This window comes from Parabacteroides chongii (assembly GCF_029581355.1).
In the GTDB taxonomy this organism is placed as follows: Bacteria; Bacteroidota; Bacteroidia; order Bacteroidales; family Tannerellaceae; genus Parabacteroides; species Parabacteroides chongii.
This window is the reverse complement of sequence record NZ_CP120849.1, coordinates 5,623,952-5,681,622: the sequence shown is the minus strand read 5'-3', so window position 1 is coordinate 5,681,622 and position 57,671 is coordinate 5,623,952. Positions and strand designations below refer to the sequence as shown.

General features: G+C 44.1%; 48 protein-coding genes (2 of these 48 running past the window's edge). 31 read left to right on the top strand and 17 right to left on the bottom strand.

The window, feature by feature from the left end:
* Positions 1-171, top strand: partial view of an AlbA family DNA-binding domain-containing protein gene (locus tag P3L47_RS21895; RefSeq protein ID WP_277782120.1) — the final stretch only. Its footprint begins 486 nt before the window's first position; only the last 171 of its 657 coding nucleotides appear in the window; the start codon falls outside the window, past its left edge; its stop codon occupies positions 169-171.
* On the opposite strand, the gene P3L47_RS21890 is transcribed toward P3L47_RS21895, so the two are convergent.
* The gene (locus tag P3L47_RS21890) at positions 166-1,551 is read right to left on the bottom strand and encodes an NfeD family protein (protein ID WP_122363581.1); all 1,386 of its coding nucleotides are present in this window, start codon (positions 1,549-1,551) and stop codon (positions 166-168) included. The two genes, P3L47_RS21895 and P3L47_RS21890, sit on opposite strands and share 6 nt — an antisense overlap.
* Before the next feature lie 263 nt (positions 1,552-1,814).
* On the opposite strand from P3L47_RS21890, the gene P3L47_RS21885 reads away from it, so the two are divergent.
* The 6 genes from P3L47_RS21885 to P3L47_RS21860 all read left to right on the top strand — a co-directional run bounded on the left by P3L47_RS21885 (position 1,815) and on the right by P3L47_RS21860 (position 7,923).
* Complete coding sequence (locus tag P3L47_RS21885; protein WP_122363550.1) at positions 1,815-2,324, top strand: RNA polymerase sigma factor; 510 nt, start codon at positions 1,815-1,817, stop codon at positions 2,322-2,324.
* Between the two features lie 137 nt (positions 2,325-2,461).
* Entirely contained in the window at positions 2,462-3,490 is a 1,029-nt protein-coding gene (locus P3L47_RS21880) for a threonine aldolase family protein (protein WP_277782119.1), read from the top strand.
* Between the two features lie 180 nt (positions 3,491-3,670).
* Entirely contained in the window at positions 3,671-5,500 is a 1,830-nt protein-coding gene (locus P3L47_RS21875) for an endonuclease/exonuclease/phosphatase family protein (protein ID WP_277783730.1), read from the top strand.
* A 27-nt stretch (positions 5,501-5,527) separates the two neighbouring features.
* Complete coding sequence (locus P3L47_RS21870; RefSeq protein WP_122363547.1) at positions 5,528-6,907, top strand: nucleobase:cation symporter-2 family protein; 1,380 nt, start codon at positions 5,528-5,530, stop codon at positions 6,905-6,907.
* A gap of 6 nt (positions 6,908-6,913) precedes the next feature.
* Positions 6,914-7,480, top strand: a complete 567-nt coding sequence (gene xpt, locus P3L47_RS21865; protein WP_075558413.1) for a xanthine phosphoribosyltransferase — start codon at positions 6,914-6,916, stop codon at positions 7,478-7,480.
* Positions 7,481-7,509: 29 nt separating this feature from the next.
* Complete coding sequence (locus P3L47_RS21860) at positions 7,510-7,923, top strand: PaaI family thioesterase (RefSeq protein ID WP_075558412.1); 414 nt, start codon at positions 7,510-7,512, stop codon at positions 7,921-7,923.
* Between the two features lie 12 nt (positions 7,924-7,935).
* Here the strand turns inward: P3L47_RS21860 and P3L47_RS21855 are convergent, their stop codons facing one another.
* Genes P3L47_RS21855 through dnaG form a run of 4 tightly spaced genes read right to left on the bottom strand, consistent with a single transcriptional unit; the run spans position 7,936 to position 12,862 of the window.
* Entirely contained in the window at positions 7,936-8,460 is a 525-nt protein-coding gene (locus P3L47_RS21855) for a histidine phosphatase family protein (protein ID WP_129732530.1), read from the bottom strand.
* A 1-nt stretch (position 8,461) separates the two neighbouring features.
* The gene (locus tag P3L47_RS21850; RefSeq protein WP_122363544.1) at positions 8,462-9,772 is read right to left on the bottom strand and encodes an ABC transporter permease; all 1,311 of its coding nucleotides are present in this window, start codon (positions 9,770-9,772) and stop codon (positions 8,462-8,464) included.
* The gene (locus tag P3L47_RS21845; protein ID WP_277782118.1) at positions 9,769-10,695 is read right to left on the bottom strand and encodes an ABC transporter ATP-binding protein; all 927 of its coding nucleotides are present in this window, start codon (positions 10,693-10,695) and stop codon (positions 9,769-9,771) included. The genes P3L47_RS21850 and P3L47_RS21845 overlap by 4 nt, the downstream gene beginning before the upstream one ends.
* 16 nt (positions 10,696-10,711) lie before the next feature.
* Entirely contained in the window at positions 10,712-12,862 is a 2,151-nt protein-coding gene (gene dnaG, locus P3L47_RS21840; protein ID WP_277782117.1) for a DNA primase, read from the bottom strand.
* Between the two features lie 193 nt (positions 12,863-13,055).
* On the opposite strand from dnaG, the gene P3L47_RS21835 reads away from it, so the two are divergent.
* Positions 13,056-13,625 (top strand): ORF6N domain-containing protein, encoded by a 570-nt coding sequence (locus P3L47_RS21835; RefSeq protein WP_122363541.1) that lies wholly within the window; start codon positions 13,056-13,058, stop codon positions 13,623-13,625.
* A gap of 3 nt (positions 13,626-13,628) precedes the next feature.
* Here the strand turns inward: P3L47_RS21835 and P3L47_RS21830 are convergent, their stop codons facing one another.
* Entirely contained in the window at positions 13,629-15,221 is a 1,593-nt protein-coding gene (locus P3L47_RS21830) for a DUF6377 domain-containing protein (RefSeq protein WP_122363540.1), read from the bottom strand.
* Between the two features lie 470 nt (positions 15,222-15,691).
* Here P3L47_RS21830 and P3L47_RS21825 point away from each other — a divergent pair, with 470 nt between their 5' ends.
* The 13 genes from P3L47_RS21825 to P3L47_RS21765 all read left to right on the top strand — a co-directional run bounded on the left by P3L47_RS21825 (position 15,692) and on the right by P3L47_RS21765 (position 33,930).
* A complete protein-coding gene (locus P3L47_RS21825) occupies positions 15,692-17,536 on the top strand; it encodes a glycoside hydrolase family 13 protein (RefSeq protein ID WP_277782116.1) in 1,845 nt (614 codons plus the stop codon).
* Between the two features lie 24 nt (positions 17,537-17,560).
* Positions 17,561-19,771 carry a glycoside hydrolase family 97 protein gene (locus P3L47_RS21820; RefSeq protein WP_277782115.1) on the top strand — a complete coding sequence of 737 codons (2,211 nt, stop codon included), beginning with the start codon at positions 17,561-17,563 and terminating at the stop codon, positions 19,769-19,771.
* Between the two features lie 57 nt (positions 19,772-19,828).
* Complete coding sequence (locus P3L47_RS21815) at positions 19,829-22,846, top strand: SusC/RagA family TonB-linked outer membrane protein (RefSeq protein WP_277782114.1); 3,018 nt, start codon at positions 19,829-19,831, stop codon at positions 22,844-22,846.
* Between the two features lie 12 nt (positions 22,847-22,858).
* Positions 22,859-24,490 (top strand): RagB/SusD family nutrient uptake outer membrane protein, encoded by a 1,632-nt coding sequence (locus P3L47_RS21810; RefSeq protein ID WP_122363536.1) that lies wholly within the window; start codon positions 22,859-22,861, stop codon positions 24,488-24,490.
* A gap of 21 nt (positions 24,491-24,511) precedes the next feature.
* Positions 24,512-25,678, top strand: coding sequence for a SusF/SusE family carbohydrate-binding protein (locus P3L47_RS21805; protein ID WP_277782113.1), 1,167 nt, complete (start codon positions 24,512-24,514; stop codon positions 25,676-25,678).
* Between the two features lie 160 nt (positions 25,679-25,838).
* On the top strand, positions 25,839-26,768 hold the full coding sequence (locus P3L47_RS21800; RefSeq protein WP_122363534.1) for a DUF5106 domain-containing protein: 930 nt from the start codon (positions 25,839-25,841) through the stop codon (positions 26,766-26,768).
* A gap of 22 nt (positions 26,769-26,790) precedes the next feature.
* Positions 26,791-27,576 (top strand): M48 family metallopeptidase, encoded by a 786-nt coding sequence (locus P3L47_RS21795; protein ID WP_277782112.1) that lies wholly within the window; start codon positions 26,791-26,793, stop codon positions 27,574-27,576.
* Positions 27,577-27,854: 278 nt separating this feature from the next.
* Positions 27,855-28,493: a bifunctional nuclease family protein gene (locus tag P3L47_RS21790; protein ID WP_277782111.1), complete on the top strand. Its 639-nt coding sequence runs from the start codon at positions 27,855-27,857 to the stop codon at positions 28,491-28,493.
* Positions 28,490-29,806 carry a NupC/NupG family nucleoside CNT transporter gene (locus P3L47_RS21785; RefSeq protein ID WP_122363531.1) on the top strand — a complete coding sequence of 439 codons (1,317 nt, stop codon included), beginning with the start codon at positions 28,490-28,492 and terminating at the stop codon, positions 29,804-29,806. The genes P3L47_RS21790 and P3L47_RS21785 overlap by 4 nt, the downstream gene beginning before the upstream one ends.
* 28 nt (positions 29,807-29,834) lie before the next feature.
* Entirely contained in the window at positions 29,835-30,533 is a 699-nt protein-coding gene (locus P3L47_RS21780) for a 16S rRNA (uracil(1498)-N(3))-methyltransferase (RefSeq protein WP_122363530.1), read from the top strand.
* 20 nt (positions 30,534-30,553) lie between these two features.
* A complete protein-coding gene (locus tag P3L47_RS21775) occupies positions 30,554-31,120 on the top strand; it encodes a sugar O-acetyltransferase (RefSeq protein WP_277782110.1) in 567 nt (188 codons plus the stop codon).
* An 888-nt stretch (positions 31,121-32,008) separates the two neighbouring features.
* The gene (locus tag P3L47_RS21770) at positions 32,009-32,224 is read left to right on the top strand and encodes a hypothetical protein (RefSeq protein WP_277782109.1); all 216 of its coding nucleotides are present in this window, start codon (positions 32,009-32,011) and stop codon (positions 32,222-32,224) included.
* Positions 32,225-32,496: 272 nt separating this feature from the next.
* Positions 32,497-33,930: a hypothetical protein gene (locus P3L47_RS21765; protein WP_277782108.1), complete on the top strand. Its 1,434-nt coding sequence runs from the start codon at positions 32,497-32,499 to the stop codon at positions 33,928-33,930.
* Positions 33,931-34,174: 244 nt separating this feature from the next.
* On the opposite strand, the gene guaA (P3L47_RS21760) is transcribed toward P3L47_RS21765, so the two are convergent.
* Both guaA (P3L47_RS21760) and guaA (P3L47_RS21755) read right to left on the bottom strand, forming a co-directional pair.
* Positions 34,175-35,482: a glutamine-hydrolyzing GMP synthase gene (guaA, locus tag P3L47_RS21760; RefSeq protein WP_277782107.1), complete on the bottom strand. Its 1,308-nt coding sequence runs from the start codon at positions 35,480-35,482 to the stop codon at positions 34,175-34,177.
* 50 nt (positions 35,483-35,532) lie between these two features.
* Complete coding sequence (guaA, locus tag P3L47_RS21755; protein WP_122363525.1) at positions 35,533-37,053, bottom strand: glutamine-hydrolyzing GMP synthase; 1,521 nt, start codon at positions 37,051-37,053, stop codon at positions 35,533-35,535.
* A gap of 308 nt (positions 37,054-37,361) precedes the next feature.
* Between guaA (P3L47_RS21755) and P3L47_RS21750 the strand changes: the two genes are divergently transcribed.
* The 7 genes from P3L47_RS21750 to P3L47_RS21720 all read left to right on the top strand — a co-directional run bounded on the left by P3L47_RS21750 (position 37,362) and on the right by P3L47_RS21720 (position 44,896).
* Positions 37,362-38,267 carry a hypothetical protein gene (locus P3L47_RS21750; protein WP_277782106.1) on the top strand — a complete coding sequence of 302 codons (906 nt, stop codon included), beginning with the start codon at positions 37,362-37,364 and terminating at the stop codon, positions 38,265-38,267.
* A 2-nt stretch (positions 38,268-38,269) separates the two neighbouring features.
* Complete coding sequence (locus P3L47_RS21745; RefSeq protein WP_122363523.1) at positions 38,270-38,863, top strand: Crp/Fnr family transcriptional regulator; 594 nt, start codon at positions 38,270-38,272, stop codon at positions 38,861-38,863.
* 193 nt (positions 38,864-39,056) lie between these two features.
* Entirely contained in the window at positions 39,057-40,448 is a 1,392-nt protein-coding gene (locus P3L47_RS21740) for a TolC family protein (protein ID WP_122363522.1), read from the top strand.
* A 21-nt stretch (positions 40,449-40,469) separates the two neighbouring features.
* Entirely contained in the window at positions 40,470-41,483 is a 1,014-nt protein-coding gene (locus P3L47_RS21735) for an HlyD family secretion protein (protein WP_122363521.1), read from the top strand.
* Complete coding sequence (locus P3L47_RS21730) at positions 41,480-42,658, top strand: ABC transporter permease (RefSeq protein WP_277782105.1); 1,179 nt, start codon at positions 41,480-41,482, stop codon at positions 42,656-42,658. Before P3L47_RS21735 ends, P3L47_RS21730 begins: the two co-directional genes overlap by 4 nt.
* Positions 42,659-42,669: 11 nt before the next feature.
* Positions 42,670-43,929: an ABC transporter permease gene (locus tag P3L47_RS21725; RefSeq protein ID WP_277782104.1), complete on the top strand. Its 1,260-nt coding sequence runs from the start codon at positions 42,670-42,672 to the stop codon at positions 43,927-43,929.
* Positions 43,930-44,023: 94 nt separating this feature from the next.
* Entirely contained in the window at positions 44,024-44,896 is an 873-nt protein-coding gene (locus P3L47_RS21720; RefSeq protein WP_122363518.1) for a sugar phosphate isomerase/epimerase family protein, read from the top strand.
* Positions 44,897-44,972: 76 nt separating this feature from the next.
* Here the strand turns inward: P3L47_RS21720 and P3L47_RS21715 are convergent, their stop codons facing one another.
* From P3L47_RS21715 to P3L47_RS21680, 8 genes are all read right to left on the bottom strand, one after another.
* Positions 44,973-45,701, bottom strand: coding sequence for an inorganic diphosphatase (locus P3L47_RS21715; protein WP_277782103.1), 729 nt, complete (start codon positions 45,699-45,701; stop codon positions 44,973-44,975).
* 261 nt (positions 45,702-45,962) lie between these two features.
* Complete coding sequence (locus P3L47_RS21710; protein ID WP_277782102.1) at positions 45,963-47,306, bottom strand: glucose-6-phosphate isomerase; 1,344 nt, start codon at positions 47,304-47,306, stop codon at positions 45,963-45,965.
* Positions 47,307-47,308: 2 nt separating this feature from the next.
* Positions 47,309-48,304 carry an NAD(P)H-dependent glycerol-3-phosphate dehydrogenase gene (locus P3L47_RS21705; protein ID WP_122363516.1) on the bottom strand — a complete coding sequence of 332 codons (996 nt, stop codon included), beginning with the start codon at positions 48,302-48,304 and terminating at the stop codon, positions 47,309-47,311.
* 11 nt (positions 48,305-48,315) lie between these two features.
* Positions 48,316-50,046 (bottom strand): lysine--tRNA ligase, encoded by a 1,731-nt coding sequence (gene lysS, locus P3L47_RS21700; RefSeq protein ID WP_277782101.1) that lies wholly within the window; start codon positions 50,044-50,046, stop codon positions 48,316-48,318.
* Positions 50,047-50,129: 83 nt separating this feature from the next.
* Complete coding sequence (gene nadD, locus P3L47_RS21695) at positions 50,130-50,717, bottom strand: nicotinate (nicotinamide) nucleotide adenylyltransferase (protein WP_277782100.1); 588 nt, start codon at positions 50,715-50,717, stop codon at positions 50,130-50,132.
* Complete coding sequence (locus P3L47_RS21690) at positions 50,702-50,878, bottom strand: hypothetical protein (protein ID WP_277782099.1); 177 nt, start codon at positions 50,876-50,878, stop codon at positions 50,702-50,704. The genes nadD and P3L47_RS21690 overlap by 16 nt, the downstream gene beginning before the upstream one ends.
* Positions 50,875-51,444 (bottom strand): guanylate kinase, encoded by a 570-nt coding sequence (gene gmk / locus P3L47_RS21685; protein WP_277782098.1) that lies wholly within the window; start codon positions 51,442-51,444, stop codon positions 50,875-50,877. The genes P3L47_RS21690 and gmk overlap by 4 nt, the downstream gene beginning before the upstream one ends.
* Before the next feature lies 1 nt (position 51,445).
* Positions 51,446-52,318 carry a YicC/YloC family endoribonuclease gene (locus tag P3L47_RS21680; protein ID WP_122363511.1) on the bottom strand — a complete coding sequence of 291 codons (873 nt, stop codon included), beginning with the start codon at positions 52,316-52,318 and terminating at the stop codon, positions 51,446-51,448.
* Positions 52,319-52,516: 198 nt separating this feature from the next.
* Here P3L47_RS21680 and tsaB point away from each other — a divergent pair, with 198 nt between their 5' ends.
* Complete coding sequence (gene tsaB / locus P3L47_RS21675; protein WP_277782097.1) at positions 52,517-53,212, top strand: tRNA (adenosine(37)-N6)-threonylcarbamoyltransferase complex dimerization subunit type 1 TsaB; 696 nt, start codon at positions 52,517-52,519, stop codon at positions 53,210-53,212.
* 1 nt (position 53,213) lies between these two features.
* On the opposite strand, the gene P3L47_RS21670 is transcribed toward tsaB, so the two are convergent.
* Positions 53,214-54,947: an ATP-binding protein gene (locus tag P3L47_RS21670; protein WP_122363509.1), complete on the bottom strand. Its 1,734-nt coding sequence runs from the start codon at positions 54,945-54,947 to the stop codon at positions 53,214-53,216.
* A gap of 481 nt (positions 54,948-55,428) precedes the next feature.
* Between P3L47_RS21670 and P3L47_RS21665 the strand changes: the two genes are divergently transcribed.
* Both P3L47_RS21665 and P3L47_RS21660 read left to right on the top strand, forming a co-directional pair.
* Entirely contained in the window at positions 55,429-55,818 is a 390-nt protein-coding gene (locus tag P3L47_RS21665; protein WP_122363508.1) for an HU family DNA-binding protein, read from the top strand.
* Positions 55,815-57,671 carry the 5' portion of a BT4734/BF3469 family protein gene (locus P3L47_RS21660; protein ID WP_277782096.1) on the top strand. The gene runs 225 nt beyond the window's last position, so 1,857 of the gene's 2,082 nt are visible here — the first part of the coding sequence; it begins with the start codon at positions 55,815-55,817; the stop codon falls past the right edge of the window. The genes P3L47_RS21665 and P3L47_RS21660 overlap by 4 nt, the downstream gene beginning before the upstream one ends.

Genomic DNA, 57,671 nt, shown 5'->3' with positions numbered 1-57,671 from the left:
CAGCATCCATCTATCAATGTTGGACAATTTTGCCGTGTAGGCCATGTAAATTATTACACGGCCAGGAATATTCTAAGCGACCTGCTGGCTATCGATGCCTTGCAATATGTGGTTATTGATAAGCGCATTCTCTATGAGCGTGTGCCCGGGAATGATAAACTGGCATTATAAGTCGGGATTTTCCACATATACCTGCGCATTCTCGAAGCGGACGACTTCCACTTTTGTCCCTTTTTCGATGAATCCGGACTCTGAAACACCGTCATAGAGTTCGTTGTCGATCATCACTTTGCCCGAAGGACGAAGAACGGTAAAGGCTGTTCCTTCCTTTCCGATTAGGGAAGTCAGGGAAGGGGAGGAGTGGGCATCTTCCAGGTCTTTGTGGAGTGCCACTTTCCGCATCATGCCTTTTGTGCCTATTTTGTTGGATAGCCAGATCATCAGTACGAAGCCTAGCCCCAGTCCGATCAGAACGGTCAAGGTTGCCTCGCCAATTTCTTTTGTGGAAACCTCTTCGAAGTTAAAGTCTGTATTGTTCAGCAGACTGAGTGTCAGTCCGGCTATCAGGAAGATAATTCCGCTGATACCGGCTATTCCGAATCCTGGAATAATAAATATCTCAACCGCGATCAGGAGCAATCCGAGAATAAATACCAGGATTTCCCAGTTCTGTGCCAGGCCATCGATGTATAAAGGAGCGAAATAAAGTATGGCGGCGACTACGGCAGCTGCCGATGGAAAACCGAGCCCCGGTGTCTGCATCTCGAAGTAAATACCTCCTATTATAATAATGATCAGCAGCGATTGCAGCATTGGATTCATCAGAAAACCTTTCAGATCGTCCTCCCAGGAGGGTTTATATGTTTTCAGTTCGTAGTCATTGTATCCCAAATACTTGGTAATCACTTCGTCCGGCGTTTCTGCGATCCCGTCGCAATATTTCCATTCCAGTGCCTCGTCGGCTGTGAAAGTGAGAACTTTCCCCGAATCGATCAGGTTGGGAACGACGACGCGTTCATCTACCATAGCTTCGGCGATCAACGGATCCCTTTTCCATCTGAATGTCGTGTCTTTCTCCTGTATGATCGTGTCTTTTCCATGCGCTTCGGCAGTCGAGCGGATCATGGAACGCATATAAGACTGATATTTGTCGGGTAAGGCGGCTCCGGTTTGGTTGACGACGGTCGCAGCTCCGATGTTGGCCCCTTTTCGCATAAATATTTTTTCACACGCAATGGAGATAAGTGCTCCTGCTGAAGCAGCATTGTTATCGATAAAAACATAGACCGGGATCGGATTGTATAAAATCGCTGTGCGCATTGAATCCGCAGCTTCGAGCAATCCGCCGTAAGTGTTCATATGGAGAAGGACTGCATCTGCCCCTAACAATTTGGCTTCTTCCAATCCGTTACGGAGGTAGATACGAGTGGTGTTATTTATCTCTTTTTTTATATCTATCTGATAGACGAGTTTTCGCTCTTCCCCTATTGATTTAAAGGTTGTTATCAGAAGAAATAGCAATAAAAACAAGAGCTCTGAATTTTTCTTCATTTTATCTAAATATCTATACTTTTTGTTCTTTGTTGAAAATTGTAACATACAACTTGTAAATTTTATATTTATACAAGTTGTAAACTTGTAAAAGCTGTTCATTTTCAGCAGCATTTGTTATAAATATATTAAGTTACGATTTTTAATATTAATATTTCTCAAAGCGCCATTCGATATCAATAATATTTTCTACATTTGTATTGTCTCTCAATAGTGAGGGGCTATACTTAACCGGTATTAACCTTTTATAAATAGTAAGTAATATGAATGCGTTGCAATTTCAGAAAAAATTATTGAGCATGCAAGAAAACATGATGAATTTTGCACTGATGCTCACCGCAAATCGGGATGACGCCCAAGATTTGATGCAGGACACAACGCTGAAGGTTTTGGACAATCAGGAAAAGTTTGTTGACAATATTAATTTTAAAGGTTGGGTCTTGACCGTAATGCGTAATATCTTCATTAACAATTACCATAAGATAGTTCGTACGCAGACCGTTGTTGATCAAGGTGTTGATTTGTATAATCTAGACGTCGTAAATGATTCGGGATTTGATTCTCCGGACGGAGCATATCAGATTCAGGAGATCACAAAAGCCATTAATGGATTGAATGAAGAATTGAAAGTTCCTTTCTCCATGTTTTTAAGTGGCTATAAATATAATGAGATCGCGGATAAACTGAATGTACCACTGGGAACTGTAAAGAGCCGTATCTTCTTTGCACGCCAGGAGTTACAAAAAGTTTTGAAGGATTTTCGTTTAGGATAGTGGTTAATATTCTAATAAACAAGTTAATAAAAAGAAGAGGCTTCCGATTGGAAGCCTCTTCTTTTTTAATATATAGATGATAAAAATGACATATTAATGAATTAATCCGTACTTTTGCCGCAAAATACTAAAACATAATGAGAAGTTTTGCAAGCGATAACAATTCAGGCGTCCATCCGTTGGTAATGGAGGCTGTGATAAAAGCAAATGAGGATCACGCAATCGGATATGGCGACGATCCCTGGACAGCTGCTGCAGTGGCAAAAATCAAGAGTATATTCGGTGGAGAGGCTTCTCCGTTCTTTGTTTTTAACGGAACCGGAGCCAATTCGGTGGCATTGCAGGCGGTAACACGTCCTTTCAATAGTATTTTGTGTGCAGAAACGGCACATATTAATGTCGATGAATGTGGTGCCCCGGCACGTATGACCGGATGTGCAATCGCCACTATTCCGACTATTGACGGCAAACTTACCCCCGAACTGATTAAGCCGCGCTTACACAGTTTCGGCGTTTGCCATCATTCACAACCGAAAGCGGTCTATATATCACAGGTTTCGGAGTTGGGAACAGTTTATACGATTGAGGAAGTAAAAGCGATTGCAGACTTGTTACATGCTCATAATATGTATTTACACATGGACGGTGCGCGTTTGGCGAATGCCTGTGCGTATCTGAATTGTTCCATGAAGCAGGTGACAGTAGATGCCGGTGTCGACATTCTTAGTTTTGGCGGTACCAAAAACGGTATGATGATGGGGGAAGCTGTTATCTCTTTCCGTCCGGAAATCACGGAGAACCTGCAATATTACCGGAAACAGTCGGCTCAACTGGCTTCCAAACTGCGTTATCTTTCAGCCCAGTTCATCCCTTATCTGGAAAATAACCTGTGGCTTGAAAATGCCATGAAAGCCAATATCAGTGCTGCGAGATTGGCAGAAGCATTGAAGCAATATCCTCAGATACAATTTACACAGAAGGTAGAAACGAATCAGATATTCTTTACTATCCCTTCCGAACCTTTGAAGAAACTGCAGGAACGTTATTTCTTCTATATGTGGAATGAAGAAAACAATGAAGCACGCCTGGTTACTTCCTGGGATACGACAGGAGAAGATATAGCTCAATTTGAGCAGGATTTGAAAGACGTAATGTCTATTGATTAATCGTCATATTATCGGAACATCCGTATGTAATTAAAATTTCTCTCGAATGGAATACTATTTTCTCTCGGGAGAAATTTTTTTTTTAACCGAATGTCCTTGCTTTTTGCTACTTTTGTCATCTGTTAATCACTAAACAATAAACATATGAAACACGGGAGTGGGTTGATGGCGGTACTTTTTATGTTATTGCCGTTATGTAATCTTTATTCACAGGAGAAGGGGGCGAGGGAAGATAATACCTTGCGTATAATGAGTTATAATATTCGTAATGGGAGAGGAATGGACGATGTCTCTAACTTTCAACGTACGGCTGACGTAATTAATAAAGTACGTCCGAATGTTGTTGCCGTACAGGAAGTGGACAGTGTGACAGGCAGAAGCGGTCAGATCGATGTGTTGCGTGTGTTGGCTGATAAGACACTGATGTTTCCGATATATGCTCCTGCGATCGATTATGACGGAGGAAAATATGGTATCGGTATGTTGGCAAAGGAAAAACCGCTCGGTTACCGGTACTTGGCGCTTCCGGGAAGAGAAGAAGAACGTGCCTTGCTGATCGTTGAGTTCGAAAAATATATCTATTGTTGTACCCACCTTTCGCTGACAGGAGAAGATCGTCTGGCTTCGTTGGATATTATCCGCAGGGAAGCGGCAAAAGCCAATAAACCTCTCTTTATCGCCGGCGATTTTAATGCACATCCCGATTCGGAAGTCATTAAAGGTATACAGAAAGACTTTGTGATCCTCACAAATACCAAACAACCTACTTTCCCTGCAGACGAACCGACTGAAACAATTGATTATATTGCTGCCTATGCAAAAGATACTACAGCATTTACACGTCTTTCTTCATGGGTGGTAAATGAATCGGCAGCTTCCGATCATCGTCCGATCGTAACAGATATTGTTTTTATGCAACCGGCTGACAAGATTTTCCGCACGGAGCCTTATTTACAGAATCCCGTAGGAAACGGAATTACGGTTATGTGGCAGACTACTGTTCCTACTTACAGTTGGGTGGAATACGGAACGGATAAGAACCAGTTAAAGAAAGCACGTACCATCGTAGACGGTCAGGTAATCTGTAACGACCTGCAGAATAAGATCAGACTGAATGACCTGGAACCGGGCAAGACTTATTATTATCGTATTTGTTCACAGGAAATCATGCTGTATCAGGCTTATAAGAAAGTATTCGGAGAAACGGCTGTTTCCGATTTCCACACATTCACATTGCCGGCAGCTTCTGATACTGATTTTACTGCTATTATCTTTAATGACCTTCACAAGCATTCTGAAACATTGCAGGCTTTGTACAAACAGGTGAAAGACGTAGATTATGACTTCGTTATCTTTAACGGTGACTGTATCGACGATCCTGCCAACCATGATGAAGCCACTCATTTCCTTTCCGAACTGAACGAAACTGTGGGTGCGACGGATGTTCCTGTCTTTTACCTGCGTGGTAATCATGAGATCAGGAATGCCTATTCGATCGGTTTGCGAAAACTGTTCGATTATGTAGGCGATAAGACATACGGAGCTTTCAATTGGGGCGATACGCGTATCGTTATGCTGGATTGCGGGGAAGATAAGCCGGATGACCATTGGGTGTATTACGGTCTGAATGATTTCTCCGCCTTGCGCGAAGCACAGGTCGGGTTTCTGAAAGAAGAGCTGGCATGCAAGCCGTTCAAACAGGCGGCAAAACGTGTGTTGATTCACCATGTGCCTATCTATGGTAAAGATGTAGACCGTTATAACCCTTGTCTGGAACTGTGGAGCGGACTGTTGGCAAAGGCCCCGTTCAATGTATGTATCAACGCGCATACTCACCGTAACGCTTATTATCCGAAAGGCGATGCCAACGGAAATAACTTTCCGGTTATCGTAGGAGGCGGTTACCGTATGGACGGTGCGACGGTCATGGTGCTTCAGAAAAAAGGAAAGGACATGACTTTGAAGGTCTTGAATACGAAAGGCGAAACCCTTCAGGAATTGAAATTGTAATTAAATATTTATCATCAAATAACAAATATGGATATCAACACAGAAGAGTTAGAGGAGACTATTATCTCGGTTAAAGAAACAGATCTGATTTACGGTATCGACGACCGTCCGCCTTTGAAAGAAGCCCTGTTTGCCGCCTTGCAGCATTTATTGGCTATCTTTGTCGCGATCATTACTCCGCCGCTGATCATTGCGGGAGCTTTGAAACTCGATCTTGAAACGACTGGTTTCCTGGTGTCGATGGCTCTTTTTGCTTCCGGTATATCCACATTTGTACAATGTAAACGGATCGGTCCGGTGGGAGCCGGGCTACTCTGTATACAGGGAACGAGCTTTTCATTCATCGGTCCGATCATTTCTGCCGGACTGACGGGTGGCTTGCCGCTGATTTTCGGTGTTTGTATGGCTGCTGCTCCGATCGAAATGATTATTAGCCGGACATTCAAATATATGCGTTCGATCATTACTCCGCTGGTTTCAGGGATTGTCGTGCTGTTGATCGGGTTGAGCCTGATCAAGGTCGGCGTGGTTTCTTGCGGGGGCGGTTTTGCTGCGATGGATAACGGGACATTCGGTAGCTTGGAAAATATCGGCGTAGCTGCAACTGTATTGCTGAGTGTGCTGTTCTTCAACCGTTGCAAGAATAAATACCTGCGTATGAGTTCGATCGTTCTCGGACTGTGTATTGGTTACGGACTGTCTTTTGCCTTGGGAATGGTCGATATGAGTGCGGCTTCCTCCCAGAACCTGATGGGATTCAATATACCGGTTCCGTTTAAATACGGGCTCGATTTCAATATTTCTTCATTCATCGCTATCGGGCTGGTTTATCTGATCACGGCTATTGAAGCGACAGGCGATATAACTGCCAACTCCATGATTTCCGGTAAATCGATTGAAGGAAAGAGCTATCTGAAGCGTGTCTCCGGCGGTGTGCTGGCAGACGGTGTAAATTCTTTTGTTTCCGGTGTCTTTAATTCATTTCCAAATTCTATCTTTGCACAAAATAACGGGATCATCCAGTTGACAGGCGTTGCCAGCCGTTATGTCGGTTATTATATTGCCGGCATGCTGGTTTTACTGGGATTGTTTCCAGTTGTGGGTGTGGTGTTCTCTTTGATGCCCGATCCGGTTCTCGGAGGGGCTACATTACTGATGTTCGGAACGGTGGCAGCTGCCGGTATCCGTATCATCGCTTCGCAGGAGATCAACCGGAAAGCGACACTGGTATTAGCAGTCAGCCTTTCCCTCGGTTTGGGGGTGGAATTAATGCCTGACATTTTGAAAACGGCTCCGGAGGCTATCAAAGGCATATTCTCATCCGGTATTACTACGGGCGGTTTAACGGCGATTATTGCCAATGTGCTGATCCGTGTAAAAGAAGATAAAGAAGATAAAACACAATAAAAACAAATGGAATTACTTAAACAGCGTATTTTGCAAGACGGCAGATGCTATCCGGGAGGTATCTTGAAGGTGGACAGTTTTATAAATCACCAGATGGACCCGATGCTTCTGTATAAGGTTGCTGAAGAATTTATCAATCGATTTAAAGGAGAACATATCAATAAGATCGTTACGATCGAAGCAAGCGGTATCGCCCCGGCCATCATGGTCGGTTATATCCTGCAACTGCCAGTGGTATTTGTAAAGAAAAAGCAACCGAAGACAATGGAGAATATGCTGAGCACGGTAGTCCATTCCTTTACCAAAGACCGTGATTATTCTGTTTGTATCAGTAATAATTTCCTGACGGCAGACGACCATATCCTTTTTATCGACGACTTCCTTGCTTTCGGTAATGCAGCTATGGGAATGATCGACCTGGCTCAACAGGCTGGTGCGACGATTGCCGGTATGGGTTTTATTATCGAAAAGGCATTTCAGGATGGAGGAAAAGCATTGCGCGAATCAGGTATCCATGTGGAAAGTTTGGCTATTATCGACAATCTCGACGATTGTAAGATCACGATCCGTTAGAAAGAAACCAACTAATTGAGTAAAAAATAATGAATACAGAAGTAAAAGAAAGATTACTCGACAGAGTGAAAACTAATCCCTATGTAAACCATTTGGGGGTACAATTCACTACTGTCGAAGATGGGATCGTTGAGGCACGTATGCCCTTGCACGATGAACAACGCCAGTATAGCGGTGTTATTCATGGAGGTGTATTGGCTGCCCTGGCCGATACGATCGCCGGATTTGCCGCCTATACAATGACTCCGTTGGATAAAGATGTATTGACGGCAGAACTGAAAGTATCCTTCCTGCGGGCAGCCTGGGGGAAAGAGTTGATTGCCAAAGGAACAGTGATCAAACCAGGACGACACGTACATTTCAGTGAATGTGAGATTTATTGCGATGATAAACTTGTAAGCAAAGCATCCGGCACGTTCAGTGTCGTACAACCACAGGTATAGACAAAATCCGTTTTATATCGAAAAGCGCAGGCAAGCTGTGTTTTTCATAATCGGCAGCTTCAGGATATCCTCTTGCTGCCTTTTTTCTATCCGTACGATGATAGCACGGTTAAATCCCCCATGCCCGATAGCCAGGATACGTTTGCCCGGAAATTCGGTTTGCAGGAATTCCAGAAACTCTCCGGCTCTCTTATGTAAAGCCTCCAGGCTTTCTACACTTTCAGGCAGGTTCTTGAAATCCATTTCGTTGGCAACCTTTCCGGTATAGATACCCCAGTCCATTTCACGGAGCAGGGGAGTCTGGACAGGTTCCAGCCCTTTACGACGGGCAACAGCCAGGGCTGTATCGTAACTCCGGGCCAGGTCGCTGCTGACAATCACGTCGATCTCTTCTCCTTCCAACAGGTCGGCAAGTTGTTCCGCCTGTTGTTTTCCCAATTCGGAGAGATGGCCGGGCATTTGTCCCTGCATGATGCGCAGTTTATTCTCTTCCGTCTCTCCGTGGCGACTTAGTATAAGCGATATTGTTGAAGTCATATTATTTATACTTGATCCATTTTACCATTTCCTTTATACTCGGTTTCTTTCCATACATCAGGATACCGACCCGGTATATCTTGGCTGATAACCAGACAATGCCGATAGCCGAAGCATATAGTAAAGAAACAGATAATAACTTCTCCCACAAAGGTATTTCAAACGGGATACGTACCATCATGACAATCGGTGATGTGAACGGTATCATCGAACACCAGAAAGCCAGCGGGCCGTCCGGATTCTCCATGCTGTAAATACCGGCGTACAACGCAAAGATCATAAAGATTGTAACAGGCGCCATAAACTGTTGCGTATCTTCCTGGCTGTCTACAGCCGAACCGATTGCCGCGAATATGGATGCATATAACATATAACCGCCAATAAAATAGATAATAAAGGAAATACCTATCTCTGCGATATTGATAGAATTAATAATTCCCATAATCTCATTACCGGAAGAAGAAGCCAATGCATTCGTATCCACCATTCCCATTTGGGGGCCGGCTTGTAAGGCACTCATATCAGCCCCTCCCGAGAACATGAATCCTCCTACGCTAACCAGTACGGTCGTGATAATCCCCCACAGGAATACCTGTGTCAATCCGACAAAACCGATACCGATAATTTTCCCCATCATCAGATCGAACGGCCGCACAGAAGAAATCATCACCTCGATGATGCGGTTGGTCTTTTCCTCCATCACCCCTTGCATGACCATCGCACCATACATCATAATGAACATATAAATAATGAACGTGAATACCATTCCGATCACGGATGCTACGGTGGCCGACGACGTACTTTCCTGCCCGTCTTCGCTCCATTTGATGGTTTGTACATTAAAATTGATCTTACTTTCCCGGATGATCTCTTTCAGATTGGGGATGTTGAAGGAAGCAAGCTTCTCACTTTCGAGTTGTTTGCTTAATGTCTGGTTAACCAGCCGGCTCAGTTCGACGGGTACCTGCTTTTCCGAATAGAGAGTTGCCGCCTTTGGGTTGCTCAACAGATCGTCTGTAATACTGAGGAAGGCGAATATTTCCTTGTCACTGTTCCGGCGATAGTCGTCTAGCGTCTTGTCGCTATGGACGAAGTGGAAGCTTTCATTGTTTTCAAACAATTGGGCATATTTTCCTGTCGTATCGATAATGGCGATATTACGAACCTCGTCTCCTTTAATAGTTGACAACCATAACGGAACGAACACCAGTGCTGCAAACAAAAACGGAGTTAATAGCGTAAGCAGGATAAACGACTTTTTACTTACCCGGCGCAGATACTCTCTTTTGATTATAAGTCCTATTTTATTCATGCCTGTGTCGTGTTTGTACCTGATACGGTGTTAATAAATATGTCGTTCATGGATGGTAACTCTTCGGTAAACGAGAGAATTTCTGCCTGTTTCGATAAAGTGGACAGTAGAGCAGAGTTGCTGATACCTTCTGCCTTATGGATCTGAAATTCACGTATCCCGCTTTGTTCCTTTTCGGAAAGTATAGTAAAGATATCCGTCTGATCGTTTTGCAGGGAGCTATCCGATGTGATGCGTAAAGTAAATGTATTGTTCCGGAAACGGTTCCTTACTTCCGTTACATTTCCGGAAAGAACGACCTGTGAACGATTTATCAGGGCTATATTATCGCATATTTCTTCCACTGATGCCATATTATGGGTGGAGAATATGATCGTATGTCCTTTCTCCTTCAGTTCCAGTATTTCCTGCTTCAGCCGTTCCGCATTCACCGGGTCGAAACCGCTGAACGGTTCGTCGAATATAAGCAGTGCCGGTTCGTGAATAACGGTAATGATGAATTGAACTTTCTGTTGCATCCCTTTCGACAACTCTTCCAGCTTCTTGTTCCACCAGGGCATGATGTCGAACTTTTCGAACCATTGTGTCAGGCGTTTACGGGCCTCCTGGTAGGATAAGCCTTTCAATTGTGCCAGGTAGATAGCTTGTTCGCCGACTTTCATTTTTTTATAAAGACCACGTTCTTCCGGCAGGTATCCGATCTGGTATATATCCTCCGGTTGCGATTCACGTCCGTTGAAACGAACGATCCCACTGTCGGGAGCCGTGATACGGTTGATGATACGGATTAGTGTGGTTTTGCCGGCACCATTAGGTCCGAGCAACCCGAATATCTTTCCTTCGGGAACCTGGATGTTGACTTTGTTCAGGGCAAGATGATTGGCATACTGTTTTACCACATCTTCCGTTTCCAAAAAGTTCATAGGCTATAAATTGTTGTTACATTTTTAATACGATACGTTCTCCCAATTCTTTACTCAATACATTCTTTATCTCGTTCAGGTGAGTCAGCTTTCTCATCAACTCGAACACCTGATCTTCATTCCCTTTCAGATGTGCTTCCTTGATGCCTAACTGGGTCTCTTTAATCTGGCGTATGATATAGGCATCCTTCATGGCATATATTTCACGAATAACCAGCTGATCCAGTTTGTCCTCTTCCTGTTCCAGTTCACGATACTTGCTGTGATATTTGCTCAACTGATATTTTTCGCTGATCAGGTTCGCAGCCAAACGGCTGACGTTCGGGTCCGGATGGGCCAGAAAGTAACGGTTGGCAATAAATCCCTCGTTCTTGCATCTCTCGGCAGCTTCGTCGAGCATATTTTTGAAGATCGGGGTATAGAAAGTCAGATCGTCACGTTCCAGGTCGTAACGGATATATTCGGCAACACGCATAACGATATGTTCGTTTGTTTCTTCATCCACATAGTCGAACAAAACTTTCTCGCCATAACGCACGATATATTTCAGCAACGTAAGTTCGTATATTTCATAAGGCGAACGTTTCGGCTGGGCGGCGCGAACCACTTCCGGCGGTTGTACTGGCGGAAAATCGGGGGGGGGCACATCCATAGGACCTGTCTCTCCCGCCGGATATTCTTCCATGGGCGGAGGAGGAGGGGGCATATCGTCCGGTAATGATGGCATTGCTTCGTCCGATGGTGGCAAAAAGCTATCCTCTACGATCGGCTGGTAACCGGGAATATCCGGATATTCCGGTATCATACTCATTGTATTGGAAACCGGAGGTGTGGACTGTGTCTGGTTGTTTTGCCTTTCTTCCTTATTTAAACGGATTTTGTTTACCTCGTTCAGCAACACCTGTTCGTCTATCTCCATCATCGCACTGCATTCGCGGATATAGATGGAACGGGCTATATTGTCGGGGATAATGGCTACCGTGCGGATAATATCCGTGATCAGCGACGAACGTTTGATCGGGTCGTTGCCTGCATCATCCAGTAATAAACGGGTTTTGAAACGGATAAAGTCCGTTTCGCTCTGCTTGATAAATTCGGCGAACTGGCTGGCATTGTGTTTGCGGGCGAACGAGTCCGGGTCTTCACCGTCCGGCAGCAGAACCACCTTGACGTTCATTCCGTCTTCCAGCAACAGGTCGATACCGCGCAGGGCGGCTTTGATACCGGCGGCATCACCGTCATATAGTACGGTAATATTATTGGTGAAACGATGTATAAGCCGTATCTGTCCCTGTGTAAGAGCCGTACCGGACGAGGCGACCACATTCTCTATACCCGCCTGGTGCATGGAGATCACATCGGTGTAACCTTCTACCAGGAAGCAGCGGTCTTCCTTCACCATCGACTGTTTGGCGAAATAGATACCGTAAAGCTCATTACTTTTATGGTAAATCTCGCTTTCGGGCGAGTTGACGTACTTGGCTGTTTTCTCGTCCTTTTTGAGCACGCGGCCACCGAAAGCCACCACTTTACCGCTCAACGTATGTACGGGGAAGATCACACGACCACGGAAACGGTCGTTCACCCCTCCGTTATCGTAAGCAATGACTAACCCTGTTTTTTCAAGGAATTCTTTTTTATAACCGTTCTTGGTTGCTGCCTTATATAAAGCATCCCGCTGGTCGAGACTGTAACCTAACTGAAATTTACGGATGGTGTCTTCCCGGAATCCACGTTCGGCAAAATAACGCAATCCGACGGTTTTCCCTTCTACGTGTTCGTACAGCTGGGTGCTGAAATACTGTTGTGCCCAACTGTTGACGATCAACATACTTTCCCGGTCGCTGCGTCTTTGCTTTTCCTTATCGGTCAGTTCCCGTTCCTGTATCTCGATGTTGTATTTCTTGGCAAGATAACGTAAGGCATCGAAATAGTTCAGCTGTTCATGCTTCATGATGAAGTGAACAGCCGTGCCGCCTTCGCCACAGGCGAAGCATTTACAGATATTTTTGGCCGGAGAGACGTAGAAAGAGGGGGTTTTGTCTGTATGAAACGGACATAATCCTACATAGTTGATCCCTCGCTTACGCAAGGTAACGAATTCTGAAACAACATCCACAATGTTTGCAGTGTCAAGTATCCGGTCTATGGTAGGTTGATCGATCATTTATTTATTTCCTTCCTTATAATAACGGAAGGCAAATGTAGTGATTTTATTTGAAATGGAGTAACTGTAGATAATATCCCTTTGAAAGTAATAGTTAATGCGCGTAAAAAAGAAAGGAAGCTCTTTGATATGTAAGAAACAGGAATAATCCTTATCTTTACAGCGAAAGTTTAATCATATAATATATTTAACTATGAATGAATTACAGGTAATTCAAAGTAAGATCTACGAGATACGAGGACAAAAGGTGATGATAGATCGGGATTTAGCTGAAATGTATGATGTGCCAACAAAGGTGTTAAACCAAGCTGTTAAGCGTAATATAGATCGCTTTCCATCTGATTTTATGTTCCAACTTACAGATAAGGAATTAGAAGATTGGAGGTCACAATTTGTGACTTCCAATTCAATAAAAATGGGTATGAGACGAAAGCCTTATGCTTTTTCTGAATTAGGAGTAGCTATGCTTAGTAGTGTTCTTAATTCAAAAACCGCAATACAAGTAAACATTAATATTATGCGTGCTTTTGTTGTAATTCGGCAGATGTTGATAACATCCCCTATCAGTAAAACAACAATGCTTCAACAGGAATTAAAGGAGTTGAAAGAATATATTGAAGAAGTATTCGCTGACTATAATGATATTAATGCTGATACTCGCCTACAATTGGAACTAATTAATAAAACATTGGCTGAATTACAGGTACAAAAGAGATTATCGGATAGACCACACAACCCGGTTGGATTTATAAAACCGAAATAGTTCCTATAGAGTAGCTATCTGTTCCTCGAACCGCTCTTTGTCGTAAGCCTTGCTTCTTACCTTGCTTCGGTAGGAGTAAACCGTAGCCAGCGAATATCCCAGGAAATGGGCGATATTGCTGCTGTCGTTTATTCCGAGCCGGATGAGGGCGAAGATGCGCAGTTCGGTCGACAGGATTTCGCCGGATTTAGGATATAGTTTTCCCTCTTCCGTCATCAAGCCGTTGAAAGATTCGGTGAAGCGGGGGAAGAGCCGAAGAAATGACTTGTCGAACTCATTATAGAAATTTTTCCGCTCATCGCGTATGAACTGTTCGGACTTGATCGTCTTGAACAAATCATCCAGTTTGGAGGCCATTGCCAGTTTGGCGAGCGAACGGCGATACGTATCCAGTTTGTCCAGATAGATGACGCATTGGTTCAGGTAGAGTGCGATGTATTCCTCTTTTATTTTGCTAGCCTGGCTCAATTCTTTGTTGATCTCCTGTAGCTGTTCGTTGGCTGCACTGACTTTCTTACGCATAAGCGACAGCTTTTTCATCTGTCGGTAGAGGTAGAAAATCGTGATCAATAAAAGAAATGCCATCAGGCTGATGCTGATAAGCAGGGTACGGGTGATCTGTTTCTCTTTCTGTATTTTCAGTTTATATACTTTATCCACGATCGGGAAAAACTCGGTCACTTCCACTGAGCGGAGACGGGCGTTACAGGCAACTGCATCTTCCATCGAACAGCTCAGGTATTTGTATGCCCGTTCGATATCTCCTTTTTCAAACATCAGTAGTGCTAGTTTTTGCAGGGATATGTATTCACGTTTGGCTGCTTTTAGGTCACCGATCGCTGTTTGTGCCAGGTAATAGATTTGTTTTTCCGTATCTCCTTTTTGAGCGTATGCCTGGGATAGGTTATATAATATGTATATAGCAGATTCTGTTCCTTTGGCCTTTTCGAGTTCTTTGTTCATCAGGCGGATGGCTTCGTCGGGATTACCGTTTACGATCAGCTGGTCTGCCAGAACGATATTATGGTCGGTACCGTCCGGGGTAACCGCCAGGATCGAGTCGCGGTAAGCGTTTGTCTGGGCGATATATTTATGACGGTCGTTTGTACGGGTGTAGTCGGCTATCCAGCCATAAAAGGTGCGGCAGGTATAGTAATAATAAAGTAATGACCTTTCGCTTAAATCCTCTCTTTGTATTTGTTCCAGTTGTTCGGGTACTTCGTTATAAAGACCCATAATACCGAGAACCTCTGCTCGGGCTATCCGCAGATCGTTTTTATAGGACGGGTTACGAAGTGAATTGATCAAAGTCTCCCTTCTTTCCAGACAACGCAGGGCCGAGTCTGCCTGAAAATGCAGATAGATACCGAACAAAGTTCCGTAAAGCTCATATTTACTTTCCAGCGAAGAGGTTGCCTTCAACAGACTTTTAATGCTATCGGCTTCCTGTTCCCGTTGCTGCTGGAAGACCGGTTTCTGCGCAATCGTGCGATCCAGTTCTTTTAACAGGGCTAGATTCGTCTTGTCTTTTTCAGAAGCATAAGACAACTGGAAGCAAAACAGAAACAGGAGAATGGCTGATATCGTTTTAGTCATAGGAGTGTTTTTCATTTACAATGTTCTGTATTCATTCTTTTACAAATGTAAGAAATATCTTCGGGTTGTCTATTCTGATCTGTAATAATTATAGGCATGACTTCTTTTATAGCTCACCATCCCGAATTCCCTAAAAACTCGTTTTAAACGAACCAGCATTTCGTTTAAAACGAGATTTTTTTCGTTTAAAACGGACTGTAGCCTCGTTTAAAGCGAGTTTTCGTTCGTTTAAAACGAGATTTGGGCTCTTGGGCTGATCGGGGGCGATATTACCTCTATAAATAATGAATATACTCCCTATATAGTACTATAATTCTTTCTAATCCGTTTTGATTTTTGCCCTGTTTGCTTGAAGCTATATATCTGTTAATCAGTAGAAAGATACTTTTAAGAGTTTTGATTTTTTTTCTAGTGAAAGTTTTCGGTTGACTAACCCTCTACATTTGCTTCCGTTAACAAACAAATCATCCATGAAACAAATTATTATTACGATTGTATTATGTCTGACCTTCAATCTACCCGGAATATCGGCTTTGAATGTTCAGAAAACAGAACCGGCCTTCTGGTGGTCCGGCATGCAGAATACCGAATTACAGATTTTATTATACGGTAACGATATCTCCACAGATAATGTCTCTCTGTCGGCATCGGATATCCGTATCAAAGAAATTGTCAGGTTAGAAAATCCCAATTACTTATTAGTTTATCTGGATTTGACGGAGACGGCTCCGCAACAATTCAATATCATACTGAAGAAGAATGGTGAGCAGGCCGTTATTCCTTATCAGATCAAAGACCGCAAAGACAGTCCTGCCGGTGCAAAAGGTTTTGATGCTTCCAACGTATTATATCTGATCATGCCCGACCGCTTCGCGAATGGTAATCCCGATAACGACCGTGTTGCGGGAATGTTGGAGAATAAGGTAGACCGTTCCGATCCTTTTGCCCGCCATGGAGGTGATATTCAAGGAATAGAAAATCACCTGGATTACTTTACCGATCTGGGCGTGACAGCTATTTGGTTGAATCCCATTCTTGAAAACAATATGCGGGAAGGTTCTTACCATGGCTATGCAATCACCGATTATTATGCCGTCGACCCGCGTTTGGGTAGCAATCAGGACTTCTGCCGGATGGTAGATGCTGCCCATAATAAGGGTTTGAAGATTGTGATGGATATGATCTTCAACCATTGCGGCAGCGAGCATTTTTTCTTTAAAGATAAACCGTCCGATAACTGGTTCAACTTCCAGGATAATTATACGCAGACCTCTTATCAGACTATGCCGCAAATGGATATACACCGTTCGGATTACGACAAGACGAAAAGTGTGGACGGCTGGTTCACTGAATCCATGCCCGACTTGAACCAACGCAATCGTCATGTCGTTACCTACCTGATACAGAATAGTATTTGGTGGATCGAATATGCCGGGATAGACGGTATCCGTCAGGACACACATCCGTATGCAGACTTTGAGATGATGGCACGCTGGTGTCGGGCTGTCAAAGCGGAATATCCTGATTTCAATATTGTCGGCGAAACCTGGCTCGGTAGCAATGTAGGTGTTTCTTTCTGGCAGAAAGATAGTAAGGTGGCTTATCCTCGCAATTCTTATTTACCTACTGTGATGGACTTTCCGTTGAACGGTCTGATGTCGTATGTTTTCGATGAGGAAACGAACGAGTGGGACAGAGGATTGGCGAAGATTTATGATTATCTGTCACAGGATATTGTGTATGCCAATCCGATGAATCTTTTGGTATTCCTGGATAACCACGATACCTCACGCTTCTATAAAACAAAACCGTCTTCCGGCCTGAACCGTTACAAACAGGCACTGGCTTTCCTGTTGACTGTCCGTGGAATCCCACAGATCTATTACGGAACGGAAATAATGATGGCCGGCGATAAGGCAAACGGCGACGGTGCTTTGCGTAACGACTTTCCCGGAGGCTGGAAAGGAGATAAAGTAAATGCATTCACTCCGGCAGGACGTGATTCGTTGCAGACGGAAGCATTTGCCTATATGCAGAAACTCCTTCGGTGGCGTGCCGGAAATGAAGTGGTCGCCAAAGGTTCCTATAAACATTTCATTCCGCGCAACGGCGTTTATGTCTACGAAAGACGATTGGGTAACCGTTCCATTGTCGTTTTCCTGAACGGTACGGATGAAAAGAAAATGCTTGACCTTGCTCCCTACCGGGAAATTCTCCCTGCTTCTTCGGCTAATGAGTTGCTGAGCGGTAAGAATATCCGGTTGGATTCCTCCCTCTCTCTTTCTGCAAGAGATGTTGTGATCCTTGAATTTTAATGTTAATATAAATCATATAACACCATGAAACGTAGTATTTTGTTTTTGGCCGCATTGTTTGGCTGCTGTGCGATGTCGTATGCCCAGCAATTACTTTCACCGGATGGAAATCTGAAAATGACTTTCAAGCTGGATGAAAAGGGCGCACCGGTTTATGACCTGAGTTATAAACAGAAAGAAGTGATCAAACCCAGTAAACTAGGGCTGGAGTTGAAGAAGGAAGATGCGGATGCCGCTGTCGACTTCGAGTTCAAACAACGCAAAGATGTTGCAGCGTTGGATAAAAAGACGAACCTGTATGACGGATTTAAAATAACGGATACCCGTACGGCTGCTTTCGATGAAACCTGGCAACCGGTATGGGGAGAAGAAAAAGAAATTCGTAATCAGTATAACGAGCTGGCCGTTACGTTGGATCAACCGGCAAACGACCGTTCTATCATTATCCGTTTCCGCCTGTTCAACGATGGGTTAGGGTTCCGTTATGAATTTCCGCAGCAGAAAGAGCTGAATTATTTCGTGATCAAAGAGGAAAAGTCACAGTTTGCCATGGCAGGCGACCATAAGGCATTCTGGCTCCCGGGCGATTATGACACACAAGAATACAGTACGGTTACTTCCCGCCTGAGCGAAATCCGCGGGTTGATGAAGGAAGCCGTTACGCCTAACTCTTCACAAACACCTTTCTCCCAGACTGGCGTTCAGACACCGTTGATGATGAAATCGGAGGATGGTCTGTATATCAACCTGCATGAGGCAGCCTTGGTTGACTATTCTTGTATGCACCTTAATCTGGATGATAAGAATATGGTCTTCGAATCCTGGCTTACTCCGGATGCCAAAGGGGATAAAGGATATTTACAAACTCCTTGTCAGTCTCCGTGGAGAACGGTTATCGTAAGTGACGATGCGCGTGATATTCTGGCTTCACGTATCACTCTGAACTTGAACGAGCCTTGTAAACTGGAAGATGTTTCCTGGATCAAGCCGGTTAAATATATCGGTATTTGGTGGGATATGATCACCAATAAAGGAACATGGGCTTATACGGATGAATTAAGCAGTGTCAAGTTGGGCGAAACGGATTACACAAAGGTGAAACCGAACGGCCGTCACTCTGCCAATACGGCTAATGTGAAGCGTTATATCGACTTTGCCGCGGCCAATGGTTTCGACGCCGTCCTGGTGGAAGGATGGAATGAAGGTTGGGAAGACTGGTTCGGAAAGAGCAAAGATTATGTATTCGACTTCGTAACTCCTTATCCTGATTTCGATGTACAGGAAATCCATCGTTATGCGGCAAGTAAAGGCATCAAGATGATGATGCACCATGAAACTTCGGCTTCCGTACGTAACTATGAACGTCATATGGACAAAGCGTATCAGTTCATGGTAGACAACGGATACAACAGTGTGAAAAGCGGTTATGTCGGTGATATCATCCCTCGCGGCGAACATCATTACGGACAGTGGATGTGTAACCATTATCTGTATGCCGTAAAGAAAGCATCCGATTATAAGATTATGGTAAATGCCCATGAAGCTACCCGTCCGACAGGTTTGTGCCGCACGTATCCGAACCTGATCGGAAACGAATCGGCTCGCGGAACTGAGTATGAATCGTTCGGAGGTAATAATGTCGACCATACCACGATCCTCCCGTTTACCCGTCTGATCGGAGGACCGATGGATTATACGCCGGGTATTTTCGAAACGCATTGCAGTGCGATGAATCCGTCGAACACGTCACAGGTACGTTCCACGCTGGCACGCCAATTGGCTCTTTACGTAACGATGTACAGCCCGCTTCAAATGGCTGCCGATATTCCCGAACATTACGAACAATATGCCGACGCTTTCCAGTTCATCAAGGATGTTGCCCTCGATTGGGAGAAATCTCTTTATCTGGAAGCCGAGCCGGGCGATTATATCACGATTGCACGCAAGGCAAAAGGTACAGGCAACTGGTTTGTCGGTTGTACGGCAGACGAGAACGGACATGATTCACGTCTCTCTTTCGACTTCCTCGAACCGGCTAAGAAATACATCGCAACAGTATATGCCGATGCAAAAGATGCCGACTGGAAAAATAATCCGCAGGCCTATACTATTAAGAAAGGACTGTTGACAAACAAGAGCAAATTGAATTTGAAGGCTGCCTGCGGTGGTGGCTATGCCATCAGTATCTTCGAGGTGAAAGACCTGAAAGATATAAAAGGGTTAAAAAATCTATAAGGTATAAGGATTGTTAAGGTTATTAAGTAAACTTGTAAAGAACTTAAATTTAAGCACATGAAACGTTTAAGGTTTAAAGCTTTGTTGATGCTCATCGCAGGCTTGTGTATGTCCATCTCTGTGTTTGCCCAGCAAATAACAGTGACTGGAGTTGTGAAAGATCCTACAGGAGAACCGGTTATCGGGGCGAATGTTATTATAAAAGGAACGACGAACGGTACGGTTACCGATATAGACGGTCAGTTTATGTTGTCTGCTTCCAAAGGAGATGTTATCTCAGTTTCATTTATCGGATATAAAATGCAGGAACTGCCTGCCACAGCCAATATGAATATTATTTTGGCGGAAGATTCCCAAATGCTGGAAAACGTAGTTGTTATCGGTTACGGTACGGTAAAAAAGAATGACGCGACCGGGGCGGTGACGGCGATCAAGCCGGACGAGAAGAACCGGGGCGTACAGGTCAGTCCGCAGGACATGTTGATGGGTAAGGTGGCAGGTGTATCGGTGGCTTCTTCAACCGGACAGCCGGGTTCCTCTTCGTCGATCCGTATTCGTGGCGGTTCTTCTTTGTCTGCCAAAAACGACCCGTTGGTGGTTATCGATGGGGTGATTATGAACAACAGTGCTCCCGACGGTCTGAGTAATCCGCTGAGTACGGTCAATCCGGCGGATATCGAATCGTTCACCGTATTGAAAGATGCTTCGGCGGCTGCTATTTACGGTTCGCGTGCTTCTAATGGTGTTATTATCATTACGACCAAGAAAGGGAAAAGCGGTAGCGTGAAGATCAATTATTCCGGAAATGTATCGATCAGTACGAAACGTAACAAGATAGAGGTTATGAGTGCAGACGAATATCGTGACTATATCACTACTTCACCGAATGTTACGGAAGGTATGTTGACTGCACTGAACCTGCATCCGGGTGTAAGTACGGACTGGCAGGACGAAGTGTTGCGCACGGCTGTATCTACCGATCACAACCTCAGTGCATATGGTTCAGTCAAAGAGTTTATGCCGTATCGTGTATCGTTCGGTTATACCGACCAGAACGGTATTTTGAAAACATCTAACTTCCAGCGGTACACCGGAAGTCTGTCTTTGACTCCCTCCCTGTTTAACGACCATCTGAATGTAAACCTAAATGCGAAAGGCGTTTATATCAAGAACCGTTTTGCCGATACGGGTGCTTTGGGTAGCGCTGTAGCTTTCGATCCGACCAAGCCGGTGTATAACAATAGTAAATATGGTGGTTTCTTTACCTGGACGGGCGATTATACGCCTGACGGAACTCGTTCTACTTCTGCTGGTGTGAATCCGGTTTCCATGCTGGAAATGGTGGACGACCGTTCGACTGCCAAATCGTTTATCGGAAATGCTCAGTTCGATTATAAGTTCCATTTCCTGCCCGAACTTCGTATCAACATGAATATGGGTATCGATTATACTTCTGTGGAAGGTAAGAAATATGTGGACCCGAACGCGCCCGGTTCTTATCAGCCGGACGATGATGCAACCGGAAGCCGTAATATCTATAACAACTCGCACAACAATAAGATATTCGATCTGTATGGCCAATATTCAAAGGACTTTGAATCCATATCCAGCCATTTCGATGTAATGGCTGGATACTCTTACCAGAGTTATCGTACGAAAACGGATAAAGTGACTTATTATCTGTCACGCCGTCCGGAGACATTCGGTCAGAATGCCACGGTAAGCAATGAGTTTAAGGAAACCGATACGAAATATGTGCTTGCCTCTTTTTACGGTCGTATGAATTACTCGTTGATGAACAAATACCTGTTGACTTTTACCTTACGTGACGATGCATCTTCTCGTTTCGCCAAGAACAGACGCTGGGGACTTTTCCCTTCACTGGCACTGGGATGGAAACTGAACGAAGAATCTTTCCTGAAAGATTTCAACAGTCTGGATGAACTGAAGTTACGTTTGGGTTGGGGTGTTACCGGACAACAGGATATCAACCAGGGAGATTATCCGTATCTCTCTTTCTATCGCGACGGTAAAGGTGGTGCCATGTATCCGGTCTATGACGCAGCCGGGAATGTGACCTGGGTGAATGTGATAGCCCCGACGGCAGCTAACCCGAATCTGAAATGGGAAACAACGACTACGTATAATGTGGGTGTCGATTATAGTTTTCTGAACAACCGGATCAGCGGTTCTGTAGATGGATATATCCGCAAGACTAAAGATCTGATCAATGCCGAAGTGAATGTGCCGGCAGGTACCGACTTTGCCGAGTATGTCGTATCGAATATCGGTTCATTGGAGAATAAGGGAGTTGAGTTTTCTATCAATACCCGTCCGGTGGTCGGAAAAGATTTCAACTGGGACCTGGGATTCAATATCGCTTATAATAAGACAAAGATCACTGAACTGACTTACAATGATAATTCGGATTCACCGGGTAAACGTTTTGAATCGACCGGTGGTGATGGTGGTCTGCGCCTGAAAATCCACAGTGTGGGATATGCTCCCGGTTCCTTCTATGTATTCCAGCAGGTGTACGACAAGGATGGCAATCCGATAGAAGGGGAATATGTAGACCGTAATGGCGACGGAGTTGTGAACGACAACGACCTGTATCGTTATAAGAATCCGGTAGCCGACGTAATGATGGGCTTCAATTCCAAGTTCAGTTACAAGAACTGGGATCTGGGTTTCAACGGACGTATCAGCCTGGGAAATTATAACTTCAATGCGACGGCAGCCAATGCGGCTCTCGGTGTAAATGAACTGTTCGGAAACAATGCATTGAGCAATAAACCTGTATCGGCATTGGAGACCGGTTTCCAGACACGCCAGCGCCTGTCGGATTACTATATCCAAAATGCTTCGTATCTGAAAATTGACAATATCACATTAGGATATAATGTCAGTAAGTTCTTGGCAACCGGCTGTAATGCCCGTTTCTACGCCACGGTTCAGAACCCCATCGTCATCACTAAATATGACGGACTGGACCCGGAAGTAAATGACGGTATGGATAACAATGTGTATCCGCGTCCGATCACTGTTTTATTCGGAGTTAACATTAATTTCTAAATTGTATAGATCATGAAACTGAAAAAATATATATCGTTATTCATCGCTTCCTGTAGTTGTGTCTGGGCAACCTCTTGCCTGGGTGACCTGGATCAGGAGCCGATACTGGATAAATCCAGTGCTTCCATTCATAATGAAGCTGATTGCCAGGCATTCCTTGCCAAGATCTATTCCGGTTTCGGCTTGTCGGGAAACTCTTCCGACCCGAATGTGGAACCGGACCTGCAGGGAGGTGACCAGGGGTCACTGGTTTTCCTCCGCGGACTACTTTCCATGCAGCTTTTCCCTACCGATGAGGCCATCTGGAACTGGACTGACGAAGGTATTGTGGAACTTTGCGAGATCGACTGGGATTATACGTTGCCGTATGCTTATACTTTCTATCAGCGTGCAATGTTGAATGTCCGTTATTGTAAGGAGTTCCTGGATGTGTATCACTCCGAGAGCGACATCGAGGATATTCAGAAATACCGGGATCAGGTACGTGGCCTGCGTGCAATGAATTATTATTATCTGATCGATCTTTATCGTAATCCGGGCGTTGTCTGGGACGACAGCCCTACGGACGATAAATCATGGAAACCTTCACAGATAGGAGCGGAAGCCTTGTTTGAAAAGATCGTGAACGAGCTGGTCGACCTGTCGGAGAATGGCGATCTCGATGAGACACCTTCCATGGCTACATATGGTCGTATTACTAAACCGGTGATCAATACTTTATTGGCTAAAATGTATCTGAATGCCGAAGTGTATACCGGTACGCCGATGTATGATAAAGCGGCTGCTTATGCCAAAAAGGTGATCGATGCCGGTTTCGGTTTGGAAGATAATTATGCAAACCTGTTCTGTGGTGAGAACCATCTGACAGGCATTCATAAAAATGAGATCATCTATGCCATACCATTCGACAATGTCAACGCAAAAAGCTTCGGTAGCACGATCGTCCTGACTGCAGGTGCTTTCGGTGGTGATCTCGACCAGACGTGGTTTGGTATGTCTTCATCCTGGACTTGTCTGAAACCGACTCAGCAAATGATCGAATTCTTTGATGAAAGCCCGGATGCAGGAACTGACAGTCATGGTAGCCGTATCAAGAAGGACAAACGGTATGCTTTCTACGACGGTGCCGGAACACGCACGCCCGAATCGAAGATGCAGGACTGGAACTCTGGCTATCTCTGCTATAAATTCACCAACCTGGGTTGGGACGGTGCGGCTGTAACGCCGACTCCCGATCCGAACACTGATTTCCCCTTGTTCCGTCTGGCCGATATTTATCTGATCTATGCCGAATGTGCAGCCCGTAATGCTGCCGGAACGAGAAAAGAACAGGCCGTTGAGTATGTGAACAGACTGCGCGAACGTGCTTATGGAGACCAGAGTGGAAATATAACCTTATCCGATCTGTCCCTCGATTTCATCCTCGATGAACGTGCTCGTGAGTTATATTGGGAAGGACAGCGTCGTTCGGACCTGGTTCGTTTCGGTAAATTCACCAAGGATTATGCCTGGGCATATAAAGGCGGTACGTTGGAAGGGGTAGCCAATCTCGACAGCCGTTTCAATGTGTATCCTATCAGCGACCGTGATCTGACGGCTAATCCGAACCTGAAGCAGAACACCGGTTACGAATCTTTGAAATAATAACGATTAATCTGAAAGAAAATGAAGAAACTGAATATATTCATGCTGCTTCTGGCCGGTTCGCTTTTGTGGACCGGATGCAGCGACGACAGAGACGATAATCCGGTGTTCCAGGAACCGACCGAATTCAATCTGAATACACCGGAACAAGCATCTAACGTATATGATCTGCAAAATATTTCATCTATCGATCTGACATGCACGCAGCCCGATTATGGCTATGCAGCCGGAACAACTTATAAAGTACAGCTTTCTTTGGAAAGTACATTCAAAGATGCGGATGAGGTAGCCGGTACGACTGCTAATTATGCCACCCTGTCCAGTACTTATCAGCGCCCGGAACTGAATGTCGATGCCGTTGAATTTGCAATGGCTTTGCTGGATCTGTGGAAAGCTTCTCATGATAACGCTGAACTGCCGGAAACACCGATGCCGGTATATGTCCGTCTGCGTGCTGCTTTATCCAATAACGGAATGGGGCAGATATCGTCCAATAGTATTGAGTTGCCGAAAGTTTTGGGATATAATGTAGAACCTCCGGTGTCTTTACCTGGTCAGATGTTTTTAGTAGGTGACTTTGCTTCCGGCAGTAGTTGGGGTAAATGGGTCGAAATGATTCCGGTAACGGATACGCCGGGTAAATTTTGGTCGGTTCAGTATTTTGGCGGTAATAATGTTATGAAGTTTAATGCACAGCCTACATGGGATGGTAATCAGGTAGCTTATAGTGAAGGACTTGTTCCTGCTGAATCTGCCTCCTTTGCCGGTGTTTCCGGTGTGGATGACGGCAGTGGCGGAATGAATATCGGCGTAAAGAATGCAGGTTGGTATATCCTGGTGGTTACTACTGCATTGGAAGGTAAGAATCTGAATTATACGTTGGAATTTCTTTCTCCGGATATCTATGTAACAGGGGATGTTTCCGGTGGTTGGGATACTTTCGATGAAGCCCGTAAATTTACGGTACCTTCCGGTGAAGGTGAGTTTGTTTCACCGGCTTTTGTTGCGAGCGGGAATTTACGGCTTTGTGTTAAACTACCGTCGACAGACTGGTGGCGGACTGAATTTATAATCATGAACAATAAGATTGAATACCGGAAGAACGGAGGTGATCAGGAAGCTGTAAGCGTATCGGCCGGTCAAAAGGCTTATCTGAACTTCCTGGATGGTTCGGGGCGTATCAAATAAAGAACTCGGATGGAATTGTGTAATTGATAATTTAATTGTCGATAGTTGTAAGCAAGGTCGCTTATGGCTATCGACAATTTTTTAATAAGTGAAATAATTGGCTAAAGTTGGCTTTGAAACTACAGTAACTGTTATATTTGCAGTATAAAAACATAAAGATATGATAGTCAGAATACTTTCTCTGTTGGTATTTACGTTGATTTTTAGTTCGTGTCATGGTCAGCAAACTGCAAAAACAGAAGAAAAGGATACAACACCGAAAAGCTTTGAAATGGTTACTGTCCCGAGTATGATCACCGATCCGGGGGAACGTGCCAAATATCTGGTGCAACATTACTGGGATAAATTCGATTTTACCGATACGGCTTATATTCATCTGCCGGATATAACGGAACAGGCGTTTACCAACTACATCGACCTGATGAAGTATGTGTCTCCGGAGGTGGCTTCCTCTTCTATCAAAGGGATGATGCATAAAGTTACTGCCGATAGCACTTTCTTTGCTTATATGGCTGGTTTATATGAGAAGTATTTATACGATCCAAACTCTCCGATGCGAAATGAGGCTTTGTATATCCCTGTTTTGGAATCAGTTCTGGCAGCTCCGGTTTTGGATGAGGTCAACAAGATACGTCCGGCACATTTACTGGAGTTGGCATTGAAAAACAGAGTAGGGGAGCCGGCTACCGATTTTACTTATACGCTGGCGAGTGGAAAAACAGGTACATTATATAATGTAAAGGCTGATTATCTGTTATTATTCTTTTATAATCCGGATTGTCATGCTTGTAAAGAGATTACGGAGCAGTTACAGTCTTCACCGCTGATTTCTGATTTGCAGAAAAACAAAAAACTAAAAGTCCTGGCTGTCTATCCGGACGAAGACCTGGAAGCATGGCGCAACCATATTCCGGATGTTCCGGCAGAATGGATCAATTCTTATGACAATACAGTGAGCCTTAAAAATGATGAAATATATGATTTGAAAGCAATACCTACACTTTATCTCCTGGATAAAGACAAAAAAGTCATTTTGAAAGATGTCACATTTAACCAGTTGATGGAATTTTTACAAATGCAAACAAACTAGTATGTAAATAAACAAATAAAGTATGAGAACAACGTTATTATCATTAGCCTTTCTGGCAGGGGTTAGTCTGACTGCGTCTGCCCAGTTCAAAATCGGAGGAAAAACTATCAATACCAAGAAAGTTGTCAGTGCTGCAACCGATGTGGCAAAAGCGATCACACTGAGTGATGCCGATATAGCCAATATGAGCCGTGAATATATTGAGTGGATGGATACGCATAATGAAGTGGCAGGTCCTGATACGGAAATGGGAGCACGTCTGGAGCGTTTGACCAAAGATATAAAAGTCGAAGGGTTGGATTTGAATTTCAAAGTATATAATGTAATAGACGTCAATGCTTTTGCCTGTGGAGACGGAAGTGTGCGTGTTTGTGGCGGATTAATGAAGATCATGGACGACAATGAGGTAATGGCTGTTATCGGCCATGAGATCGGTCACGTTCTCCATTCCGATTCAAAGGATGCCATGAAGAATGCTTATCTGACTTCGGCTGCCAAGAATGCGGCAGGGGCAACCAGCGATGTTGTTGCTAAGTTGTCTGATTCTCAGCTGGGTGATCTGGCTACGGCTTTGGCTGGTGCACAGTATTCGCAGAAGCAGGAGAATGAAGCGGATGATTATGGCTTTGAGTTTAGTGTAGCTAATGGATATGATCCTCACAGCATGCATGATTCGTTGGCTAAATTATTGGAATTGAGTGCAGATGCACCTAAGTCATCCAAGTTCCGCCAGCTCTTTTCCAGCCATCCGGAAACGGAGAAACGGGTTCAACGAATGAAAGAAAAAGCAGACAATTATACAAAGTAGTACGTATATTATGTTACCGTCTCTTAAACGGGCGGAATCTTTACTGAAATATTGCTAAAATAATTCTATTTATGCCGGAAAAGTATGTTGGATAACATAAAAGTGCTTATATTTGCACTGTGTTTTTCATGGTATTAGATTTAAGGTTAGCAATGAAGATTGGTTGTCGGGAGACAACCTTTTCTTTTTTATACACCTGACTAATCATTTTCAGACTTTCCCACTTTTAATTCCGAAATAATATTACTTTTGTATAGTGACTATAAAACTTATATGGTGTGGATGCAAAAATAAAATTACGGGTTCAGGGGCTAACGAATAGTCAGATTCAGTCCGGAGCTTACGCTTTGATACTGGCAGAGGAAAACGGAGCCCGTCGTATACCAATTATAGTAGGAACTTCAGAGGCACAATCCATAGCTATTGCATTGGAACATATTACGCCTCCCAGACCTCTTACTCACGATTTGTTTGTAACTTTTGCACAGGCTTTTGCCATTCAGTTGCGGGAGGTTTTTATTTATAAATTTGAAGACGGGGTTTTTTATTCGGAACTGCTGTTTGATGATGGTATCACCCAGGTGCGCCTTGATTCGCGTACGTCGGATGCGATTGCAATCGCCCTTCGTGTGAAATGTGATATCTATACGACAGAACAGATCGTGACCGAATGTGGCGTAGTGCTGGAAGAAGCCACGTTGCTGGATGATAAAGACGATGATGAATATGCTTTACTGGATAAAGAACCGGAAGATATAAAAGATGAAGTTGAATTAAAGAAATGGCTTTCTCTTTTGGACGAGGATGAATTGAGCGAGCGGTTGGAAGAAGCAATCGCCGATGAGAATTACGAATACGCCAAGATGTATAAGGATGAGATCCGCCGGCGTGAAGAAGAGGAGGGCAGTGCCAAATGATAGATCAACAGAGTGGGATCAGCCTTGAATCCCTGTTACGTGGAATACTGGGGATTGTGACGGTACTGGCTGTGGCTTACGCCTTGAGTCAGGATCGGAAACGGATCGACTGGAAGCTGATCGGAGGCGGTTTGATCATGCAGATTCTGTTTGCACTGGCTGTTCTTTATATTCCTTTTGTGGGAACCGCTTTGGAATGGACGGGAAAGGCTTTTATCAAACTGATGGATTTCACTCAAGCTGGCGTAGGTTTTTTATTGGGACCGTATGCTTCTAAAAGTAACGGCTTTATCTTTCTGATTCACTCATTACCTGTTGTTATATTCTTTTCTGCGTTGGTGTCGCTCTTTTATCACTGGGGGATTATTCAGCGCGTGGTGGGGGCTTTCTCCTGGGTACTGCGAAAATTTATGAATATCTCAGGGGCGGAAGGCTTGGTTACTTCCGGCAATATATTCATGGGAATGACGGAATCTCCCGTACTTATAAAGAATTATTTGCCGGCGATGAACCGGTCTGAAATATTTTTGGTCATGGTTTCGGGAATGGGTACGATTGCCGGAACGGTTATGGCTACGTATATCGGGATGCTTTCGGGGGGCGATCCGGTTGCCCGGGTATTGTTTGCCAAGCATCTGATCTCTGCGTCCCTGATGGCTGCTCCCGGATCGATCGTCCTGGCAAAGATGCTTTGTCCGCAGACAGAAGTGGCAGTCGATCAGGCTGCCAGCCTGGAAAAAGGTAGTTCACATCCGACTGCATTGGATGCGTTAGCTTCCGGAACATCTACCGGCATACGTCTGATGGTGAATATTGCGGCAATGTTGCTGGTCTTTATTGCTTTGGTTGCATTGGCCAATTATTTGCTGGAAGGTTTATTGGGCCGTTATACCGGATTGAATGAATGGATCGTTTCGGTGACTGACGGAAAAGCACACGGATTGACGTTCCAGTTTATTCTAGGAGTAATTTTGGCTCCGTTCATGTGGCTGATCGGTATTCCGTCGCCGGATATCATGCTGGTAGGCTCTTTACTGGGACAAAAGACGATCCTGAATGAATTTGTCGCTTATTTTCAGTTACAGGAGTGGAAAGATGCCGGTATGTTCATGTACCAGAAGTCGATATTGATGTCTACTTATATATTATGTGGCTTTGCCAATATTTCGTCTATCGGGATTTTGTTGGGAGGAATGGGCGTGCTGGCTCCGGAAAAGAAGGAGATGATCACTCGTTTCGGTTTTCCGGCGATGATTGCCGGTGCCTTGGTTTCAGTCCTTTCCGCGACGATTATTGGTATGATACTTGGGTAATTGATAATTGACAAATTGATAATTTGAGATGCAGATATTTTATACACCTGACATTGCGGTGAATCCGGAATTGCCGGAAGAGGAGGCGGGTCATTGTATCCGTGTGCTTCGTCTGACTGAAGGAGACGAGATTTTGTTGACAGACGGAAAAGGTTTTTTTTATAAAGCGGCTATCAGCCGTGCCCATCATAAACATTGCGAGGTTTCTATCCTGGAAAGCTGGGAACAACCGGCATTATGGAATTTCCAGCTTCATATTGCTGTTGCACCTACCAAAAATATGGATCGGATGGAATGGTTTATGGAGAAGGCTACTGAGATCGGGATTAATGCAATCACTTGTCTGAACTGCCGTTTTTCGGAGCGACGCGAAATTAAACCAGCCCGTTTGGAGAAAATATTGGTCAGTGCGATGAAGCAGTCACAAAAAGCGACCTTACCGGAATTGACTGGTATGATTGATTTTAAGAGCTTTGTAAAACAACCATTTGAAGGTCGTAAATTTATAGCCCATTGTGAAGAAACTGAAAAGAAATTGCTGAAACATCTTTATCATCCGGGAGAGAATGCTTTGGTTTTGATTGGGCCGGAAGGTGATTTCAGTCCTGAAGAGATTGAGTTGGCTTTGCAGCAGGGATTTGAACCGATTTCATTGGGGGAAAGCCGCCTGCGGACGGAAACTGCCGCGTTGGTGGCTTGCCATACGATACATGTCCTGAATCAATAGTGACCACTAAAAATAGAACGATGACAGAAAAGGAAAAATGCCGTCTAGGCTTATTGTATGATGCCAATTATGACACAGAGATATTGGCAGATCGTGAAAGAGCAAAAGAGTTGCTTTATGATTACAATCGTCTGCGTCCCTCACAGCAGGGAGAAAGGATGCAGCTGTTAAAACAGCTCCTGGGGAAGACTGGTAATAACTTGATCATCGAACCGCCTTTTGCCTGCGACTATGGTTATAACATCGAAGTAGGGGAAAACTTTTATGCCAATGTGAACCTGGTTATCCTGGACGGAGCCAAAGTCAGTATCGGTGATAATGCCTTTATCGCTCCGAATGTCGGTATCTACACAGCCGGCCATCCTCTGGATGTGGAACAGCGCAACCGTGGACTTGAATATGCCCTCCCTGTGACGATCGGTCATAATGTATGGATTGGTGCCGGCGTCTCCATCCTGCCCGGAGTGATGATTGGCGATAATACTGTTGTCGGTGCCGGAAGCGTGGTGACGAAAGATATTCCGTCGAATGTATTAGCGGTAGGCAATCCTTGCCGGGTGATAAAACAATTGTCACTCTGTCACTAATAGCGTATATGCCTTGAATATTAGATTGTGCAAGAGTGACATTTGTTGATTTGAAATATCACTTAAATGTCACTGTGTCTCGTCCTGTCTTATCTTGTCTCGTTTTGATTTAGGTAGGCTATGTCCTCGGAGTATTCTGTATATATAGGTAAATACCGAATAGCCGATATGCTCAAGTTCGTTTGTTCCTTTCTTATAATCAATAATGTAGTGATTTATCTTTCCTGACACCCGGGTCTCGGTGCTACTGAGATCCGGGTGTCAGGGCCTTTTCCACCCGGGTACTGGTGACTGTAGATGTAGGTGGCGGTGAAGTTTATAGCTTACTTCGTCATGTTCGCCCTACCTGTTAATCGGTTTATTGGCTACAGTGACAGATAAGTGACATTGGAGTGACATATATTTTTGTCTAATGTCACTCATAGTTGTATTGATATTCAATGGAAATAGAGGAGTAGTGACAGAGTGATATTTAATTAACAAGCTATGAATATCCCCCGATGAAGTCCCTTTGGGATATCCGGATAGCGTAATTGCGTATTTTTCTTTGAATATATTTGCCGAGTATATTAAAAAATGTATATAGGAATTACTGTTGTCATATAATAGTTATGAAACCACAGAATAGGTTGCCTGAATGCGTTCTTGTTTTTGGGACACCTTAATTAATGGGCTTTCTTCGACTAAAAGGTCTAAAAATCAGGGATGAAGAAATCGCATTAGCCATCTTTGTATTTTGCAAATAAATAAAAAAAGGGCGTCTTTATTTTGTTTGTTTTTAATATTTCTACCTTTGCGGACAACTAGCGCTAGTTGTTTAAACTTATTTCCTAAATAAGTTTAAACGAGCGATATACTAGTTTATGAAAAAAATGCTGGAAGCGAAGGTTGCGCAGAAACCGGCGTGGTCCGAAAAATGTCAACAACATCGTCCGGCAAAACCAACAGGCCGACAAGGCAGAACGTTACCTCGCAAAAGTCACCCCTTCCTCACAAAGGAAGCTGGCTAAAGCGATCTTCTTGATGCTCGACGAACGATGGACAGGAGCCGAAATGGCTGAAGCTGTAACTGCCAATCTAAAAATCGTAAAGCGGATGCAATAATATATGCGAAGAAAGCTATTTATTAATATTAAATTTCAACTGAAAATAAATGAAAGAGAAGTATGAAAAACCTGTCGTTGAAGTTGTACAGGTAGAGTTTAATGAGTGTATTGCGGGATCGTCTACTCCTGGGCCTAATGTGAAGCAAGGGACATCTGTCCACGAGACTCTTAATGGAAATCGAGGAGATAGAACATGGGGGAAAATTTTCCCTGTTGATTGAATTTGCTAAGTTTATGAATTATAAAACTCTTGAATAACAAATGAATCAAATGAATAAAATGAAGCAAATTATTTTCGGTTTCATGGCAGTTGCTTTCATGGCAGCCTGTTCATCCGGAGAAGAATTAGGACAAGAACCTCAAATAGATAACAAAGAATGGAAATCGATTAGTTTCTCGACAGGTGTTGAACAGGGAACAACTGTTAACACTAGAACGATTGGCGATTTAGACCCCAACTCTCTTCCAAAAGCTGCCTATCCCGAGGGATTAGGTATTTATATGCATCAGTATGACGTAGATAAGGAGAAAACATCGGAATCAATCGTTATCAATGAAGAAGGTAGTAGCAACAACCGGACTGCTCACTTTGTCTATAGGATAGATGTGAATAATAATTTGGTTCATCTTAAAAAAGACGAAGATAGTAGTGAGGAAATAGCCGTTAGAATTGCTGAAAAACAAACAGGTTATATTTATCCGGATAATTGCGACTTATTCTTTTTTGCTTCTAGAAAAGAGGTTGATAAGATACAATTCCCGAAAGTTGAAAATAATCTTTATGAGAATGAATACCCAGGTGCTCGTGAGGAATTTGGTGATAAACTATTCAGTTCAGAGGGTTATTTTTTTCAATGGAAAGAACCTGGGAAAGAACTGGGATTGTATTATATACTTAGTAATGATTATGATGCTAGCCATGTCTCTAAGTTTGAGATAGTGGAAGTTCCGAATTGGGAGAAAATGCAATTGGATTTATCCATGAAGCGTTTGACTGTTTGTGTCTCTGTCAGATTGATGCTGATAAAGGAATATGGAGAAGATAAAGTAGAGAGTATATACAATGAGAATAAAGATTTAGAAAGCGCAGTAGATGCTACAAATGTGGCTTTGCGAGAATATGTAAAATCGCAAGGGTATAGCGACGAAGTTATTAAGTCTTTTGAAACATTTGATGTGAGAAATATTTGTGTTCGGAAAAAAATACTCCAACGCTTTCCGATTGTTTACGACTGGAAAGGTGGTTTGTCGACTAAGGATAGAGGAAACTTATATTTGTGTAACTTAGATTATCCTTCTTGGATAGATAAGCCAATTAGTTACGAAAACGGAAAATACGATATATATGGTTTGACGGCTACTTGTGACAATGAGCCTTTTATACCTTTTAGACTTAGTAGCCCAGGAGGACTTCCCAATATACCTTTGACTTTGTTTTTGGGTATCGGTGATTATGAAACTAGTGAAGTTAGTAAATTGGTAAGTTACACTATTAATATTAGTAATCTCAGTCTTAATGCTAATACACATACTTACTTGTATGTAGGATTTGCATTGCAAGATATTGTTGATTTGTATCTTATGTTGTCAGGACAGGAAGATTTGGTTAAAACCCGTTCTGCCTCTCCTATGCCTGAAGTTATTTTACCTTCTAATCGGTTATTCATAACTTCCGAGCCTTACACCGGCCAACACGCACATTGAAACTAGAGAGTAAGATTTTCCCTCATATAACTTCAATACACACGTTTCAGCCTTCAGCTGTGTTTTCAATAAATACGGTTGAAGGATACTGAAACGGTATCTTTCTGATTGCGGTAGTCACTTGGAGTGGCTGCCGCAACTGTATTTGGTAGCTGCTACAGATATATCAAATCACGGCCTACCCATTAAAAAAAGCCTGTGTCAATACAAACACAGGCTTTTTAATATCCTTATCTATCAAATCTTATTCCCACTCGATGGTTGCATTGGGTTTCGGAGACATATCGTAGCAAACGCGGTTTACGTTCTTTACCTCTTTCAAGATACGATCTGTGATCTTCATCAAGATAGGCCAGTCTACCGGTTCGATAGTGGCTGTCATGGCATCAACCGTATTGACGGCACGGATGATAACAGGCCAGTCGAAAGAACGGGCATTATCACGTACACCAACTGATTTGAAATCGGGCACTACTGTGAAATACTGCCATACCTTCTTATCCAAACCAGCCTTCTGGAACTCTTCACGCAGGATAGCATCCGATTCACGAACGGCTTCTAGTCTGTCGCGCGTAATAGCACCCAGACAACGTACACCTAGACCTGGACCGGGGAACGGCTGGCGGTAAACCATTTCGTACGGCAAGCCCAATTCCAGACCGCAAGCACGAACTTCGTCCTTGAACAGCTGACGCAGCGGTTCAACCAATTCGAACTGTAAATCTTCAGGCAGACCGCCTACGTTGTGGTGAGACTTTACCATCTTCGCAGTCTTCGTTCCACTTTCCACGATATCCGGATAAATAGTTCCCTGAGCCAGGTAATCTATACCGTCCAGTTTACGTGCTTCCTCTTCGAATACGCGGATAAATTCTCCACCGATGATCTTACGTTTTTCTTCCGGATCGGCAACGCCTGCCAGTTTATCGAGAAAACGGTCGGTAACATCTTTGTATATCAAGTTGGCATTCAACTTGTTTTTGAATACTTCAACGACATCTTCCGATTCACCTTTACGCATCAAACCATGGTTTACATGTACGCAAACCAGCTTGTCGCCGATCGCTTTCAGAAGCAGTGCGGCAACAACCGAGCTGTCGACTCCGCCCGATAAGGCCAATAATACTTTCTTATCGCCAACCTGGCGTCTTACCAGTTCAATCTGGTCATTGACAAAGTTTGTCATGTTCCAGTTGGCTTCCGCTTTGCAAGTATCGAAAACAAACGGTTTGACAGCTTTCTTGATAGCTTCTATATCGTCGGTAAATTCACCCAGTTTAACTTCGCATAATGCTTTGTCGTGACCGGCAGCCATAACGGGAATTCCCATGGAATAAATAGCCGGATCCACATCGATGGCAACACCGTCGATTACATGGTTAGGACCACCGTTGATGATGATACCTTTTACGTTCGGGAGAGCTTTCAATTCTCCGACAGTGATGTCGTGAGGATAAATTTCACTGTAAACTCCCAATGCACGGATAGCTCTTGCCAATACCGTATTTTCATGACTTCCCAGGTCTAAAATAACGATCATATCTTGTTTCATCGTATTCCTATTAAAATTAGTATGTTAATTAGATTATCCTTCTGCTTGTTTTATTCCCACTCAATTGTTGCAGGCGGTTTGGAACTGATGTCGTACACAACGCGGTTCACACCTTTTACCTTATTGATAATTTCGTTGGATACTTTTGCCAGAAATTCGTAAGGCAATTGTGCCCAGTCGGCTGTCATGGCATCGGTAGATGTTACGGCACGTAAAGCGACCGTATTTTCATAGGTGCGTTCGTCGCCCATTACTCCGACCGACTGGATCGGAAGCAGGATTACTCCGGCCTGCCAGATTTTGTCGTAAAGCCCCCATTCGCGCATCAGTGACATATAAATATCGTCGGCATCCTGGAGGATACGTACTTTTTCAGGAGTAATATCACCTAAGATACGGATACCTAGACCAGGACCGGGGAACGGATGGCGTTTGATCAGGTGCGGCTGCATACCCATCTCGATACCGACACGGCGAACTTCGTCTTTGAAAAGCAGGCGAAGCGGTTCTACCAACTTCAGTTTCATCGTGTCAGGCAGACCGCCCACATTATGATGGCTCTTGATCACAGTCCCTGTAATGGATAAAGACTCGATTACGTCCGGATAGATCGTACCTTGTCCCAACCATTTGATATCTTTCAGCTTATGAGCTTCTTCGTCGAATACATCGATAAAGCCTTTACCGATAATCTTACGTTTCTGCTCCGGCTCGGTCACTCCGGCCAATGCTTTATAGAATTTATCTTTGGCATTCACCCCGATAACATTCAAGCCCAGGTGTTCGTAATCTTTCATTACGTTTTCGAACTCATTCTTGCGTAACAAGCCGTGATCGACGAAGATGCAAGTCAGGTTTTTGCCGATTGCCTTGTTCAGCAATACCGCTGTAACGGAAGAGTCCACACCGCCCGATAAGGCGAGGATCACTTTGTCGTCGCCCAGCTGTTCTTTCAGTTCGGCTACTGTCGATTCGATGAAAGAAGCCGGTGTCCAGTCTTTGGCGCATCCGCAGATATTCAGGAAATTATCCAGCAATTTGGTTCCGTCTGTAGAGTGGAACACTTCCGGATGGAATTGTACGCCCCAGGTCTGTTCGCCTTCCACATGATAAGCGGCAGCCTTCACGTCGTCCGTGCTGGCGATAACCTTAAAGTTGTCAGGCAATACGGTGATTGTATCTCCATGTGACATCCATATCTGTGAACCTGTATCGATGCCTTTCAGCAGAGGATCATCATTGTTGATATACGATAGATTCGCACGTCCATACTCGCGTGAGTTGGCCGGTTCTACATTGCCTCCGGATGTATAAGCCAGAAACTGAGCCCCGTAACAGATTCCTAAAACCGGATACTTGCCACGAATTTCACTCAAGTCGGCCTTGAAAGCATTTTCGTCGTAAACGGAGTAAGGACTTCCTGAAAGGATCACACCTTTCACATCTGTTGCATCATGGGGAAATTTGTTGTAGGGAATGATCTCGCAATACATGTTTAATTCTCTGACCCTGCGGCCAATCAATTGCGTTGTTTGCGAGCCGAAATCAAGAATAATAAGTTTCTCGTGCATGCAGTTATTATTTAATTGAGTGCGGCAAAGGTAGTAATTTTATTTAGAAAATCTGTAAAGCTCATCCTATATATAAAGGTACCGATGGGGGATTTCAATATATTTTTTATGATTTCACAAAAGTTTCATCCGAAAGAAACTGTGTTTTCTCTCGAAAGAAACTATATTTTCTCCCGAAAGAAACTAAAAAGATGTCGGTATATGTTGAAAGGATGGTTTAGTTCTTAAAAAATGTATAAACAGACTGGATATGTTTTAATACATCTGATTAAACATTACCTTTGTACGTTCATTTTTAGAAGAACCGTATGGATACAGAAAAGAAAGAAACAAAGGAAATAAATAAGCTCTCATTATTAATCATGGCAGTAGTCGTTTTGATACTGATTATTGCCGGTGCCGCTTACTATATTTATCAGCAGAAACAGCAGATGAATGATTTGGTTGAGGCGTATGATTTGGATAAGCAAACGCTTGAAGACGAGTTTAATGAGCTGTCTATGCAATATGAAGGGTATCAGTTTAAGGTGGGTAATGATTCCTTGATGAGTCTGTTGTCTACGGAACAGGCGAAAGTTCAGCGATTGATGGAAGAACTTCGTACTGTGAAAGCGACGAATACCAAAGAAATAGCCCGTTTGAAGAAAGAACTGGAAACGCTTCGTAAGATCATGCGTAACTATGTGGTCCAAATCGACTCTCTGAACAGAGCGAATGAACAATTGCAGGTAGAGAAAAAAGAAGCCGTTCAGAAATACCAGCGTGCCACTTCGCAGGCTGCCACCTTAAAGAAAGAAAAAGAAAAACTGTCTGAACGCGTTACCCTGGCAAGCCGTCTGGATGCGACGGGTATCACGGTTACTCCGGTCAATTCGCGTGGAAAACTGGCGAAGAAGATCAAACGTATGGAACGTTTCGTACTGGACTTCCGCATAGCTAAAAATATTACCGCTCCTGTCGGAGAAAAGACCGTTTATGTACGTATCATGAAGCCGGACGACGATGTGCTGGTGAAAAGCCGTGCGGATGTTTTCGCCTTTGAAGGAAAAGACATCAACTACTCGATGAAGAAACTGATCGAATATGACGGGGAAGAATATCCGGTTACGATGTATTGGGATATCGAGGAATTCCTTTCTCCGGGAACTTATCGGGTGGATATTTTTATTGACGGCAACCTGATCGGAAAGAGAAACTTCACGTTGGAAGATTAACGATGGAGACAGATGCTCATTTGACAAAGCTTTTAGCGGATCTTCCGGAATCTTTGGCCCGTGACGAAGTTTTTGTGAGTGAGCTTAACAACATCACCAAAGTGGTCGCTGTCGACAAAGGTGACTATCTGCTCCGCACCGGCGAAATATGCCAGGATGCCTATTTTATAAATAAAGGACTATTCATTAATTTATATGTAAGCGAAAAAGGGGATGAATGCGTAACCGGTTTTTCTTCCGATTACTTATATCCTTTCCTGTCCGCTATCGGATATTTTACCCAGGCACCTTCCGAGTTCGAGATCAAGGCGCTGGAATCCGGAGAACTGCTCCGGCTATCACGTGCTCATATCGAGGACCTTTCCCTACGCTATCCGTTATTTGCGTCGTATTACCAGAATGCGATGCTGACCATTATATCGAAGTTGTATTCCATGTTTGCTATCCGCCAGTCCTGTACCGCCGAAGAATTTATCAAATATCTTTACAATCACTACATGTGGATCATGCAGCGTGTTCCCGACAAATATATTGCCCAATATATGGGAATCAGCAATGCGTGGTATTGCAAGCTGAAAAAGCGCATCTTTAATTGAATTAATTCAATTTTATATTTAAAGTAAACCAGTACTTTTGCATCGGAAAATCGTACTTTTGTTTGTGTACGAAGAATATAGGATTATCGACTATAAACAATAGGAGATAGCTGGTTGTTTTTTATTATGAATAAGGGTGATAAATTGTTTTAGTGGTTAAAATAAAGTCTCCGGATGAAAAAACAATAAAAAGATGAAACGGATTATCGTATTAGTAGGATTGTTGGTTTGGTCTGGTTATGCCAATTCCCAACAAACGCTGACATTGGAAGAATGTCGAAACTTAGCTATTCAGAATAATAAAGAATTGCAAATGTCCGGTGAAAAAGTGAAGGCGGCTAATGAAGAAAAAAAGGCGGCTTTTACTAAATATTTCCCGCAACTTTCCGCGATGGGAGGCTATATGTGGAATCAGAAAGATATCAATCTGCTGGACATGGACGCTTTGAGTGCCAAACTGGGTTCTGCCCTGGGACCTATTGCGCAGCTTCCTGTTTTCGGTCAACTGATGGGAGGAGTGGACGAGATGCAGCATCTGGATGTACAGAATATCTGGGTAGGAGGTGTTTCGCTGGTTCAGCCTGTCTTCATGGGAGGAAAGATAGTTTCCTATAATCAAATCACCAAATATGCCCGCGAGCTGGCTGAGTCGATGAACGACCTTCAGCTACAGGAAGTCATTTATAAAACCGATGAAACATACTGGCAGGTGATCTCTTTGGTCAACAAAAAGAAGCTGGCGGATGCCTATGTCGGATTGCTCCGTAAAATGGACAGCGATGTGACGGCCATGATTGCAGAAGGCGTTGCTACGCAGGCAGATGGACTCTCGGTGAAAGTGAAGCTGAATGAAGCGGAAATGGCACAGACGAAGGTGGACAATGGTCTGGCTTTATCGCGTATGTTGCTGGCGCAGATTTGCGGATTGCCCCTCGATGAACCTCTGGCACTGGCAGATGAAAACATAGAGAATTTCCCTGTACATGCGAATGATGCCGTTGCGAATGTCAATGAAGCTTTTACAAACCGCGATGAACTGAAAAGCCTGGAACTGGCAACAAAGATCTATCAGAAAAAAGAACGTATTGTTTTAGCGGATATGTTACCGAATGTCGCCCTGTCGGCAAACTATCTGGTAACGAATCCGAATGCATTCAATGGCTTTAAGAATGAATTTGCCGGAATGTTCAATGTGGGCGTAATGGTAAAAGTGCCTTTATCCGGTTGGTGGGAAGGTAGTTATAAACGGAATGCCGCCCGTGCCGAGACACGTATCCAGATGCTGCAACTGATGGAAGCACGTGAAAAAGTTGAATTGCAGGTGAACCAGTCTGTTTATAAAGTGAATGAAGCCAATAAGAAACTGACCGCTTCTTCCCGTAATATGGAGAATGCGGAAGAAAACCTTCGTCATGCTAATCTGGGTTTTGAAGAAGGTGTTATTCCGGCACTGAACCTGATGGAGGCGCAGACTGCCTGGGTTTCGGCTCGCTCCAGCCTGATCGATGCCCAGATAGAGGTGAAATTAACAGAAGTCTACCTGTCGAAGGCTATGGGTAAACTCTCGGTAGACAAACAGAAGTAATAACAATAAAAATATACAAAGATGAACGAGAATAAAAAGTTTTCGATCAGCAACATGATGTTGGCATTTATCACGGTATTGGTCGTGATCGGATTAGTCGCATTGACCGGTTTCTTTTTGCTTACTCCTCCCGATGATATTATTATGGGGCAGGCAGAAGCCAACCAGGTTCGTATTTCCGGAAAAGTTCCCGGACGAATCGAATCGTATCGTTTTGATGAAGGAGATAAAGTGAAAGCCGGCGACACACTGGTCTATCTGAATACGCCGGAAGTGCTGGCGAAACTGCAGCAGGCGGAAGCCGCTCAGAAAGCCGCTGAAGCACAGAGTGCGAAAGCGATCAAAGGTGCCCGTGCGCAGGAAATAGCCGGTGCTTACGAAATGTGGCAGAAAGCACAGGCGGGGCTTGAAATAGCGAAGAAATCGTATACCCGTGTTCAGAACCTTTACGAGAAAGGAGTCATGTCCGCTCAGAAAAGGGATGAAGCCGAAGCGAATTATAAAGCGATGGTAGCTACGGAGAAAGCAGCTAAGTCACAGTACGATATGGCGATGGACGGTGCCCGTTCGGAAGACAAAGCGGCAGCGGCAGCCCTGGTTCAGCAGGCCGGAGGCGCGGTAGCGGAAGTGGAATCTTATCTGAAAGAGTCGGCTTTGGTTTCACCGATCGACGGCGAAGTATCCGAACGTTTCCCGCAGGTGGGAGAGTTGGTCGGAACCGGTGCACCGATCATGAATATTACCGACCTGAACGATATGTGGATATCATTCAGCGTGCGTGAAGATCTGTTGAAAGACATCAAGATCGGATCGGAACTGAATGCTTTCATACCTGCACTCGACAATAAGCCTGTGAAACTGAAGGTATATTATCTGAAAGACATGGGATCGTATGCCGCCTGGAAAGCGACGAAGACAACCGGACAGTTCGATTCCAAGACTTTCGAGGTACGTGCCCGTCCGCAGGAGAAAATAGCTGACCTGCGTCCCGGAATGTCTGTTGTAATGAAGAAAAAAGGAAACGAAATATTATGACCTTGAAGCAGAGTTTACATAGTATCTGGAATGTGGCGAAGCGGGAGATGCAGCGGCTGACATCGAAGCCGATCTATTTCTTCTGTATGCTGATCGCTCCGGTTCTTTGTGTCGTCTTCTTCCTGTCACTGATGCAGGAGGGGTTGCCGACCAATTTACCGATCGCCGTGGTCGACATGGATGGCTCTGCTACTTCCCGCAACCTGATCCGGCAGCTGGATGCTTTTGAGCAGACTGAAGTGGTCTATAAGACTGCCACGTTCGACGATGCACGCCGGGAAATGCAAAAAGGAAATGTGTATGGTATTTTCTATATACCGAAAGATTTTGCCGTGGAAGCAACTACGGGTAAACAGCCTACCTTGTCCTTTTATACGAACGGGACATATCTGATCGCAGCGTCCTTGCTTTTCAGGGATATGAAGACCATGTCTGTTCTGGCGGGTGCTTCAGTCGGTTTGCAGACCGGACTGGCGAAAGGATATACGACTGACCAGATCATGGGACAGCTTCAGCCGGTAGTAGTTGATACGCATGCACTCGGTAATCCCTGGCTGAACTATTCCGTTTATCTGAATAATACGATTTTGCCGGGGATGCTTCAGTTGATGATCTTTCTGGTGACGGTTTTCAGTATCGGAACGGAACTGAAATACTCGACTGCCCGCCAGTGGCTGCAGACCGGAGGCAACTCGTTTACAATAAGCCTGTTGGGGAAACTTCTGCCGCAGACAGTTATCTTCACGGTAATAGCGCTGTTGTGTAGTTCTGCCTTATACGGCTTCAATGCCTTTCCGTTGAATAGCGGATGGATGCCGATGATCGCAGCTTTGTTCCTGCTGGTTATTGCTTCGCAGGCGGTAGGCGTATTTATGATCGGAGCATTACCTACTTTACGTCTGGGTCTGAGTTTTGCCAGTTTGTTCGGGATGATTGCCTTTTCTATTGTCGGTTTTTCTTTCCCGGTTTTGGGAATGGATCCGACCTTGCAGGCATTAAGTACCCTGTTCCCCCTGCGTCATTATTTCCTGATCTATGTGGATCAGGCATTGAATGGGAGAGATTTGTTTTATTCATGGACGGAGTATCTGTGGTTGACGGGCTTTCTGATCTTGCCGTTCCTGATCGGGAAACATCTCAAGAATGCATTGCTGTACTTTAAGTATATTCCGTAAAACAGAAAGTAATGAAAAGAGAACATCGTTTACGATATATAATCAAAGAAGGCATTCAGGATACCTTTTTTATTTGGAAAGACGAGTTGAAGAATGTCTTCAAAGACTCGGGAGTCATGATCTTTTTCTTCCTGGTCCCGTTCGTCTATCCGCTTTTGTATGCTTTTATCTATAACAACGAAGTTGTGCACAATGCCAAAATGGTCGTTGTGGACCAGTCGGATTCATATCTGAGCCGAGAATATATCCGTAAGGTAGATGCGACAGCCGACGTGAAGGTGGTCGCTGTATGTGCGGATATGGAGGAGGCAAAACGGATGCTGGATGAGAAAAAAGCATACGGGATATTGTATTTTCCCGGTGAGTTCAGTAAAGACATACATAAAGGAAAGCAAGCGACTGTTTCGCTTTATTGCGACATGAGTGCGTTGCTGTTTTATAAGGCTTTCCTGTTGGCAACAACCGAAGTTTCGTTTGAAATAGGCAAGGAACTCCGGGCACAGAATAACCCGTCGTCGACGATAGAGCAGGAGAAGATTACGATTAATCCTATTCCGTATGAATCGGTAGCCCTGTTCAATTCGCAAAATGGCTTTGCCAGCTTTCTTGTCCCGGCTATCCTGATTTTGGTTATCCAGCAAACACTGATCCTGGGGATCGGTATGTTGGGAGGAACTGCACGCGAGAAAAACCGTTTTCACAGCCTGGTACCGGTCAGCCGTCATTTTAACGGGACGTTGCGTATCGTATTCGGTAAATCGCTTACTTATCTGTTGCTATACGTAGTCGTTTGTATCTGGGCTTTAGGGGTGGTGCCGAAGTTATTCTCATTGCCGCAGGTGGGTGAGCCGTGGACGGTCATGCTGTTTGTCTTGCCTTATCTGTTCGCCTCCATCTTTTTGTCGATGACGTTATCCGGGTTTATGACCAGCCGTGAGTCGCCGATGCTTGTTTTTGTTTTTACCTCGGTGATCCTGTTGTTTATCTCGGGTGTTTCCTGGCCCAAGGAAGCGATTCCTCCGTTCTGGAAGGCAGTAGGCTATCTTTTCCCTTCAACTCCGGGTATACAAGGATTTATCCGTATTAATACGGCAGGAGCCACTTTGAATGAAGTCGCTCACGAATATCGTACGCTGTGGATACAGGCAGGCGTTTATTTTATTACCGCATGCATGATTTACAGATATCAGATTCTGCGTAGCCGGAAACTGATCATAAAACAATATCGGTATATGAAGATGCAACGAATGCTGCATGGTAGTCAAAAGTAGTGTTTTTGATGGATTTTAACGAAATAATGTTAGAATCCATCAAATATAGTCTTACTTTTGTACAAATTCTCAATCAAACTTAATTTTTAGTACTATGCAGAACAGACGTAACTTTTTGAAGCAAGCTTCAATGTTGCTTGCAGGAGGTTTAGTTGCACCTCAGTTATTATCTTCTTGTGCCGAAAAATCGAAGAAACATATCGGTTTACAGTTGTATTCTTTAAGAGACCTTGTAAAAGATGAGGGTATTCAGACTGTATTGGAGACTGCTTCCAAAATGGGATATACAAATCTGGAAACAGCCGGTTACAATAACGGTAAGATCTATGGAATGGCTCCTGCCGAATTTAAGAAAATGTGTAATGACCTCGGTATGAAATGTACCAGTGCTCACCTGGGACAGGAGTTCACAAAAGAAAAAGAAGCAGAAGTAATGAGCTGGTGGGATCAGGCGATCGACGCTCATAATGAATTAGGCGTTAAATATATGGTTCAGCCCTGGATGCCGGTGAACGACCAGACTACGTTGGATGACCTGAAGATGTATTGTGATTATTTCAATACGGTAGGTTATAAGACGGCTGCCGCCAGTATTGCATTCGGTTATCACAACCATGCATTTGAATTCCGTAAGATAGAAGATAAGTTGATTTACGATTTCCTGTTGGATAACGTAAGTCCCAATCATGTATTCTTCCAGATGGACGTTTACTGGGTGAAAGAAGGTGGTGCGGATCCTGTTGCTTATCTGAAATCCCGTCCGAGCCAGTTCAAGACCATTCATATTAAAGATGATATGGAAATCGGTGCCAGCGGTAAGATTGATTTCAAGCCTATCTTCGATCAGATGTATGCCAATAATGTAAAAGACTGGTACGTTGAAGTAGAAGAATATACAAATAATAATCCGGTTGAAAGCTGTCAGCAAAGTTTTGACTATCTGAATGCGGCAGATTATGTGAAATAACATCGTAGGGGCGGGGTTTGCCCACCCTTCCATAATGTTTGAATTTTATTGCATCAAGGGCAGGCAGATCCTGCCCCTACAGATATGTTTTCATTATATTATCCCAGTCGTTTGCCAGGCTCGTCATATCCGGATATAACAGGTCGGCTCCTGCATCCAGCAGCACTTTATCGGGCAGCGGTCCCGTATTGACCGCAATTGTAAAGATACCGGCAGCAACGCCCGCTTCCACACCCATCGGTGCATTCTCCACGACAAAGGCTTCATTCGCCTTTACTCCGGCTTTTTCCAGTCCCATCAGATAAGGTTCGGGATGAGGTTTGCCATATTTCACATCAAAGGCCGTAACCATCTTCTCGCGGGTAAAATAACCGGGATACGTATGTTCCAGCTTATTGATGAGGCTATGTTGTCCCGAGCCGGTAACGACTAGTGTCTGTAAACCATGGCTTTTAGCCTGTTTTAAAACCTCGGCAGCACCAGTCATCGCTTTACCATCATTGTATTTGTTGAAAAGCATTGCTTTCTCGTCATATATATCCTGCTTCTCTTGATCTGTTGCGTCACGTTGAAATGTACGCTGATATAACTCATTGATTGTACTTTCTCCGGTACGACCTTCAAACATATAAAAATCTTCTTTTACGGCTTGAAGTTGATGATTTATGGCTGTCTCATACCAGGCTTGGGCATGAAAACGCATTGAGTCGTAGAGCACGCCATCCATATCGAAAAGTACGGCTTTGGGCGAAAGATAATCCTGTTTCTGCTTTTGCAGATAACACTTGATAGCTTCTTGTATCATTCTGTTCATATTCTTAATAATCTCTGCAAAGTTACGAAAATAGTGGTTGTCAAAACTCTTTTTATACACAATGCTCATACGTTTTCAAGCCCGGGATTGTTCTTATTCTAACAATGCCTATCGTAAGACCTTAATAATAGGCATTGTTAGCTCCTTAGAATAGGCATTGTAACACCCTAACAATAGGCATTGATAGAACTATAAAAAAAGGTTGTGCCAAAATGTTGGCACAACCCATTTCTATATCTAAATTCTATCTTTTTAAAGTTTAGCGCGGATCGCTTCGCTTTCCTTTTCATATCCGGGCTTGTTCAACAGCGCGAACATGTTCTTCTTGTAAGCTTCAACCCCCGGCTGGTCGAACGGATTGACGCCCAGCATATAACCGCTGATACCGCAAGCTTTTTCAAAGAAGTAGAACAGCTGACCGATGTAATAAGCATTTACTGCCGGCATCGTGATCTTGATGTTAGGAACGCCACCGTCAACATGTGCCAGCTGAGTTCCCAGTTCTGCCATCTTATTTACTTCGTCCACGCGTTTGCCTGCAAGGAAGTTCAATCCGTCCAGGTTTGCTTCGTCAGTCGGAACGATTACTTTATGATCCGGTTCTTCAATTGAAATGACGGTTTCGAAGATAATGCGTTCACCTTCCTGTATCCATTGACCCATAGAGTGCAGGTCGGTTGTCAAGTCGACAGAAGCCGGGAAAATACCTTTACCGTCTTTACCTTCACTTTCACCGTACAACTGTTTCCACCATTCACCGATGTAATGCAATTTCGGATGGAAGTTGGCTAGGATTTCGATCTTTTTACCGCTCTTATACAATTCGTTGCGAGTTGCAGCATAGATAGCCGACAGGTTTTCTGCAAAAGGAACATCCGTACCCGTTGCTTTTTCCATAGAAACAGCACCGGCAACCAGTTCGCGGATGCTGATACCTGCTACAGCGATAGGCAGCAAACCAACCGGAGTCAGTACGGAGAAACGTCCGCCTACATTATCAGGGATAACGAAAGTCTTATAACCTTCCTGGTCAGCTAATGTACGCAGGGCACCTCTTTTAGCATCAGTAATAGCAACGATACGATGTTTTGCTTCTTCTTTACCAACAGCGTCTTCCAGTTGTTTCTTCAACATACGGAATGCAAGGGCAGGCTCGGTTGTCGTTCCTGATTTAGAGATGTTGATCAGACCGAACTGTTTCCCTTTCAGAACTTCGCACAGCTCATACAGGTAATCTTCACCGATATTCTGTCCGGCATACAGGACAACCGGATTTTTGCGGTCAGACTGTAACCAGTCGAAGCTATTGTTCAATGCTTCAACAACGGCCTTTGTTCCCAGGTAACTTCCGCCGATACCGATAGCTACGACAACGTCACATTTGGAACGAAGCACGTTAGCGGTGTACTCGATGTCTGTCAATTCAGCATCTGTAATAGAAGAGGGGAGATGTAACCAACCTAAGAAGTCGTTACCAGCTCCGTTTCCGTTATGTAAAGTGGCAATACATTCGTTTGCCTTAGCTTCCTGTGCGTATACTTGTTCTTTCGTAACAGCGCCCAGTGCTTTGTCGATGTTAAGACTGATGTTTTTCATATCTACTTAAATGTTTCTGTCAACTGCCGTATGATGGTAGTCGGCGATTTTCTTTCATATAAAATGTCGTATAAGGCATCCAGGATCGGCATGTTTACCTTATATTTCTCGTTTATTTCGTGAATACACTTGGTCCCGTAATACCCTTCGGCGATCATTTCCATTTCCAGTTGGGCGATTTTCACCGAATATCCTTTTCCGATCATCGTCCCGAATGTACGGTTACGGCTGAAACGGGAATAGGCAGTTACCAGCAGGTCTCCCAAATAAACGGAATCAGTAACATCCCGCTCCAGGCTATGTACGGAATTCAGGAAGTTACGCATTTCTTCAATCGCATTGCAGATAAACACAGCCAGGAAGTTGTCGCCATACTTCATCCCGTGACAAATACCTGCAACGATGGCATATACATTTTTCAGTACGGAAGCATATTCTATACCTCTAACATCTTTGCAGCAATAGTTGTTTAAATATGGATTCTGAAATACATGTGCGACAGCCCGTGCGTTATCGATATTGGAACAGGCCAGCGTGATATAGGAGAGACGTTCGAGTGCTATCTCTTCCGCATGGCACGGGCCTCCGATGACTGCGATATGATCCGTCGGAACATTGTAGTATTCCGTGAAATAATCGGCAATCAGCATATTCTCGTCCGGGACGATTCCCTTGATGGCAGAAATGATGAATTTGTCATTCAGCGGAGTGGTGACTTTCATCAAATGCTGCTTCAGGAAAGGAGAAGGGGTAGCAAAGATCAGCGTATCTGAATCTTTGATAACCTCGTTTATATCTGTGTAGAATTTAATTTTGTCTGTATCGAACTTTACGGCCGACAAATAACTTGGGTTATGTCCGGTTTTTAAAAAGTCGTCAACCTGGTCCTGACGGCGCATGTACCAGTTAATACTATCCTGTGTAGAAAGAACAATTTTGGCTAAGGCGGTAGCCCAGCTACCACCTCCCATTATTGCTATTTTACCGGGTAATTTCATGGCATTCCCTTTTATTTGGCCGCATTAGCAATCCAGGCTTCAACTTCTTCAGCCGCAGGATTTTGCAGTTCCAGCTTATACTTCTTGTTCATTTCGCAAAGCTCCTGACGTAACTTGTTAGGATTTAACTCTTTCAGCGTGTCAACAGTTATGTATCCGGCTTTCTGTAATGCCGGAACCCAGGCTTCATCGATTCCTAATGCTACATATTTATCAGCAGTATCTTTCTTTACTGTTTTTTCAGGACGCATCTGCGGGAAGAATAAAACTTCCTGGATCGTCGTCTGGCCTGTCATCAACATCACCAAACGGTCGATACCGATACCGATACCGGATGTCGGAGGCATACCGAATTGCAGTGCACGCAGGAAGTCCTGGTCGATGAACATCGCTTCGTCGTCCCCCTTTTCGCTCAACTTCAACTGATCTTTGAAACGTTCTTCCTGGTCGATCGGATCGTTCAGCTCGCTATAAGCGTTTGCCAACTCTTTACCGTTCACCATCAATTCGAAACGTTCTGTCAGTCCCGGTTTGCTGCGGTGCATTTTAGTCAATGGGCTCATTTCAACCGGATAGTCGATAATGAATGTCGGCTGGATAAATGTACCTTCGCAGAATTCTCCGAAGATTTCATCGATCAGTTTACCTTTACCCATCGTATCGTCGATCTCCATCTTCAATTCTTTACAAATTGAACGGATTTCATCTTCGCTCTTGCCTTCCAGGTCGTAACCGGTCTTTTCCTTGATGGCTTCCAGAATAGGCAGACGGCGGAAAGGAGCCTTGAAGCTGATGGTCTTGCCGTCGACTACGGTTTCGCATGTGCCGTTGACAGCCATACAGATCTTTTCCAGCAGTTGCTCCGTGAAGCTCATCATCCAGTTGTAATCCTTATACTGCACATACAGTTCCACGCAAGTAAATTCCGGGTTGTGTGTCCGGTCCATACCTTCGTTACGGAAGTTCTTGCCGATTTCGTAAACCCCTTCAAAACCGCCGACGATCAGTCTTTTCAGATACAGTTCGGTAGCGATACGCAGATAGAGGTCAATATCTAATGAGTTATGATGCGTGATAAACGGACGTGCACTTGCACCACCGGCGATAGACTGAAGGATCGGAGTTTCTACTTCCGTATATCCGGCATCATCGAGCACAGCGCGCATTGTTTTGATCACTTTTGCACGTTTCATGAAAATATCCTTTACGCCATCGTTTACGATCAGGTCGACATAACGCTGGCGATAGCGCAGTTCGGGATCGTTGAATCCGTCATAGGCAACACCGTCTTTGTATTTAACGACCGGCAGCGGTCTGAGTGATTTGGATAATACCGTTATCTCTTGTGCATGTACGGAGATTTCACCCATCTGTGTGCGGAATACAAAACCTTTGATTCCGACGATGTCTCCGATATCGAGCAACTTTTTGAAAACGACGTTATATAAATCTTTGTTTTCGTCCGGACAAATATCATCACGGGAGATATACACCTGTATTCTGCCTTCAGAATCCTGCAGCTCCATGAAAGAAGCCTTACCCATGATACGGCGGCTCATGATACGTCCGGCAATACTTACAGGACGAGGTTCGGCATCGTCTTTAAAGGATGCCTTTATTTCATTGGAAAATGCGTTTGTTACGTACTCGGCAGCGGGATAAGGTTCTATCCCCATTTGGCGCAATTGCTCCATGCTATTGCGTCTTATGATTTCCTGTTCACTCAGTTCTAATAGATTCATTACGCTATTATTTTGTATAATACGGCGCAAAAGTACAAAACTTTTCTCACTTATCGGTCAAAAGTGAGTCGTAGTTTACTTAATTATATATTTGAAAGGCACTTATGATTACGTATCGCTTCTGGGAGGAAAAAACGTACGTCTTTGCCGTCTTTTAAAGATTGCCGAATAAAAGTAGATGAGACTTCCATCAATGGTGCTTCTACTGCACGAATATCCGGAAAGTTTGCCGGTAGAATGATTTCATATCCTTTACGGGGATAGATCAGGATCGGATAACTGGATATGAGTACATCGGATTCTTTCCAGCGTTTTATGAAAGCCCAGTTGTCGGCTCCCATGATAAAATGGAACTGACGGTCAGGATAGGTACGGTCGAGAGCCCGGAGCGTGTCGATCGTATAGGTCGGCTGGGGAAGAGAGAACTCAAAATCGCTGGCGCGGAATTTCGGATAACCGGCGATAGCTGCTTCGACTAATTCATAACGAAGCTGGTCGTCCATTAATTCTTCGCGGTCTTTCAGAGGATTGTGGGGGGTGATAAGAAACCAGAGTTCATCCAGTCCGGCAAATTCACACAGCCAGTTGGCTAATGCCAGATGGCCGATGTGAACCGGATTGAACGAACCGGAAAAGATTCCGGTTTTTAGTTTCTTTATTGTCGTTTCCACTTTATGAAATTAAATACCTGTGCTCCGAATACCAATCCAGTGGCTAAGGCTATAATATATTCTTTATAAATAAGGGCGGCAATACAAGTACCCAGCGCAGCAAGAGCAGTCAGGGCAAATATGTATCCCCATTTACGTGGTAGCTTACCGTTGGTACTCATGGCTTCGTCAGAAAGTTTTTGATTACTTCAAAGGCTTCTTTCTGTGCCGTTTCCAGATCATCGTTCACAATGCAAACATCGAAGTGGGGAATGAATCCCAGCTCAAACTCCGCTTTGGCAATACGGCTGTCGATTACTTCCGGTGTATCTGTTCCACGACCTACCAGGCGTTCACGCAGGTGATCGATACTGGGAGGCTGAATGAAAACCGACAAAGCACGATCGCCATAGAACTTCTTGATATTACAACCGCCTACTACATCGACGTCGAATATCACGTTATTACCTTCGTTCAGGATACGTTCCACTTCGCTTTTCAGTGTCCCGTAATATTTATCGGTGTAGACTTCCTCATATTCCAGGAATTCATCGGCAGCGATGCGTGCCCGAAATTCGTCGGGAGTCAGGAAATAGTATTCTACGCCGTCCTTTTCTGTTCCGCGAGGAGCACGGCTTGTCGCCGAGATAGAGAAATGCAGGTTCAGGTTCTGCTTCAGCAGATAGTTGATAATGGTTGATTTACCTGAGCCTGACGGGGCGGAGAATATAATTAGTTTACCAGCCATATTATAAAACGTTTAATACCTGTTCTTTGATCTGTTCCAGTTCGTCTTTCATCTGAACGACGATCTTTTGCATTTCTGCATGATTGCTTTTCGAACCGAGGGTGTTGATCTCGCGTCCCATTTCTTGGGCGATGAAACCAAGCTTTTTACCCTGTCCATGTCCATCTTTCATTGTGCTGATGAAATATTTCAGGTGGTTGTCGAGACGGTTCTTTTCTTCGTTTACATCCAGTTTCTCTATGTAATAGATCATTTCCTGTTCAAAACGATTCTTATCGTAATCCTGGTTTGCCACCTTCTCAAGGTTATCCATGATACGTGCTTTGATCTTTTCGATACGTTCGCCTTCGTATTCTTCCACTTCTGCAAGTAAGCGGGCGATGTTACCGATCTTTTCTTCAAACAGCTTCTGCAACATGGCGCCTTCCTGGATACGGAAATCACAAAGATGCTTGATGGCCTCTTTTACTGCTGTGAAAACAACTTCCCATTCGCTTTCGTCTACCTCTACGATTTCCGACTTGATAACATCCGGCATTTTCAGTAATGTCTGGAACCAGTCTGTAGGAAGTGCGATATTCAGTTTGTCTGCGATGTCTTTGATCTGGCTGTAATAACTTTCAAAAGCTGTGAGGTTAATCTGAGTAGGAGTATCTTTTCCTATATATTCAATGTAAATGCTGAAATCGACCTTACCCCGTTCGAGCGACTGAAGCAGCTGGCTACGGATTTGCATTTCTTTATCTTTGTAGATAGACGGAATGCGGGTTGATAAATCCAGTTGCTTGCTGTTGAGCGCTTTTATTTCTACGGTTACCTTTTTTGAAGGAAGTTCGGCTGTAACCTTACCGAATCCAGTCATTGATTGTATCATTGTTCTAAAAATTTGTGCAAAGATAAATTAATCAATTGACAATTGACAATTGACAATTGACAATTAATTGAAAAGGTGAATAAAATAGATGTTTTCGTCCGTTCTGTTCTGTTTATTTTATACTTTTGCATCCATTATCAAAAGATTGGCTTTTGACAAATATAATTGTCAATTGTCAATTATCAATTGTCAATTAATATGTCTTGCATTTTAAATATTGAAACATCGACCTCTGTCTGCTCCGTTGCTCTGTCAGCCGGCGGTGAGGTGCTTTTTGAGAAAAGTTCGTTTGAGGGCCCTTCACATGCAGCCTTGCTGGGCGTTTATGCGAAAGAAGCTATTGCGGTAGTGAAAGCGAAAGGGTTGAAGCTGGAGGCTGTAGCTGTCAGCAGCGGTCCCGGTTCATATACCGGATTGCGTATCGGCGTATCGGTAGCCAAAGGATTATGTTTCGGATACGGTATCCCGTTGATCAGCATTCATACACTGGAAATACTGGCTGTTGCTGCTTTGAAACAGCAACCTGCCGACAAAGATACTTTGTATTGTGCGATGCTGGATGCCCGTCGGATGGAAGTATATGCAGCTATTTACGATACAGATTTGAAAGAAGTTCGCGGAACTTCGGCTGATATAGTAGATGCCGATACCTATGCTTCTTATCTGGAAAAAGGCAAAGTTTGTTTCTTCGGCAATGGTGCTGCCAAATGCCGTGAAGCGATCGTTTCCCCGAATGCGATTTTCCTGGATGATATTCATCCGTTGGCGGTTAATATGATTCCCCTGGCAGAAAAAGCATTTGCAGCCGGTCAGTTTGAAGATGTAGCTTACTTCGAACCGTTCTACTTGAAAGAGTTCCAGGCTACGATCGCTAAGAATAAAGTGCTGGGGTAGGTTATACCTCTTCGCACTTTACCATATCCCACCCCCGGAACTGCAATAGCAGCCGGTGGAGGGTTGTCCCTTCCGTCAATTCTTGTACTTTTTTGTCTTCACTATATTGGTATAATTGACTACGTCCTTCTTCTGCCTGTGCTTCAAGCTCCTTGTCGGTTGCATTACGGGTTGCATATTTTAGTTCGAGGATGTAGCTGTGTTTTATATCGGGATAACGCTGTTTGTTTGGCAAAAGGAAAAAGTCGCAATATCCGTAATTCATTTCCAGTTCAGGCTCTACCAGATAATAGGAAGACAATGCCAGGTACGCTTTCAGAAAACCCTGTAAATTCCTTTCCCCTTCCATTGCATCACGTACGGACGAATTTTCATGATAAGCACGTGCAACAGCTTCAAAGAATGGTTTCCAAAGACCGTCGAAAGCAAGGTTGTCAATCAAATCTTGTAGGTAAGATAAATTGACAGGGAATGTTTGCTGGTAGTAATCGCGAAGGAAACCTAAATATTGTTCTCGAACGCAATTATTAGGAATACACATCTTCAGGCGGTCACCGCGTGTACCGCATATCGTGAGTAATCCGTAATAATAGAGTAGGCTTCTGAAATTGTCGTGCTCTGCTATTTTCTCTGCTGGAAACGAGGTATGCAAATCAACAATGATTTCGCCTTTTGCGGCAATCTCTTCGATTGTACTCATACGATTCCCTTCGTGTGCACTATCATGATCGATGCGAGCAAGCATTTTCAATTTGCTGTAATCCGTACGAATATTTTTGTCTACCATCTCATCCGGCGCACGATGTCTCTGTATTTGAAAATTCAGATAATAAAGCGTCATATCACAATTGAACACCCTGTCCTCATTCAAGCTTTTAGGTGCAAAACAATAGTTGTTATACCATGGCTTCATCTCTGTTATCATTGTTTCAATGTCGCCAGTTAACACATTATTCTGATGATAATAGTGGAACATTTCGCGAACTTCCGTTTCGTTAAATCCCATCATGGAGTTGAATGTCTCGTCTGTTGAAATATTCCAGTCGATATTATATCCGCTGGAAAGATCGTCCAGTGTAACGGGACTGACACCCATCATGAAGATACGATCGAACATTCCCTTGAATTGTTTAAAATATTCGCGGTAGAAACCACTGGCATGTGTAAGGTCACGGAACATTTTTTGCCCGTGTTCGCTTAGTATGACATTCGTGAAGTTATCGTATTCATCAATAATAAGGTACAACGGATGATTTTTCTCTTTTGCTTTTATTTCTATGTAGGAAAGTTTAGCCTTTGCGCTTTCCAGGCTTTCTACCGTTGTCTTGAAGTCGGCATCATAGAAAGGGGCATATTCGTGTGCAAACTGGTTAATGATAATACTGCAATACTCATTAAAACTTGACATCATATCGCTTCCCGGCAATGAACATCCTGCCTTCGAGAAGTCGAAATAAAGGACCTGATAGCGGTTACGCTGGTCGGTCGGATGTTTTCCGATCCATAGATCTCCGAAATATTTGTCGAAATTCTTCTGTTGCAAAATGTCATAGTAGGTACGCATCATACTTAAGAACAGGCTTTTCCCGAAACGCCTCGGACGAATGAGGAAAAGATAGCTGGGCATCTTTTCAATAAGCGGCAAATACTCCGTCTTATCCACGAAATAAAAATTATCGTTCCTCATCCGGTTGAAATCGGATATTCCGTATGGTATACCTTTTACTTGATTCATAATGGCAACTTTTTAATAATGAATACAAAGTTAATTTATTCCGGTAAATAAAGCAATGATCGGGAAGATTCCATTATCATATTCCTATCATCTTATCTAAAGTAATTTTTGAAAATAACTATCATACTATCATTATTTTGTTTAACATATTGTTTATTAGTATTTTATATTATGATGGTTGCCGTTTTAAACTATCATTCAACCATCATCAACCATCATTCATGATAAGTGCGTTGTAATACTGAAATCTATAAATAGACAGGTCGGAAATATATTGTCTAAAATGAAATAAACTATTGAAAAACATTGCTTATGTGCTATGTTTTTATTATATTTGTAAGGAGGAAAAGGTGTTGGCCTCCGGGTCTGAATACCCCTGAGACCCGGGTGTGAGCATCGTTCAGATCCGGGTGTAAAATGGGGTAAAATGCCCGTTTTGGTGAAGTTTTCTAGTATTATTATTAAAATAAAGTACCGACCTATGGCACATTTCTATGTAGTTCGCACAAAATCGGATAAGACAGGTCCGATAGAAAAGAAACTGTTTTATGGAGTACCCGTTACGACGGGGCGGGTCACTACCGAGGAGTTGGCGGAAGAGATCGCTGCTCGCTGCTCATTGACGCGCGGAGATGTGCTTGCCACAGTCTGCGAGATGAGTGATATTATTCTTGAACGTTTGAAAGAAGGCTATTCCGTCGAACTGAAGGATATGGGTGACCTGTATCTCTCGGCAGGGAGTGAAGGGTATGAGAAAGCGAAGGATTGTACGCCGCATCGGGTAAAAGCGAAACGCGTCTGTTTCAGGATGGGGGCACGATTACGTAAGGAAATGCAGTTTTTTAAATTTGAAAGATACCCGTTCGAATGAAAGTAAGCCAATATCGTTATAAGAAAGACCAGCTTATGTTGCAGATACGTAGCCTGGAACCTGTGATGGAGATGTTACGCTCAGATAAAATGGGGGTACAGGTGGCTAATGTCCGTACTAGTTTACGCTTTTCATTGCCGGGGCGTACGAACGAGTGGATACGGAAATTGCCTGTGATCGTGTGGGGAGCAACATTTCTGCGGAAAGACGGGAAGGTACAGATGAAAAACTATACCGGGTATATCCTTTTGGAAGTGAACGGTTTGTCCGGTCCGGAAGAAGCCGCATCGATACGTGAGGAGGCGGCTGCCATGCCTCAGACCTTGCTGGCTTTCATTGGATTGAGCGGCAAGTCCGTGAAGATTGTCGTGCCTTTTACGCTGCCCGATGGCAAGTTGCCGCGTAGCCGGGAGAAAGCCGTTCTCTTTCATGCGGCGGCCTATCAGTTGGCGGTCAGGCATTTTCAGCCTCAGTTGAGCAGCATGATCACATTGAAAGAACCGTCACCGGAGCGAGGGACACGTGTCAGCTATGATACCGGGCTGTATTATAATCCGGCGGCGATATCGATCCGAATGGAACAACCGATACGGATGCCGGAGGAAAGCGAACTCCGTATCGTGCAGGAGGTTCCGCTCGATCCGATCGAACGTCTGTTGCCGGGCGTGAAACGTAATACGCAGATTGCAACCCTGTTCAGTATCGTGCTTTTGGAAGCGGTCCGTAAATTTGCCGGAAAGGAGAGTGACGATCTGCATGCATTGTTTACGGAGATGGCACAAAATAGTTGCCGTCTGGGGATTCCCGAGGAAGAGGCGGTAGGGTGGACCTTACGGTATGAGGCTTTGAAGCCGCATGAATTACTGGTGCGGCAGGTATTCCGGGGAGTTTATCTGCTGAAGAAAGCGATCGGAGGTAAATTACCTTTGCCGGAATGTCTTTCGATGGTGATGCAACTGGATGAATTCATGGAAAGACGTTATTTCTTCCGGATGAACGAGATGAGTGGGGAGGTGGAATATCTCGACCGTTCGGTCATACAGTTCGCGTACAGGCCTTACACCCAGAAAGTGCGTAACAGTATTTGCCTGGAGGCTCAGAAAGAGGGGCTGAATGTGTGGGATAAAGATATCGACCGGTATGTATATTCAGATCAGATACCCTTGTTTCATCCTATCGATGCTTTTCTTGCGAATCTTCCGGTATGGGATGGCAAATCGCATATTCGTGAGATGGCTGCGCGGGTTCCTAACAATAACCCGTTATGGAGTGATTGCTTTTATCGTTGGTTCCTGAGCATGGTAGCTCATTGGATGCAGCTGGATAAAGAACACGGAAACAGTACGACGCCGTTGCTGGTTGGTGACCAGGGATGCGGAAAATCGACCTATTGCCTGAACTTGTTGCCTCCGTCGCTTCGTCCTTTTTATACCGACAGCATCGATTTCGGTAATAAGAAGGAGGCAGAACTGGCTTTGCATCGCTATGCCTTGATCAATATCGACGAGTTCGATTCGGTAAAGGCTTCGCATCAAAGTTTTCTGAAGCATGTTTTGCAAAAGGCCGTGGTCAATGCTCGCTTACCTTATCAGAGTACGACGCGCAGCCTGCGACGTTATGCAACCTTTATCGCTACCAGCAATAATTTCGATCTGCTGACCGATCCGACCGGAAGCCGTCGTTTTATCTGCGTGGAGGTGGAAGGTCTGATCGACTATCTCCAGCCGGTCGATTACGAGCAGCTGTATGCCGAAGCAAAAGAGATGTTGCGCCGTGGCGAACGGTATTGGTTTACGCATGAGGAGGAGGCGGCAATCGTTGAGAACAACTGGCGTTTCCAGCAAATTCCGGCG

What these genes read in the sequence shown, in the direction of transcription:
- P3L47_RS21890 (WP_122363581.1), bottom strand. Translation starts at nt 1,551, where the DNA reads ATGAAGAAAAATTCAGAGCTCTTGTTTTTATTGCTATTTCTTCTGATA.
- P3L47_RS21885 (WP_122363550.1), top strand. Translation starts at nt 1,815, where the DNA reads ATGAATGCGTTGCAATTTCAGAAAAAATTATTGAGCATGCAAGAAAAC.
- P3L47_RS21880 (WP_277782119.1), top strand. Translation starts at nt 2,462, where the DNA reads ATGAGAAGTTTTGCAAGCGATAACAATTCAGGCGTCCATCCGTTGGTA.
- P3L47_RS21875 (WP_277783730.1), top strand. Translation starts at nt 3,671, where the DNA reads ATGTTATTGCCGTTATGTAATCTTTATTCACAGGAGAAGGGGGCGAGG.
- P3L47_RS21870 (WP_122363547.1), top strand. Translation starts at nt 5,528, where the DNA reads ATGGATATCAACACAGAAGAGTTAGAGGAGACTATTATCTCGGTTAAA.
- xpt (WP_075558413.1), top strand. Translation starts at nt 6,914, where the DNA reads ATGGAATTACTTAAACAGCGTATTTTGCAAGACGGCAGATGCTATCCG.
- P3L47_RS21860 (WP_075558412.1), top strand. Translation starts at nt 7,510, where the DNA reads ATGAATACAGAAGTAAAAGAAAGATTACTCGACAGAGTGAAAACTAAT.
- P3L47_RS21855 (WP_129732530.1), bottom strand. Translation starts at nt 8,460, where the DNA reads ATGACTTCAACAATATCGCTTATACTAAGTCGCCACGGAGAGACGGAA.
- P3L47_RS21850 (WP_122363544.1), bottom strand. Translation starts at nt 9,772, where the DNA reads ATGAATAAAATAGGACTTATAATCAAAAGAGAGTATCTGCGCCGGGTA.
- P3L47_RS21845 (WP_277782118.1), bottom strand. Translation starts at nt 10,695, where the DNA reads ATGAACTTTTTGGAAACGGAAGATGTGGTAAAACAGTATGCCAATCAT.
- dnaG (WP_277782117.1), bottom strand. Translation starts at nt 12,862, where the DNA reads ATGATCGATCAACCTACCATAGACCGGATACTTGACACTGCAAACATT.
- P3L47_RS21835 (WP_122363541.1), top strand. Translation starts at nt 13,056, where the DNA reads ATGAATGAATTACAGGTAATTCAAAGTAAGATCTACGAGATACGAGGA.
- P3L47_RS21830 (WP_122363540.1), bottom strand. Translation starts at nt 15,221, where the DNA reads ATGACTAAAACGATATCAGCCATTCTCCTGTTTCTGTTTTGCTTCCAG.
- P3L47_RS21825 (WP_277782116.1), top strand. Translation starts at nt 15,692, where the DNA reads ATGAAACAAATTATTATTACGATTGTATTATGTCTGACCTTCAATCTA.
- P3L47_RS21820 (WP_277782115.1), top strand. Translation starts at nt 17,561, where the DNA reads ATGAAACGTAGTATTTTGTTTTTGGCCGCATTGTTTGGCTGCTGTGCG.
- P3L47_RS21815 (WP_277782114.1), top strand. Translation starts at nt 19,829, where the DNA reads ATGAAACGTTTAAGGTTTAAAGCTTTGTTGATGCTCATCGCAGGCTTG.
- P3L47_RS21810 (WP_122363536.1), top strand. Translation starts at nt 22,859, where the DNA reads ATGAAACTGAAAAAATATATATCGTTATTCATCGCTTCCTGTAGTTGT.
- P3L47_RS21805 (WP_277782113.1), top strand. Translation starts at nt 24,512, where the DNA reads ATGAAGAAACTGAATATATTCATGCTGCTTCTGGCCGGTTCGCTTTTG.
- P3L47_RS21800 (WP_122363534.1), top strand. Translation starts at nt 25,839, where the DNA reads ATGATAGTCAGAATACTTTCTCTGTTGGTATTTACGTTGATTTTTAGT.
- P3L47_RS21795 (WP_277782112.1), top strand. Translation starts at nt 26,791, where the DNA reads ATGAGAACAACGTTATTATCATTAGCCTTTCTGGCAGGGGTTAGTCTG.
- P3L47_RS21785 (WP_122363531.1), top strand. Translation starts at nt 28,490, where the DNA reads ATGATAGATCAACAGAGTGGGATCAGCCTTGAATCCCTGTTACGTGGA.
- P3L47_RS21780 (WP_122363530.1), top strand. Translation starts at nt 29,835, where the DNA reads ATGCAGATATTTTATACACCTGACATTGCGGTGAATCCGGAATTGCCG.
- P3L47_RS21775 (WP_277782110.1), top strand. Translation starts at nt 30,554, where the DNA reads ATGACAGAAAAGGAAAAATGCCGTCTAGGCTTATTGTATGATGCCAAT.
- P3L47_RS21765 (WP_277782108.1), top strand. Translation starts at nt 32,497, where the DNA reads ATGAATAAAATGAAGCAAATTATTTTCGGTTTCATGGCAGTTGCTTTC.
- guaA (WP_277782107.1), bottom strand. Translation starts at nt 35,482, where the DNA reads ATGAAACAAGATATGATCGTTATTTTAGACCTGGGAAGTCATGAAAAT.
- guaA (WP_122363525.1), bottom strand. Translation starts at nt 37,053, where the DNA reads ATGCACGAGAAACTTATTATTCTTGATTTCGGCTCGCAAACAACGCAA.
- P3L47_RS21750 (WP_277782106.1), top strand. Translation starts at nt 37,362, where the DNA reads ATGGATACAGAAAAGAAAGAAACAAAGGAAATAAATAAGCTCTCATTA.
- P3L47_RS21745 (WP_122363523.1), top strand. Translation starts at nt 38,270, where the DNA reads ATGGAGACAGATGCTCATTTGACAAAGCTTTTAGCGGATCTTCCGGAA.
- P3L47_RS21740 (WP_122363522.1), top strand. Translation starts at nt 39,057, where the DNA reads ATGAAACGGATTATCGTATTAGTAGGATTGTTGGTTTGGTCTGGTTAT.
- P3L47_RS21735 (WP_122363521.1), top strand. Translation starts at nt 40,470, where the DNA reads ATGAACGAGAATAAAAAGTTTTCGATCAGCAACATGATGTTGGCATTT.
- P3L47_RS21730 (WP_277782105.1), top strand. Translation starts at nt 41,480, where the DNA reads ATGACCTTGAAGCAGAGTTTACATAGTATCTGGAATGTGGCGAAGCGG.
- P3L47_RS21725 (WP_277782104.1), top strand. Translation starts at nt 42,670, where the DNA reads ATGAAAAGAGAACATCGTTTACGATATATAATCAAAGAAGGCATTCAG.
- P3L47_RS21720 (WP_122363518.1), top strand. Translation starts at nt 44,024, where the DNA reads ATGCAGAACAGACGTAACTTTTTGAAGCAAGCTTCAATGTTGCTTGCA.
- P3L47_RS21715 (WP_277782103.1), bottom strand. Translation starts at nt 45,701, where the DNA reads ATGATACAAGAAGCTATCAAGTGTTATCTGCAAAAGCAGAAACAGGAT.
- P3L47_RS21710 (WP_277782102.1), bottom strand. Translation starts at nt 47,306, where the DNA reads ATGAAAAACATCAGTCTTAACATCGACAAAGCACTGGGCGCTGTTACG.
- P3L47_RS21705 (WP_122363516.1), bottom strand. Translation starts at nt 48,304, where the DNA reads ATGAAATTACCCGGTAAAATAGCAATAATGGGAGGTGGTAGCTGGGCT.
- lysS (WP_277782101.1), bottom strand. Translation starts at nt 50,046, where the DNA reads ATGAATCTATTAGAACTGAGTGAACAGGAAATCATAAGACGCAATAGC.
- P3L47_RS21690 (WP_277782099.1), bottom strand. Translation starts at nt 50,878, where the DNA reads ATGAGTACCAACGGTAAGCTACCACGTAAATGGGGATACATATTTGCC.
- gmk (WP_277782098.1), bottom strand. Translation starts at nt 51,444, where the DNA reads ATGGCTGGTAAACTAATTATATTCTCCGCCCCGTCAGGCTCAGGTAAA.
- P3L47_RS21680 (WP_122363511.1), bottom strand. Translation starts at nt 52,318, where the DNA reads ATGATACAATCAATGACTGGATTCGGTAAGGTTACAGCCGAACTTCCT.
- tsaB (WP_277782097.1), top strand. Translation starts at nt 52,517, where the DNA reads ATGTCTTGCATTTTAAATATTGAAACATCGACCTCTGTCTGCTCCGTT.
- P3L47_RS21670 (WP_122363509.1), bottom strand. Translation starts at nt 54,947, where the DNA reads ATGAATCAAGTAAAAGGTATACCATACGGAATATCCGATTTCAACCGG.
- P3L47_RS21665 (WP_122363508.1), top strand. Translation starts at nt 55,429, where the DNA reads ATGGCACATTTCTATGTAGTTCGCACAAAATCGGATAAGACAGGTCCG.